Annotated in this window: 58 protein-coding genes (2 of these 58 running past the window's edge); 20 read left to right on the forward strand and 38 right to left on the reverse strand. The window is 60.8% G+C overall.

Features of this window, described 5'->3' with window-relative positions; all coding sequences use genetic code 11:
* The 5 genes in view from QP968_RS03140 to gatC are tightly spaced (at most 19 nt apart) and all read right to left on the reverse strand, a layout consistent with a single transcriptional unit that may run on beyond the window.
* Positions 1-33 carry the 5' portion of a GNAT family N-acetyltransferase gene (locus QP968_RS03140; protein WP_284854972.1) on the reverse strand. Its footprint begins 549 nt before the window's first position, so 33 of the gene's 582 nt are visible here — the first part of the coding sequence; the start codon lies at positions 31-33; the stop codon falls past the left edge of the window.
* Positions 33-1,064 carry an ATP-dependent 6-phosphofructokinase gene (locus QP968_RS03145; RefSeq protein ID WP_284854973.1) on the reverse strand — a complete coding sequence of 344 codons (1,032 nt, stop codon included), beginning with the start codon at positions 1,062-1,064 and terminating at the stop codon, positions 33-35. The genes QP968_RS03140 and QP968_RS03145 overlap by 1 nt, the downstream gene beginning before the upstream one ends.
* A gap of 19 nt (positions 1,065-1,083) precedes the next feature.
* The gene (locus QP968_RS03150) at positions 1,084-2,418 is read right to left on the reverse strand and encodes an MFS transporter (RefSeq protein ID WP_284854974.1); all 1,335 of its coding nucleotides are present in this window, start codon (positions 2,416-2,418) and stop codon (positions 1,084-1,086) included.
* Positions 2,402-3,883 carry an Asp-tRNA(Asn)/Glu-tRNA(Gln) amidotransferase subunit GatA gene (gene gatA, locus QP968_RS03155; RefSeq protein WP_284854975.1) on the reverse strand — a complete coding sequence of 494 codons (1,482 nt, stop codon included), beginning with the start codon at positions 3,881-3,883 and terminating at the stop codon, positions 2,402-2,404. The genes QP968_RS03150 and gatA overlap by 17 nt, the downstream gene beginning before the upstream one ends.
* The gene (gene gatC, locus QP968_RS03160; protein WP_284854976.1) at positions 3,884-4,192 is read right to left on the reverse strand and encodes an Asp-tRNA(Asn)/Glu-tRNA(Gln) amidotransferase subunit GatC; all 309 of its coding nucleotides are present in this window, start codon (positions 4,190-4,192) and stop codon (positions 3,884-3,886) included.
* Positions 4,193-4,283: 91 nt separating this feature from the next.
* On the opposite strand from gatC, the gene QP968_RS03165 reads away from it, so the two are divergent.
* From QP968_RS03165 to QP968_RS03190, 6 genes are all read left to right on the forward strand, one after another.
* Positions 4,284-4,958 (forward strand): ACT domain-containing protein, encoded by a 675-nt coding sequence (locus tag QP968_RS03165; RefSeq protein WP_284854977.1) that lies wholly within the window; start codon positions 4,284-4,286, stop codon positions 4,956-4,958.
* Between the two features lie 96 nt (positions 4,959-5,054).
* Entirely contained in the window at positions 5,055-5,579 is a 525-nt protein-coding gene (locus QP968_RS03170; RefSeq protein ID WP_284854978.1) for an ArsR/SmtB family transcription factor, read from the forward strand.
* Positions 5,579-6,601, forward strand: coding sequence for a serine hydrolase domain-containing protein (locus QP968_RS03175; protein ID WP_284854979.1), 1,023 nt, complete (start codon positions 5,579-5,581; stop codon positions 6,599-6,601). The genes QP968_RS03170 and QP968_RS03175 overlap by 1 nt, the downstream gene beginning before the upstream one ends.
* Complete coding sequence (locus QP968_RS03180) at positions 6,598-6,855, forward strand: hypothetical protein (protein WP_150386055.1); 258 nt, start codon at positions 6,598-6,600, stop codon at positions 6,853-6,855. Before QP968_RS03175 ends, QP968_RS03180 begins: the two co-directional genes overlap by 4 nt.
* Before the next feature lie 21 nt (positions 6,856-6,876).
* Complete coding sequence (locus tag QP968_RS03185) at positions 6,877-7,545, forward strand: hypothetical protein (RefSeq protein ID WP_284854980.1); 669 nt, start codon at positions 6,877-6,879, stop codon at positions 7,543-7,545.
* Positions 7,533-7,847, forward strand: a complete 315-nt coding sequence (locus tag QP968_RS03190; RefSeq protein WP_284854981.1) for a hypothetical protein — start codon at positions 7,533-7,535, stop codon at positions 7,845-7,847. The genes QP968_RS03185 and QP968_RS03190 overlap by 13 nt, the downstream gene beginning before the upstream one ends.
* Before the next feature lie 6 nt (positions 7,848-7,853).
* Here the strand turns inward: QP968_RS03190 and ligA are convergent, their stop codons facing one another.
* Positions 7,854-9,863, reverse strand: a complete 2,010-nt coding sequence (ligA, locus tag QP968_RS03195; protein WP_284855110.1) for an NAD-dependent DNA ligase LigA — start codon at positions 9,861-9,863, stop codon at positions 7,854-7,856.
* A 158-nt stretch (positions 9,864-10,021) separates the two neighbouring features.
* Positions 10,022-10,783, reverse strand: a complete 762-nt coding sequence (locus QP968_RS03200; RefSeq protein WP_284854982.1) for a MerR family transcriptional regulator — start codon at positions 10,781-10,783, stop codon at positions 10,022-10,024.
* 74 nt (positions 10,784-10,857) lie between these two features.
* On the opposite strand from QP968_RS03200, the gene QP968_RS03205 reads away from it, so the two are divergent.
* Entirely contained in the window at positions 10,858-11,535 is a 678-nt protein-coding gene (locus tag QP968_RS03205) for a 3'-5' exonuclease (protein ID WP_284854983.1), read from the forward strand.
* A gap of 15 nt (positions 11,536-11,550) precedes the next feature.
* On the opposite strand, the gene QP968_RS03210 is transcribed toward QP968_RS03205, so the two are convergent.
* The 3 genes from QP968_RS03210 to mnmA form a co-directional block, all read right to left on the reverse strand.
* Positions 11,551-11,925 (reverse strand): hypothetical protein, encoded by a 375-nt coding sequence (locus QP968_RS03210; protein WP_284854984.1) that lies wholly within the window; start codon positions 11,923-11,925, stop codon positions 11,551-11,553.
* A 71-nt stretch (positions 11,926-11,996) separates the two neighbouring features.
* Positions 11,997-12,866 carry a uroporphyrinogen decarboxylase/cobalamine-independent methonine synthase family protein gene (locus QP968_RS03215; protein WP_284854985.1) on the reverse strand — a complete coding sequence of 290 codons (870 nt, stop codon included), beginning with the start codon at positions 12,864-12,866 and terminating at the stop codon, positions 11,997-11,999.
* Complete coding sequence (mnmA, locus tag QP968_RS03220; protein ID WP_284854986.1) at positions 12,863-13,972, reverse strand: tRNA 2-thiouridine(34) synthase MnmA; 1,110 nt, start codon at positions 13,970-13,972, stop codon at positions 12,863-12,865. Before mnmA ends, QP968_RS03215 begins: the two co-directional genes overlap by 4 nt.
* A gap of 106 nt (positions 13,973-14,078) precedes the next feature.
* Here mnmA and QP968_RS03225 point away from each other — a divergent pair, with 106 nt between their 5' ends.
* The 6 genes from QP968_RS03225 (at position 14,079) to QP968_RS03250 (ending at position 19,190) form a co-directional block, all read left to right on the forward strand.
* Entirely contained in the window at positions 14,079-15,212 is a 1,134-nt protein-coding gene (locus QP968_RS03225) for a sensor histidine kinase (protein ID WP_284854987.1), read from the forward strand.
* Positions 15,209-15,895: a response regulator gene (locus QP968_RS03230; protein WP_284854988.1), complete on the forward strand. Its 687-nt coding sequence runs from the start codon at positions 15,209-15,211 to the stop codon at positions 15,893-15,895. Before QP968_RS03225 ends, QP968_RS03230 begins: the two co-directional genes overlap by 4 nt.
* 83 nt (positions 15,896-15,978) lie before the next feature.
* Complete coding sequence (locus QP968_RS03235; RefSeq protein ID WP_284854989.1) at positions 15,979-16,896, forward strand: ABC transporter ATP-binding protein; 918 nt, start codon at positions 15,979-15,981, stop codon at positions 16,894-16,896.
* On the forward strand, positions 16,893-17,639 hold the full coding sequence (locus tag QP968_RS03240) for an ABC transporter permease (RefSeq protein ID WP_284854990.1): 747 nt from the start codon (positions 16,893-16,895) through the stop codon (positions 17,637-17,639). The genes QP968_RS03235 and QP968_RS03240 overlap by 4 nt, the downstream gene beginning before the upstream one ends.
* A gap of 4 nt (positions 17,640-17,643) precedes the next feature.
* Positions 17,644-18,393, forward strand: coding sequence for an ABC transporter permease (locus QP968_RS03245; protein ID WP_284854991.1), 750 nt, complete (start codon positions 17,644-17,646; stop codon positions 18,391-18,393).
* An 11-nt stretch (positions 18,394-18,404) separates the two neighbouring features.
* Positions 18,405-19,190: a spermidine synthase gene (locus QP968_RS03250; protein ID WP_284854992.1), complete on the forward strand. Its 786-nt coding sequence runs from the start codon at positions 18,405-18,407 to the stop codon at positions 19,188-19,190.
* 15 nt (positions 19,191-19,205) lie between these two features.
* Here QP968_RS03250 and QP968_RS03255 read toward each other — a convergent pair whose 3' ends face one another.
* The 7 genes from QP968_RS03255 to QP968_RS03285 form a co-directional block, all read right to left on the reverse strand.
* Positions 19,206-20,273, reverse strand: a complete 1,068-nt coding sequence (locus QP968_RS03255; protein ID WP_284854993.1) for a glycoside hydrolase family 25 protein — start codon at positions 20,271-20,273, stop codon at positions 19,206-19,208.
* 61 nt (positions 20,274-20,334) lie between these two features.
* A complete protein-coding gene (locus QP968_RS03260) occupies positions 20,335-21,471 on the reverse strand; it encodes a cysteine desulfurase family protein (protein WP_284854994.1) in 1,137 nt (378 codons plus the stop codon).
* A gap of 4 nt (positions 21,472-21,475) precedes the next feature.
* Positions 21,476-22,429, reverse strand: a complete 954-nt coding sequence (locus QP968_RS03265) for an electron transfer flavoprotein subunit alpha/FixB family protein (protein WP_284854995.1) — start codon at positions 22,427-22,429, stop codon at positions 21,476-21,478.
* Positions 22,430-22,442: 13 nt separating this feature from the next.
* Positions 22,443-23,228 (reverse strand): electron transfer flavoprotein subunit beta/FixA family protein, encoded by a 786-nt coding sequence (locus tag QP968_RS03270; protein ID WP_284854996.1) that lies wholly within the window; start codon positions 23,226-23,228, stop codon positions 22,443-22,445.
* Positions 23,229-23,269: 41 nt separating this feature from the next.
* On the reverse strand, positions 23,270-24,496 hold the full coding sequence (locus QP968_RS03275; protein WP_284854997.1) for a THUMP-like domain-containing protein: 1,227 nt from the start codon (positions 24,494-24,496) through the stop codon (positions 23,270-23,272).
* Positions 24,486-25,313 (reverse strand): NUDIX hydrolase, encoded by an 828-nt coding sequence (locus QP968_RS03280; RefSeq protein WP_284854998.1) that lies wholly within the window; start codon positions 25,311-25,313, stop codon positions 24,486-24,488. Before QP968_RS03280 ends, QP968_RS03275 begins: the two co-directional genes overlap by 11 nt.
* 99 nt (positions 25,314-25,412) lie before the next feature.
* Positions 25,413-26,273 carry an ABC transporter ATP-binding protein gene (locus QP968_RS03285; RefSeq protein WP_284854999.1) on the reverse strand — a complete coding sequence of 287 codons (861 nt, stop codon included), beginning with the start codon at positions 26,271-26,273 and terminating at the stop codon, positions 25,413-25,415.
* Between the two features lie 133 nt (positions 26,274-26,406).
* Between QP968_RS03285 and QP968_RS03290 the strand changes: the two genes are divergently transcribed.
* On the forward strand, positions 26,407-28,425 hold the full coding sequence (locus QP968_RS03290) for a maltotransferase domain-containing protein (protein WP_284855000.1): 2,019 nt from the start codon (positions 26,407-26,409) through the stop codon (positions 28,423-28,425).
* Positions 28,426-28,464: 39 nt separating this feature from the next.
* Positions 28,465-30,657 carry a 1,4-alpha-glucan branching protein GlgB gene (gene glgB / locus QP968_RS03295; protein ID WP_284855001.1) on the forward strand — a complete coding sequence of 731 codons (2,193 nt, stop codon included), beginning with the start codon at positions 28,465-28,467 and terminating at the stop codon, positions 30,655-30,657.
* 16 nt (positions 30,658-30,673) lie between these two features.
* Here the strand turns inward: glgB and QP968_RS03300 are convergent, their stop codons facing one another.
* From QP968_RS03300 to rho, 17 genes are all read right to left on the reverse strand, one after another.
* The gene (locus QP968_RS03300) at positions 30,674-30,961 is read right to left on the reverse strand and encodes an Rv1322 family protein (RefSeq protein ID WP_284855002.1); all 288 of its coding nucleotides are present in this window, start codon (positions 30,959-30,961) and stop codon (positions 30,674-30,676) included.
* Between the two features lie 4 nt (positions 30,962-30,965).
* Positions 30,966-31,658, reverse strand: coding sequence for an endonuclease NucS (gene nucS / locus QP968_RS03305; protein WP_284855003.1), 693 nt, complete (start codon positions 31,656-31,658; stop codon positions 30,966-30,968).
* Between the two features lie 19 nt (positions 31,659-31,677).
* Positions 31,678-32,136 (reverse strand): DUF2550 domain-containing protein, encoded by a 459-nt coding sequence (locus QP968_RS03310; RefSeq protein ID WP_284855004.1) that lies wholly within the window; start codon positions 32,134-32,136, stop codon positions 31,678-31,680.
* 130 nt (positions 32,137-32,266) lie between these two features.
* Positions 32,267-32,629 (reverse strand): F0F1 ATP synthase subunit epsilon, encoded by a 363-nt coding sequence (locus QP968_RS03315; RefSeq protein ID WP_284855005.1) that lies wholly within the window; start codon positions 32,627-32,629, stop codon positions 32,267-32,269.
* 9 nt (positions 32,630-32,638) lie between these two features.
* Complete coding sequence (gene atpD, locus QP968_RS03320) at positions 32,639-34,165, reverse strand: F0F1 ATP synthase subunit beta (RefSeq protein ID WP_102723766.1); 1,527 nt, start codon at positions 34,163-34,165, stop codon at positions 32,639-32,641.
* A 3-nt stretch (positions 34,166-34,168) separates the two neighbouring features.
* The gene (locus QP968_RS03325; protein ID WP_284855006.1) at positions 34,169-35,143 is read right to left on the reverse strand and encodes a F0F1 ATP synthase subunit gamma; all 975 of its coding nucleotides are present in this window, start codon (positions 35,141-35,143) and stop codon (positions 34,169-34,171) included.
* Between the two features lie 76 nt (positions 35,144-35,219).
* A complete protein-coding gene (atpA, locus tag QP968_RS03330) occupies positions 35,220-36,899 on the reverse strand; it encodes a F0F1 ATP synthase subunit alpha (RefSeq protein WP_284855007.1) in 1,680 nt (559 codons plus the stop codon).
* Between the two features lie 9 nt (positions 36,900-36,908).
* Positions 36,909-37,748, reverse strand: coding sequence for a F0F1 ATP synthase subunit delta (locus tag QP968_RS03335; RefSeq protein ID WP_284855008.1), 840 nt, complete (start codon positions 37,746-37,748; stop codon positions 36,909-36,911).
* An 8-nt stretch (positions 37,749-37,756) separates the two neighbouring features.
* A complete protein-coding gene (locus QP968_RS03340; RefSeq protein ID WP_284855009.1) occupies positions 37,757-38,338 on the reverse strand; it encodes a F0F1 ATP synthase subunit B in 582 nt (193 codons plus the stop codon).
* A 53-nt stretch (positions 38,339-38,391) separates the two neighbouring features.
* Positions 38,392-38,634, reverse strand: a complete 243-nt coding sequence (locus tag QP968_RS03345) for an ATP synthase F0 subunit C (protein WP_034664082.1) — start codon at positions 38,632-38,634, stop codon at positions 38,392-38,394.
* Between the two features lie 108 nt (positions 38,635-38,742).
* Positions 38,743-39,540 carry a F0F1 ATP synthase subunit A gene (atpB, locus tag QP968_RS03350; RefSeq protein ID WP_284855010.1) on the reverse strand — a complete coding sequence of 266 codons (798 nt, stop codon included), beginning with the start codon at positions 39,538-39,540 and terminating at the stop codon, positions 38,743-38,745.
* Positions 39,541-39,915: 375 nt separating this feature from the next.
* Entirely contained in the window at positions 39,916-40,353 is a 438-nt protein-coding gene (locus tag QP968_RS03355; RefSeq protein ID WP_284855011.1) for a Cg1360 family ATP-synthase-associated protein, read from the reverse strand.
* 11 nt (positions 40,354-40,364) lie between these two features.
* A complete protein-coding gene (locus QP968_RS03360) occupies positions 40,365-41,513 on the reverse strand; it encodes an MraY family glycosyltransferase (protein WP_284855012.1) in 1,149 nt (382 codons plus the stop codon).
* 3 nt (positions 41,514-41,516) lie between these two features.
* Positions 41,517-42,182, reverse strand: a complete 666-nt coding sequence (locus tag QP968_RS03365; protein WP_284855013.1) for an L-threonylcarbamoyladenylate synthase — start codon at positions 42,180-42,182, stop codon at positions 41,517-41,519.
* Between the two features lie 16 nt (positions 42,183-42,198).
* Positions 42,199-43,143 carry a peptide chain release factor N(5)-glutamine methyltransferase gene (gene prmC / locus QP968_RS03370; RefSeq protein ID WP_502870904.1) on the reverse strand — a complete coding sequence of 315 codons (945 nt, stop codon included), beginning with the start codon at positions 43,141-43,143 and terminating at the stop codon, positions 42,199-42,201.
* Complete coding sequence (gene prfA / locus QP968_RS03375; RefSeq protein ID WP_284855015.1) at positions 43,109-44,188, reverse strand: peptide chain release factor 1; 1,080 nt, start codon at positions 44,186-44,188, stop codon at positions 43,109-43,111. The genes prmC and prfA overlap by 35 nt, the downstream gene beginning before the upstream one ends.
* Entirely contained in the window at positions 44,189-46,003 is a 1,815-nt protein-coding gene (gene rho / locus QP968_RS03380; protein WP_284855016.1) for a transcription termination factor Rho, read from the reverse strand.
* A 334-nt stretch (positions 46,004-46,337) separates the two neighbouring features.
* On the opposite strand from rho, the gene QP968_RS03385 reads away from it, so the two are divergent.
* A complete protein-coding gene (locus QP968_RS03385; RefSeq protein ID WP_284855017.1) occupies positions 46,338-48,149 on the forward strand; it encodes a long-chain fatty-acid--CoA ligase in 1,812 nt (603 codons plus the stop codon).
* Positions 48,150-48,171: 22 nt separating this feature from the next.
* On the opposite strand, the gene thrB is transcribed toward QP968_RS03385, so the two are convergent.
* Genes thrB through argS form a run of 4 tightly spaced genes read right to left on the reverse strand, consistent with a single transcriptional unit; the run spans position 48,172 to position 53,625 of the window.
* Complete coding sequence (gene thrB, locus QP968_RS03390) at positions 48,172-49,101, reverse strand: homoserine kinase (protein ID WP_284855018.1); 930 nt, start codon at positions 49,099-49,101, stop codon at positions 48,172-48,174.
* A 45-nt stretch (positions 49,102-49,146) separates the two neighbouring features.
* Positions 49,147-50,499: a homoserine dehydrogenase gene (locus QP968_RS03395; protein WP_284855019.1), complete on the reverse strand. Its 1,353-nt coding sequence runs from the start codon at positions 50,497-50,499 to the stop codon at positions 49,147-49,149.
* Between the two features lie 54 nt (positions 50,500-50,553).
* The gene (gene lysA, locus QP968_RS03400) at positions 50,554-51,900 is read right to left on the reverse strand and encodes a diaminopimelate decarboxylase (RefSeq protein WP_284855111.1); all 1,347 of its coding nucleotides are present in this window, start codon (positions 51,898-51,900) and stop codon (positions 50,554-50,556) included.
* A gap of 57 nt (positions 51,901-51,957) precedes the next feature.
* Positions 51,958-53,625: an arginine--tRNA ligase gene (gene argS / locus QP968_RS03405; protein ID WP_284855020.1), complete on the reverse strand. Its 1,668-nt coding sequence runs from the start codon at positions 53,623-53,625 to the stop codon at positions 51,958-51,960.
* A 160-nt stretch (positions 53,626-53,785) separates the two neighbouring features.
* On the opposite strand from argS, the gene QP968_RS03410 reads away from it, so the two are divergent.
* The 4 genes from QP968_RS03410 to QP968_RS03425 form a co-directional block, all read left to right on the forward strand.
* Complete coding sequence (locus tag QP968_RS03410) at positions 53,786-54,571, forward strand: (Fe-S)-binding protein (protein ID WP_284855021.1); 786 nt, start codon at positions 53,786-53,788, stop codon at positions 54,569-54,571.
* Positions 54,572-54,594: 23 nt separating this feature from the next.
* Positions 54,595-56,100, forward strand: a complete 1,506-nt coding sequence (locus QP968_RS03415; protein WP_502870906.1) for a LutB/LldF family L-lactate oxidation iron-sulfur protein — start codon at positions 54,595-54,597, stop codon at positions 56,098-56,100.
* Positions 56,100-56,738 (forward strand): LutC/YkgG family protein, encoded by a 639-nt coding sequence (locus QP968_RS03420; protein WP_284855023.1) that lies wholly within the window; start codon positions 56,100-56,102, stop codon positions 56,736-56,738. The genes QP968_RS03415 and QP968_RS03420 overlap by 1 nt, the downstream gene beginning before the upstream one ends.
* 401 nt (positions 56,739-57,139) lie before the next feature.
* A protein-coding gene (locus QP968_RS03425; protein WP_284855024.1) for a CPBP family intramembrane glutamic endopeptidase crosses the window boundary here: on the forward strand, positions 57,140-57,671 show its 5' portion. Its footprint extends 167 nt past the window's final position; 532 of the gene's 699 nt are visible here — the first part of the coding sequence; it begins with the start codon at positions 57,140-57,142; its stop codon lies off the right edge, out of view.

Below are 57,671 nucleotides of genomic sequence, written 5' to 3' on the forward strand. Positions count from 1 at the left end.
GTTGGACATGGTGGGGGTATCGCAAAAATTCATTAGCCGAACATAGCGCGCGCAGTCTTATACCGGTGCTCCGGCACACGCTTCAACGTGCCCACGGCGTCTTCCAGTGGAACGAGATCAATGTTCTCACCGTGCAGGGCCACGGACATACCAAAATTACCTTCGTGCGCGGCACGTGCCGCATGAACGCCGTAGCGGGTAGCCAAAACACGGTCATAGGCCGTGGGCGTGCCACCGCGCTGGATGTGGCCCAGAACCGTCGTGCGTACGTCATAGCCCAGGCGCTTGTGAATCTCATCGCCGATGATCTGGCCCATGCCCTTGAAGGTCTTGTGGCCGAACTCATCTTCTTCGCCCAGGCCGGCATCCATCGTGCCTTCCTTCGGCACAGCACCTTCGGCGACGACGATGATGCCGTACTTCTCCCCCATCTGGAACCGACGTTCCATTGCCTTACAGATGTCCTCAATGTCGAAAGGATCCTCGGGGATCACCGTGTAATGCGCACCGCCAGCCATGCCGGCGTGCAGCGCGATCCAGCCGACGTGGCGCCCCATTACCTCAACGATGAGGATGCGGTTGTGGGATTCCGCCGTGGTGTGCAGGCGATCAATCGCGTCCGTGGCCACGGATACGGCGGTGTCAAAGCCGAAGGTGTAGTCGGTGGCATTGACATCATTGTCAATCGTCTTCGGCACACCCACCACCGGGATGCCGTTGTCAGAGAGGAACTTCGCGCCTTTAAGAGTGCCCTCACCACCAATGGCGATGAGCGCATCCACTCCCGCATCCACCAAGTTCGCCTTAATCTGATCAATCCCAGACTTGAACTTGTCTGGGTGCAGGCGGCCCGTGCCCAAGATGGTGCCGCCGCGCAGCAGGATGGAATCCATATACGCGTCGTCGTAAAGATCTTCGCGCAGATCATCCATGAGACCCACCCAGCCATCGCGGTAACCCACCACCGTGGAACCGAACTCGGAGCTCGCGGTGCGGACGATGCCGCGGATAACAGCATTCAGGCCGGGGCAGTCGCCTCCGGAGGTCAGTGTGGCAAGACGCATGAACCCCACACTAGCGCGATTATGCCCGCCTGTCCGCGACAGCCTGCTTTCCTCCATTAGCCAGCGCCAAAGAAGCCACGGCTCCAACCACCATGGCCGCAGCTGGCACTGCCAGTGCTTTGCCAGCTGTGGCGTCGATCGCACCAGAAGCCAACACCGTGCCCACCAGCGCCACCCCCAGTACGCTGCCCACCTGGCGGGCGGTGTTGTACAACCCCGATGCCGCGCCGGTCTGATGCTCAGCGATACCCCGCATGGTCACCGCGGCATTCGGTGCCCACACGAAAGCGCCACCAATTCCCAGCAAAGCCGTGACTGCCAAGAACCACCACACCCCCGCCGAGACCTGAATGAGGAAAATGGCAAGACCAATCCCAACCGCAGAGACCCCGAAACCGATGACGCATAAGCGGCCAGGATCTCGCCGGTCCGTCAGATACCCCGCCACAGGCGTGAGCACGAAAGCCAACACAGACATCGGCGCGGTGATCAGACCGGATTGACTCGGTGTGGCACCGGCGACTGTCTGCAGCCAGTACATCAACGGGATGAACATTGACGCAACGGTGAAACCCATCGCGGCCACCCCGACGGCACCCAGGGTGAAAGAACGATCGCGCAGAAGCTCCAAGGGCAGAAAACCTTCATCCGCGCCCCGCTGCGCAAAGAGCACGAGGAGCCCCAAGAACAGAACACCCAGGATCACCGTGAGCCACTGGCCGAACTGGATGCCATAGACCAAGCACCCCAGCCCACCGAAAGAGAGCAAAACAGGTAGGAGGAAGATGCGTTGGTGGGTGGAAGGGAGCGTCGGCAAGGCAATAAGCCCCGCGATAAGGGCCAGCCCACCAAGGCCAGCCTGCGCCAAGAAAGCCGCACGCCACCCCGAGAATTCAGCAATCGCGCCACCCGCCACTGGTCCGATGAGTGAGGCCACCGAGCCGATCACACCCCACGCGGCAAAGGCGCGGCCTTGAAGATCCTCGCTGAACACTCGCGGGATGAGCCCGAACGCCTGTGGCAAGAAGAGCGCTGCGCCAAAGCCTTGGAGCCCGCGTGCTGCCACGAGCGACCCGAAAGACCACGACATCCCAGCAAAGACCAGCGCCGCCACATAGACCGCCAACCCAAGAAGAAACACCCGCCGTTGCCCATAGGCATCCCCCAGACGCCCTGAGGCTGGCATGGGGGCGACGGTGCACAGCAAGTAGATGCTGGTGAGCCAGATGGCATCGCCGACGTCGAAAGGCAACAGCGGGGTGATCACGGGCATGAAGCCCTGATCAATGAGGACGAGAAAATACCCCGCAGCAAGCGCTGCGAGGGTATTCCAAGGATTAACGGCCGGCTTCAAAGGCTGCCGCCACGCGGTAGAGGCGCTCGTCGGCGAACGCCGGCGCGATGAGCTGCAGGCCAACCGGTAGGCCGGTGTCCGAGGCGGTGCCGGCCGGGACGGACATACCGGGCAGACCAGCCAGGTTCAGTGGCAGGGTGAACAGGTCGAAGTTGTACATCGCCAACGGATCATCGATCTTGTCGCCCAGTTTGAACGCCGTCGTCGGTGTCGCCGGACCCGCGATGATGTCCACCTGCTCGAAAGCCTTGGCAAAGTCCTGCGCGATGAGCGTACGAATGCGCTGTGCTTGCAGGTAGTACGCGTCGTAGTAACCAACGGACAGGGCGTACGTACCCAGGATGACGCGGCGCTTCACTTCGTCGCCAAAGCCCTCGCCGCGGGTGAGAGCCATGACCTCTTCGGCGGAGTTCTTGCCGTCGTCGCCGACGCGCTTGCCGTACCGCATGCCGTCGAAACGCGCGAGGTTAGAGCTGACCTCCGAGGTCTGAATGATGTAGTACGCGCCCATGACATTTTCGAACGTCGGGCAATCAACCTCGACGATCTCTGCGCCCTGTGCTTCGAGCTGCGCGATCGCCTTATCGACGGCCTCCGTAACCCCCGCCTGCATCCCCTCACCGGAGAACTGCTTCACGCGACCGACCTTCACGCCGGTCAGGTCACCGGAGGCACCCTGTTTGGCGGCTGCCACAACAGCACTGACTGGGCGGTCGACACTAGTGGCATCGAACTCATCGTGGCCGGCGATCACCTCGTGTAGCAGTGCCGTGTCAAGCACATTGTTCGCACACGGGCCAGCCTGGTCGAGGGAGGAGGCGTTGGCGATCATGCCATAGCGCGACACCGCACCGTACGTCGGTTTCACGCCCACCGTTCCGGTGAGTGAAGCCGGCTGGCGGATCGACCCACCGGTGTCCGTACCAATGCCCAGCGGCGCCTGGCCAGCCGCGATTGCCGCAGCCGTACCGCCACCGGAACCACCCGGCGTGCGGTCCAGGTCATGCGGGTTACGGGTGACCTTGTAGGCAGAGTTCTCCGTGGAGGAGCCCATGGCGAACTCATCCAGGTTGGTCTTACCCAGGATCGGGATCTTCGCGGCGCGGATCTTGGACACGATCGTCGCGTCGTAGGGGCTCATGTAGCCCTCAAGCATCTTCGATGCAGCGGTCGTCGGCGCGTCTGTGGTGACAAACAGGTCCTTCAGCGCTAGCGGAACACCAGCGAGCGGGGATGCTGGGGCTTCACCGGCCTTGACGGCGGCATCCACTTCGTCGGCAACCACAAGAGCTTCCTCAGCGCCAACATGCAGGAATGCACCGATGGTCTCATCGGTTTCGGCGATGCGGTCGAGGAATGCCTGGGTCACCTCGCGGGAGGTCACCTCACCGGCCTGAATCTTCTCGGCCAGCACGTGCGCCGGCAGACTAGTCAGCCCTTCTGCGGGAATAGTGTAATCGGTCATTTACTGCTCCTCCCCCAAAATCTGAGGAACCATAAAGCGGTCCTCCTCAACCTCCGGTGCCTGATCCAGCGCCTGCTCCTGCGTCAACGTGGGCCGCACAACATCCTCGCGCATGCCAGCGTCAATCGAGTGCGGGTGACTCATCGGCTCAACACCGTCGGTGTCTACAGCCTGAACGGCTGAGACGGCCTCAACAATGGTGTCCAATTGCCCTGCGAGCTGGTCCAATTCCTCTTCGCTCACGGCAATACGCGCGAGTCGAGCGATGCCTGCGACCTCCTCGCGGGAGATTCCTGAGGCTTCAGCCACGGTGCCCACCTTCTTAAAATCATTGGTAATAGTCTCGGTCGCCCTTATACTACGGCAGCACCCCAATTGAATTTCAACGAGACGAGATGTCATGTCCTACCTGATCCGTGTTGTCCTTCCAGACACCCCCGGCAGCCTTGGTGAGCTCGCCGAGGCCTTCGGCATGGTCGACGCCAATATCAAGTCCGTAGACATTGTGGAATCAGTTTTTGCCGGCGATGCTGCGATGGTGACCGACGATATTGTTGTGGAACTGCCCACCGGCGTCATGGTTGATTCCCTCATCACCGCCGCCGCATCGGTCAAGGGCGTTGAGGTGGATTCCATTCGCCCCTTCACCGGCCGTGTTGACCGCCGTGAGCAGGTACAGATGCTCGCACGTGTGGCCAACCAAGTCCACGATCTGCCCGCCGCGATGGAGGAGCTCGTTTCCGTCATGCCCATGGCGTTGACGTCTTCCTGGGCTGTGGTCCTCCGCGAGACCGACACCGGCAGCGAGCGCGTCGCCGCATCTCAGGCCGCGCCCGGCGACGACGGTTCCGAGCCAATGCTTATCGACGTCTCCCATGCCCGCATCCTCCGCGACGACACCGACACGTGGGTCCCCGATGCCTGGTGGCTCCTCGACTCCACCCTGGCCATCACTCCTCTGGGTACCACCGGTCTCTACATGGTGGTCGGTCGTACTGGCGGCCCGGACTTCCTCGCCTCCGAGGTCAACCACATCGGCGACCTCGGTGCCATCGTGGGAGCCTTGGTCCGCTAAACAGCACCCTCCACCCCCTTTGACTCGTGCGCGCTTCGGCGCGCTTTTTCTTTTTCACGCTTGACAGATTGCCAGTGATTCCGTATTTCTAGAGTCATGCAACAGGAGATTTCCATTTCCCATGAAACCGATACAACGATCCTGGAGCGCCTGAAAGCTCTCGAGTCCCGAGTCGCTGCCCTCGAATCCTCCCCCACTTCATCGTCTTCGGGAGATTTCTGGGTCGTGGACCAGATCCAGTGCTCGAACTCTTCCGATCACGACCATCATGGATCCGTCGTCTTCGGAGGTGCCATCACACTTGACGGCCGGGAGTACGCGTACCAATGGGAACGCAGCGCCGACTACCTCACCGGCCGCGAGTGGAACGAGTACATTCACCGCATCGCCGCGATCGCACATCCAGTCCGAGGCGCTATCCTCCGTCGACTCTTGGTGGCGCCCGCAACAGTCGCCGAGCTTGTCGACGAAGCCCTTGTTTCCTCCACCGGCACCGCCTATCACCACATTGCCGCCCTTCAGAGCGCCGGCTGGATTGCCAAACTCGACGGCCGCTACGAAGTCAGGCCTTCCCGTGTCATTCCTCTATTGACCATCATTGCCGCCGGAGAGGACCACTAATGCGCCAGCAATATATCCGCCGCATCGCCGTAGGCGTCCCCGCTGCTCTGGCCACTCTTTCATTACTGCTCTATTTCGGCCCTCGCCCCATCGATTCCGCTACAGACCACACTGGCGACGACACAATTACATCGGTGCTCGTCGCCCACGCCCCCAAGGGGTACTACCAACTCGCCGGATTCATCTACGACGGTGGCGAGGTCCGCTTCGGCGGCCTGGGAGCCGACGAACACACCGAGTTCGAGATCGGTTCCCTGACCAAGACTTTCAACGGCGAGCTGGCCCGCCAACAAATTGAAAATGGCTCCCTTCGCCTGGATACCCAAGTCCAAGACATTATCGATGCTGCAGGAACCCCCATTGCTGATGTCACCATTGAGGAACTACTAAATCACACGTCCGGCCTATCCAGACTGGAAGGCGTGGGCTTTGCCAACCTAGTGCTGTCCCTGCTCCGCAATGGCGGCAATCCGTACAAGGATGCCACCCCGAACGACATTCTGGAAGCTGCAAAGCAAGCAGAACTCAAAAATCGTGGCGAAGAAAACTACTCCAATTACGGTCACGCCCTTCTCGGACAGCTCCTCGCTGTCAACGCTGACACTCCCTATGAAGAGCTGTTGCGCACCCAAATCTTCGAGCCGGCCGGAATGGCCTCGACTTTCCTCGCTATGCCGGGCACTGTCGACGGCCATCCACAGGGCCTCACTTTCAGCGGCCGTGAAGCCGAGCGCTGGGATATGAACGGCTGGGCTCCCGCAGGCGCCATCCGTTCCACTGCACACGACATTGCCAAGTATGTCGACTGGGTTGTCGCACACGGTGGCCCGGAGCTCGGCTGGGCGGATTTTGAGGAAGACGGCACAACATATATCTTCCACAACGGCGGAACCGGCGGATACAGCACAATGCTCGTCTGGGACCCAGAATCACCACATCCTCGCGCCGCATTCGTCGCTAATTCGAGTGAAGCCGACGTCGACGACCTTGGAATTGAACTGGTAAAAGGTACGCGCCCATGATCAGCCTAATTGTCATTCTAGTCTTGCTCGGGTTATCGACGTTCAGCTTGATGCGCAAGAAGAAGCCATTCATTGGTTTCTTGGATGCAGTTGTCACATCCCTCGTAGTGGTTCTCATCGCCCGAGGGATGAGTTGGAATGAATCCATCCCGATCCTTGTCTGGTGGCTCTTCGCGGCTTGGGCAGCCATCCTCGTGGGCCTCCAATCAGCGAGTCTGTTGACCCAAGAAGGTACAACCGAATCCAACGGTTAGCAGCCAACTATCCTTGTGAACATGAACGATATGGAAAAGCTCTACGAGTCTGCGGCGAAGCTGCAGAAAGTGGCGCCAGATGCCGTACTCGTCGGAGGAAGTGCGGCCGTTTTCTACGCTGGCCACCGCATGTCGTTCGATCATGATCACGTGATCCAGAACCTTCAAGGACGGTACGACGCAGTTCTTGAATCGGTTATGGCGCTCGAAGGCTGGACGACCGATCCACGCGCTTCCAAGCCGCCAATGACGATTATGGGCAGTCTCGATGACTATCAAGCTGGTCTTCGTAACTTACGACGCAAAACCCCATTAGAGATCGAAGAGATCACTCTCCCATCGGGGGACACCCTCCGGATTCCTACAATTGCCGAAGTCCTACGCACAAAGGCCTTTCTCATCGTTCGTCGAAACCAAGTGCGCGATTATCTCGACGTAGCTGCCGTTAGCTTCCAATTAGGCATCAAGACAGCCTGCAAGATTCTTTCCAACATCGATTCGTACTACTCCGAGATGACCGAAACCGATGGTTCAGTGCTTTCCGAGCTGATCTTCATGTTGGCGGCACCGAATCCTGCAGACACCCGGAATCGAGATTCGCTTGCGAACTACAAGGGTGTTTCAGCCGATTGGAATTCATGGTCACGGGTACAAGCCACGTGTAAGGAGTTGGCTGCATGGCTCACGTAATTCGTCCGCAGATGTTCCGAAACGTCTCGGCATCGCCAAAGGATCCGATCTCCTCGTGGCCCTACGAGGTGTACGCCGCCACCCTGCAATACGGCAATGTTTTTGACTGGCGGGTCTTCGCCGAGGAAATCCGTCGGGACCCATGGGGCGAGGTGGCAGAGCTCATGAACAGTGTCGTCCATGAGCTTCCCAATTTGGATGCTTCCCCACTCTTCTTCCTCATTCTGGGGCAGGCCCGTGGGGATGAAGAGATCTTCTTCAAGTCGCTGCCTGGGCGCGACAACGACTATGAAGCCTGGTGATTCGGTCTAAATCTCGCCGGTTTCCAGCAGCTGTTCAAACTGGGCTTCGTCCAAGATGGTGATGCCCAGGTCGCGTGCTTTCTCCTCCTTGGAACCGGCGTTCTCCCCCACCACGACGTAGTCGGTCTTCTTCGACACCGAACCCGACGCCTTGCCACCGCGGGACAGGATTGCCTCCTTGGCGCTGTCGCGGGAGAAGTTCTCCAGCGTTCCGGTGACCACGATGGTCAGGCCTTCAAGCGTTTGGGGTGCTGCGTCCTCGACGGAATCTTCCATGGTCACGCCAGCAGCGGCCCACTTATCCACGATGTCCACATGCCAGTCAACCTCAAACCAATCCTTGAAGGACTCGGCGATGATCGTGCCGACACCGTCGGTCTCAGCAAGGTCTTCTACCGAGGCTGCACGCAGCGCATCCATGGACTTGTAGCGCGCCGCCAAAGACCGCGCCGCCGTCGGACCAACATGGCGGATCGACAAGGCCACCAGCACGCGCCACAGGTCAGTGGTCTTTTTCTCCTGCAGGTTGCTCAGGAGCTTCTTACCCGACGCATTCACCGTGCCCTTCTGGGTGGTGTACACACTGGATTTTGCCAAGTCGTCGACGGTGAGGTCGAAAAGCGTGGATTCGTCGATAAGCACTCCCGATGCGATGAGATCATGCGCACCCTTCTCGCCGAGAGCTTCGATGTCGAAGGCCCCGCGGGAACCGATGTATTCCAGGCGCGCGCCGAGCTGCGCCGGGCACGAGCGGGTATTCGGGCAACGCCAATCCGCATCGCCTTCCTTCGCGGGCGCAAGCTCCGTGCCGCAGGCCGGGCAGTCTTTGGGGAAAACAAATTCGCGCTCAGTGCCATCACGCAGACCCGCGACAGGGCCGAGGACCTCCGGAATGATCTCGCCCGCCTTGCCCACCACCACCGTGTCACCGATGAGCACGCCCTTGCGTTTGACCTCCGTCTGATTGTGCAACGTGGCCTTCGCGACCGTCGAACCGGAGACGAACACCGGCTCCATCACCGCATACGGCGTGGCGCGGCCCGTGCGGCCGATGGAGACCTCAATGTCCAGCAGCTTCGTAGTTACTTCCTCCGGCGGGTACTTGTACGCGATCGCCCAGCGTGGCGCGCGCGACGTAAAACCGAGCTGCCGTTGTGTGGCTAGGTCATCGACCTTAATCACCACACCGTCCATCTCGTGGATGGCATCATGGCGGTGGTCCGCCCAGTAGGTCACCGCGTCCTGGACCTCCTGGGCGGTCGCAGCTTTCTTGGTGTATTCGCTGACGGGCAAGCCCCAGGAGGCGAGCTTCTCGTACGCCTCATGCTGGGAGGTGAACTCCACTCCCTCGCGGGCACCAATGCCGTGGCAGATCATGCGCAACTTGCGGGTGCGCACCGCCTCTGGATCCTTCTGGCGCAGGCCACCCGCCGCCGTATTGCGCGGGTTCGCAAACGGTTTACCGCCTTCCTTCTGGCGTAGCTCGTTGAGCTCCGGGAAATCCTTCGGGCGGATGAACACCTCACCGCGGACCTCCACCAGCGCCGGGGCGTCGCCAGTGAGTTCATGCGGAATGTCCTCGATGACCTTGGCGTTGGCGGTGATGTCTTCGCCCACGCGACCGTCCCCACGCGTGGCGGCGCGGACAAGCTTGCCGTTCTCGTAGACAAGATCGATGGACACCCCGTCAATCTTCAGCTCCGTCAGGTACGGGCCGGGGGTTTTGGCTAGCCAATCTGCCAGTTCCTCAGCTGAGAACACGTTGTCCAAACTGGTCATCGGCTCAAGGTGCTCAACATCCGCGAAGGCTGAATCCGTCACCGCCGCGCCGACTTCCTTCGTCGGTGAATCCGGCACCGCCAGCTCTGGATGTTCCTCCTCCAGCTTCTGGAGCGCGCGGAACATCTCGTCGAACTCCGCGTCCGTGATTACCGGGTCACCGTTGTAATACAGGTCCCGGTGGTGGCGAACCTCCTTAGCCAGCTCATCCCACTCGCGAAGGAGATCCTTATCGATGCTGCCGTTATTTTCAGTCACGCTGCCCCAGTGTAGATGCGCGGAACCAGGAGGGGGTTATTCGGACGAGGTCGAGAAATCTCGCCACTGTCGCGCTTTCATCTTCTAAAAACCCAGGTTACTAAAAGTGCGATGTAAGAAAAATCGGATCACCTTTGTTACCACTCCGGATTTGCCACATCCACGCCCTCAGCAGCAGCATGCTTTTCGACGAGATCCAGCAGATACCCCTGCGCCCCCTGATACGCCTCGTGGAAGCGCTCATCACCGACGTACATCCGCGCCAAAATAAGCTGACGGGCGGGAGTGACTTCGTACCACTGCCCGATCATCTCTCGGTGGCGCGCGACGAGCGCGGAGGCTTCGTCAGAGCCAGCCTCCACCCCAGCGTCTCGTGCAGCAACCAGGTCCGCGGCGAACGCCTCCTGGTCACGCTGTAACTGCGCGAAGTCGCCTTCACCCATCTGCGCCAGCTTCTCTTGGGACTGCACCCACTCAGCGGTGTCACCCCAGCGCTCTTCGGCTTCTGCCTGGTATTCCGGCATCTTCTCGCCGAGGTATTTCTTCATTGCATCCATGTTGATCTGTCCTTTCATGGTTTCGTTGATAAGGTCATCCACCGCTTCGATTTGCTCGTGCACAGCGGCAAGCCGTTGAGCTAGTTCAGCGCGGTGGTGGTTCAGGGCGGATTGAAGGGTGTGGGAGGGGGCGTCGATAAGCTTGGCGATGCTTTCGAGCGACATTCCCACGCCGCGGTAGAGCGCGATGGCTGCGCAGCGTTCCACATCAGCATCTGAGTACATGCGGTACCCGCTGTAGGTGCGGGATGGTTCCAGCAGGCCACGCGCCTCCCAGTGCCGCAATGTTTTCGTACTCAGGCCGAGCATGTCGGCCATTTCTCCAATCGTGTAATCACCCATGCCACATAGTGTGAACGTTGCCCTAGGGGCAAGGTCAAGATGTGCGTGTCGCACACCTCATTAGAATGAGCACCATGCCTACTTTCGACGCGTCGCGGATGCTCTCCTTCGACCTTGAAACCACTTCGGCGAATCCGCTGGAAGCTCGCATTGTGACCTCTGCGCTCGTGCGTATCGACGGCCGCGAGGTCACCGCCACCGAACACCTCGCCGACCCCGGTGTGGAGATCCCCGAGCAGGCTGCCGCGATCCATGGCATCTCCACGGAGAAGGCCCGCGCGGAGGGCCGTCCGCATGATGAGGTGCTGAAGGAGACCGTGGACACCATCAAGCAGGCGTGGGAAGACGGGTTCACGTTGATCGTGTTCAACGCGCCCTACGACCTGACGGTACTGCGCGCGCTGACCGGTGATTTCACAGTGACAGGGCCAGTGTTTGATCCGCTGCTCATTGACCGCGCGATGGACCGCTACCGCAAAGGTGGCAAGCGGAACCTCGGCGCATTGTCTGAGCACTATGGGGTCCAGCTGGAAAATGCACACGAGGCCACGTCCGATGCGATGGCTGCTGCGCGGATCGCCTGGAAGCAGGTCAATTCAGTCTGGCCTGAACTAGCTCAAAAGGACCTGGATGAGCTCATGGAATTCCAGGCCGTCAAGCATTTTGAGATTCAGACGGACTTCCGCAAATACATGGAGTCCCGCGGCCGCGACACCTCCACGATCAACACGGCGTGGCCGATGATCAGCTAGCCATGCTTGTGCCAACTACAGCTGGTATTCGCCCTTAACCTCGTTGACGAACTTCGACAGACCTTTCTTGTCCCAGCCGGCGTCGAGGGTGTGCGTGCTGCCGTCACTCGTTTGCACGACCATCTCGCCCTTCGAGTCGTCGAAAGCCACATGATCGACATCGCTGAGCGGGATTGATTCAACCTTCTTCCCTACCCCGAAGATCAGATTGCCGTCCTCGACCTTCGCACGGTGCTTCTCCCCCAACGCCATAGCAATCGACAGACCAAAAGCGAACCCGACCGAGATGGCCAAGGCAAGGTTGTCGAACACGTTGCTCATTGCGAAGCCGAAGAGCACGCTGAAAATCAGGATGTAGTACCACTCGTAGTGGTCGTGTTTCCAGCTCATCGCAGCGCTCCTTAATTAGTGAACCGTTTCTTATTGTAGGTTACCGAAACGATTGCTACGCGTTCTGGATCTCAGTCCACTGTCGCGACTGCGGCCGCCATCTCGGTTGCTGCGCTGAACTTCGCCGCTGTATCCAGCAGCGTCGGGCCAGCCTCGCCATAAACGTCGATTGTGGTTAACGCAGGGTCGATCTGCAGCTGATCGAAGATGTTGAACACATCGCGTGGTTCCATCACGGGCACAGCAATGCGCGCACCGCGGTCGAGCGCGCCAGCCAGCGCATCCCACTCAAACTCCCCCGCCAGGTTCACGGTGAACCAGTCGGCCGCGTACAAAGGGTCCGGTGTGTTGAGGAGGTGCTCGCCGAAGGGCTCGTAAGCGGCAAGGAGACGCTCCTCAGTAACGGCCGGGATGTCCTCATAGTCCGTCGTTCCCGTGAGCGTTCCACCTCGCACGCGCGTAAGCGCCGGCTCATCGAGCTGCAGGAGCGTGCTCACGCCAAATCGCTTCTCGACGTCTGACCTATGCTCCCCCGCCGCATACACCAGCGCCTCTGCGATCTCCCGTGTCGCCCCACGGTCCGTGATCATGCGGTGGCCATTAGCCATTTCCAGTTGAGCGGCGAGAGTCCATGGCCCCACGAGCTGAACCTTGAGTTCGGTAAGCTTGCCGGCCCAGAGCTCTTCGAGCAGATCCAGGTCGCGTTCAAACTGATCGCGGGCGCGCATGGTGGCGATCTGTGGGCGGCGTGTGACCCGCCAGGAGCGGGGCCCAATGTCCAGGTTGAGTGGCAACAGTGCTGCCGTACGACCAATCAGGTCAGAGCCCACGCCGCGGGCGGGTAGCTGCGGAAGGTGCGGTGTGGGTAATTCAGAGAGCACAACGTCCGCAGCCTGCACGAGGTCGGTGCCGGGCATAGGCCCCAGGCCAAAGGCCGTCACGCCGACTCCGTCCCGTAGATCGTGCCGGACCCCAGCACGATGTCACCCTGCCCGTCCGGGTCCGGCAAATAAAGCACGGCAGCCTGGCCGCGTGCAACACCGGAGAGTGGCTCGGCGAGATCCAGTGTCATAGTGTCTGCGTCTAGGTCGACATAAGCGCGGCATTTCACCACACCGCCGTGGGCACGGATCTGCACAAGAGCGGAGAGCGGATCTCCGCTCTCGGAAGGCTCGGTCATAGCGGAGTGAAGAACCTTCAAGCGGTCGGCGTGGATCGTGGTCACGTCTAGGGCTGCACGCGGGCCGACGGTGACGGTGCCGGTTTCAGTGTCAATGTCGGTGACGTAGCGCGGCTTGCCGTCGGCAGCGGGCACGCGGATGTTCAGGCCCTTGCGCTGGCCAATCGTGTACTGGAAAGCACCGTCATGCTCTTTGAGCTCCGTGCCATCCTGGTCAACGATCATGCCGGGACGCATGCCGATGGACTTGCCCAAAAACGCCTGGGTATTGCCATCCGGGATGAAGCAGATGTCATAAGAATCCGGCTTGGACGCAGTGGAGAAACCATAGGCGGCGGCTTCCTCACGGATCTGTGGCTTCTCAGTGTCGCCGACTGGGAAGAGGCAGCGGTCCAGCTCATCGCGCGTCATCACTCCGAGGACGTAAGACTGGTCCTTGTTGGCGTCGGTGGATCGGCGGAGGTTGCCAGCGTCGTCGATAAGCGCATAGTGCCCTGTTGCGATCGCGTCGAAGCCGAGCGCCAATGCGCGCTCCAGCAAGGCTGCGAATTTGATTTTTTCGTTGCAGCGCAGGCACGGGTTTGGGGTCTCACCGCGGGCGTAGCTGTCCACGAAGTCATCGATGACTTCTTCTTTGAAACGGTCGGAGAAATCCCACACGTAGAACGGAATGCCCAGCTTGTCGCACACGCGACGTGCATCAGCGGAGTCCTCGATCGAACAGCAGCCACGTGCGGATTCGCGGGTTTGTTGCGCGTCCTTGCTCAGGGCGAGGTGAACGCCGACAACATCATGTCCGGCGTCGACGAGCCGCGCCGCCGCCACAGAGGAATCGACGCCGCCACTCATTGCTGCCAGAACTCGCACGTGGCGTGAGTGTAGTCGCGTCAACGCAGGACAGAAAATGCTCGACCCACAAAGTGGTACCACGGTACGACGACAGTGATGCGCCCGGAAATTACGCTGGCAAAGCATGACCAATCATGTGGAGGTTGAGCTTATTCGACCCCGGGACGTACTTCTAGCGCTCGTGCTCGTGGCGTTTTGCCTCATCAGCCCGTTCGCGACAGGTTTCGGCTTGCTCGACGCAGCCCTTGTCGTGTGCGCGGGTGCCGCGCCGTTCACGCGCCGTCGCTGGCCGTGGGTGACCATTGCGTCGTGCATCGTGGTGCTCGCAGCCTGCTCTTTCACTGAGAGCCTACCAACCGGGGTGATCGGTGTTGCGATGATCACCGCCTACATCATCGCGCGCCACCTTCCCGCACCCGTACGGTATGTCGTGGCCGCCACGCTCCTTGCAGGCGACATCGCCGCGACAGCCCTTATCGCTCCAGCTTTGGTGACGTTGCCATTGCCTGTGCGCGCCCCGTACATCGCATGGAGCGTCACGCTGCTCGTCATCGCCTTCCTTCTCGGTGAACTGCGGCACCGTGCGGAGGAAGCGGCAGCGAAGGAACTACAGATTCAGCTCGAGCGCCAGCGCGATGTATTCGAGCGTGTGGCAGCTGAACAGCGCGCGCATCTCGCCCGCGAAATCCACGACATTGTGACGCATTCTCTCACCGTCATCGTGGCGCAGGCCGACGGCGCACGCTACGGAGCCTCGTCCGACGACGCGCTGCGCACGATCAGCACGGTCGGCCGGGAATCGTTGCGCCAAATGCGCGGTGTCCTCAGCCTACTGCGTGGCGGGGAGCAGCGCCCTGTCGAGCCGCTCGTTCCCGCACTCGATATCGATGGTCTTGTCGCCACTAGCCGCGCGGGCGGACTCGACATCGACTACAGCGTCGAAGGCACGCTGCCCCCACTCGACCCGGGCACGACGCTGACAATCCACCGCATCGTCCAAGAAGCACTTACCAATGCGATGAAGCACGGTGACGGCACTGCGCGGCTCACCGTTGCCTGGCATCCAACCGAGGCTACAATCTGCCTCGAAAATGGGTTCACGCCCGGCGCCAAACAGCAGCAGGGTCACGGTCTCCGCGGGATGCGCGAGCGAGCATCGCTTATCGGCGGCTCCCTTACCTCCTCCCCCTCCCACAACAACACCTGGCTCACCGAAGCGCGCCTGCCTTTACAGCATGCAGATAGGGTCGAGCCATGACCTGTTCCATCGGTCTCGTCGACGACCAGCTGCTCTTCCTCCACGGCATCCGCGCTGTGGTGGACTCCCAGCCGGACCTATCGGTGGGCTGGCTCGCTGGCGACGGTGAAGAGGCCCTGGAGGCGATGGCCGCTAACCCGGTCGACATCGTGCTCATGGACATCCAGATGCCGGTCCTCGACGGCATCGCAGCCACACGCCAGTTCTCGCAGCGCTTCCCGGACGTGAAGGTGATCATTCTGACCACATTCGACGACGAAGGTTACGTGATGGGGGCATTGTCCGCGGGCGCGAGCGGATTCCTGCTCAAAGACGCAGAGCCAGACACGCTGTTGAGCGGTATCCGCACCACTGCGGCCGGGGATGCGGTGATCTCGCCGAGGGCGACGAAGCGGGTCGTCGATAAGCTCAGCTCTTCTTCTACTGAGGCCGATATGCCACTTGCTCCCGCCGATCGTCTTGCCTTGGACGAGTTGACTGCGCGCGAAACCGAGATCCTGGTCGCAGTCGGGCGTGGTTGGTCGAATACGGAGATCGCCGAGCGAATGTTCATCTCCATGCCGACGGTGAAGACCCATGTCGGGCGTGTCCTGGCGAAAACAGGCTCACGCGACCGTGTCCACGCCGCGCTGTTCGCGTACCGGACCGGACTCGTTGCGCGCGAAGACTTGCTGGATTCCTAGAGCGCGTCATACCCGAGTAGGACAGCGAAGATCATGCCCCGTGCCGACGCGGAACCTGCTGGTGGTGCGGGAACCTTGAGTGCATGGAGACATCATCGATCATCAGGACAGAAAGTCTGACAAAGACGTACGCTGGCGCAACCGTGGTCAACAACCTTGGCTTGGATGTTAAGCCCGGTACCGTGCACGGGCTGCTCGGTCCGAACGGGTCGGGCAAATCGACCACCATGAAAATGCTGCTCGGTTTGGTCACACCCACCAGTGGCCAAATCAGCATGCTCGGGCGCCCCATGAACCGCGCGACCCGCCCCGAAGTACTCGCCGGTGTCGGTTCACTCATCGAAGCGCCGTCCGCATACCCGCATTTGACCGGTGGCGAAAACATGAAGATCGCGTCGCGACTCTTCGGCGCCTCTCCCGAAAATGCGCAACGTGCGATCGAGCTCGTGCGCCTGGGTGACCACATGGACAAGCTGGTTAAGAACTACTCGCTTGGCATGAAGCAACGCCTCGGCATCGCGATGGCGCTCGCGCGCGACCCGCAGATACTCATCCTCGACGAACCCACCAACGGCCGCGACCCGGCCGGTATTGAGGAAATCCGCGCACTTATCGTCAGCCTCGCCCGGGATGAAGGCCGCACGGTGTTGGTATCCAGCCACCTGCTCTCCGAAATCGAGAAAATGGCCTCGAATCTGACCATCATCGACCGGGGCAGGCTCATCTTTCAAGGCTCGCAGCAAGAGCTTTACGACGCCCAACTCCCCGACCTCTTCATCCAAACCCCCACTGCAGAGGCCGCCGCATCGCTTCTGGCTGCCCTGAGCCCCGTGCAGGTTGCTGGCGGTCTCGAAGTACAGGGGCTCAGCGATGATCAGGTCGCCGATGTTTGCGCCCACCTGGTCAGCCACGGTGTTCCGCTGCACCAGGTAGTGCGCAAACGCCGCAGTCTCGAGGAGATCTTCATCGGACTGACGGGACGGAAGGGCTTGAGCGCATGATCGTCGAAATTGCAAAACTGCGCCGCACCAAGGTCGTGTTGCTCGGATTCCTGCTGTGTGCGGGAATTGTCTTATTCGCCGGTATGAATCTCTTCGCCGGGGGCCGCATAGACGATTTCCGCGCGGACCCCGAGGCCTCCTGGGCTGGTCATCTTGTCGGCTACTGCATGGCGTTGGCGTTCTTGTCGCCCTTGCAGTTGGCTGTGGTCGCCAGCCGAGTGGTGGACACCGAAAACGTCAACGGTGGGTGGCGCCTCAACGCCATCGCCGGTGTGCCACCGAGCACACTGATCGTACGCAAATTCGCCGTGGCGACGGTGCTCGTGGCCATGCTCAAGCTCGTTGAGTTCGTAGGCGTCATTGTCGTGCCTCTCCTCATGGGCACCCCGGTACCGGGCTCCGAGATGCTTTCCACCTGGGTGTTTTTCGGTCTGGGAGCACTCGGCACCTCACTTACACTGCTCGCCGTCATGTTGTGGTTGGCTGCGGTGACCGACTCCCAGATTGTTGTCCTGGCGATCGGCGTCATCGGTGGCTTCCTCGGCGTTGCCGCACTGCTCTCGCCGACATGGCTGGCCGCTATCAATCCTTTCGGCTACTTCGCCATGCTGACCCCATTCACCTTTGGTGATTCAGGCATCGCGCCGACTACCCCGCACTGGTTCGCGTGGGGCATCTACATCATCACCGCCGTCGCTGTTGTCACTGCGGCAACCCGCATGCTCGATCAGAAGGAGCTCTAGAAACATGAAGTTGCTGTGCAACGACCTTTTGAAATTCCGCAGGTCCCACATGTGGGCTGTCCTTACTCTCGTTCCGCTCATCGCGGTAGCAATCGGGGCTGGAAACTACGCGGGCAACCAAGGTCAACTCGATGCCGGGTGGACCAGTTACCTCTCCCAGATCATGCTCTTCTACGGGATGATCTTCATGACAGCCGGTATCGCCATCATCGCCTCCGCTGCCTGGCGCGTCGAGCACCGCGGCCACAACTGGCATTCGCTGCTTACCTCCACCCGGTCGGCGGGCAGCTTGACCGCCTCCAAAATCGCCGCGATTACGATTGCGGTGGCAGCGATGCAGGCAGTGCTCGTTGTCCTGGCCATCGGCGTGGGTTTTGTCCTCGGCGTGCCCGGCACACCACCCTGCGCATTCGGTGTGGTCGCGCTTCTCTCATTACTGCCAGCTGCTGCGGTGTCTGCATGGCAGTCCTTCCTGTCGATGGTGATTCGCAATTTCACAGGTCCCGTCGCCCTCGCTTTGGTCGCCAGCATCTTCTCATTCGGCGCCCTCGCTTCAGGTGCGACCTTCGCCCGCTTCGTCTTGCCACCAGGGCTACTCACCGACACCCTATGGCTGGGCAGCAGTGCAGTCGCAGAAGCAGGGACAATCAGCGAGGTAACAATAATCCAGGTCACAATCGCGTCCACCGTCTTGACGCTGGCCGGGTGGCTCGCCGCCAATGCTTATCTCCGAGCAACGGATGTGGATCTGTAGTCTCGGCAGGTATGGCCCAGAAAAGCGAAAACTTCGAGATTGACACCGGCATCGCGGAGATCATCCACGAACCGGACGGGTCGATGTTGTTGCTTGTGAACGGTGTTCCCAGCTCGCACATCGTGCCGGGTGAGCCGGAACGGCTGGATTTTGAGTACATGCGGTGGATTGCTGCTGCGGTCGAGGAAACGCGCGCATGGGAGAAGCCTCGTCTGACGCATCTGGGTGGCGCGGGGTGCTCGCTGCCGCGCTATTTCGCGCACGTGTGGCCGCATTCGCGCAACACGGTCGTGGAATGGGACATGGATCTGGCGCAGCTCGCGCGGGAGAAGTTCGACATTCCGCGCGCTCCGCTGGTGAAGATCCGGGTGGGCGACGCGCGCGAGGTCACCGATGGGTTCGTCGAGGCCTCGCGCGATGTGATCATCCGCGATGTCTTCGAGTCCGCCACGACGCCACGCAGCTTAACGACGCTCCCCTTCTTCCACCAGTGTCTTCACTCCCTCTCCCCGACTGGCTTGTACGTGTCCAACTGTGGTTCGCACGGTGACCTGAAAGAAGCCCGCGAAGAGTTGGCGGGCATGGCGGAAGTTTTCCCGCACCTTGCTGTGATTGCTGATCCGCCGATGCTGAAGGGCCGGCGCTACGGCAACATCATTTTGCTTGGGTCCCGGGCGGAGATACGCGAAACCCCCGAGCTGACCCGCAGGTTGCTCGGGGGTGGTGTGCCCGCCCACTTCAAAGGTGACGCATGGGCCCGCGATATGGCTGCTTCCGCAACGCCACGCGAGGACTAGCTCGTGGACTAGTAGCTACTTGGATTCGTTCTGCTTATTCGCGTTATCCAGGAGGATAAGCAGGTCGCCCACGGAGTAGTCATCGCCGACCATCATCTTATTCAGGTCGTCGATCGGCAGGGTGCCGTTTTCAATCTGGCGGCGGGCGGTGTCCGCAATGTTGTGGGCATCACCAGCATCAAAACCAAAGTTCTGTGCAGCGTGCTCCACCTGCTCCGGCGCGAGGATGCCTGAGGCTAGGCCCAGGATTGCAGCGGCGAGAGCCGTGTTGGACTGCTCCAGAACCTGCAGTGAATCGGAGAAGTCACCCTCGATCGGCTGATCCTGCAATGGCTCCAGAATGCCGCCGGTAGCATTGAAGTCACCCTCGGTGAAGCGCGCGAACTGGCCGTGGTTGCCGTTGAACAGGTTCAGGTCCACCGGAGTGTTGATGCCGGCCACGTTCCCGGACTCAGAGCGCTGCCAGATATCCACCTTGTCCCAGCCACCGACCGGTGCCGGCGCCTTGTTCTGGTAGGCGGCCAGCCACAGCGGATAGTCGGAGAACTCCTCAGTGTTGTCCATCTGTTCCAGCCAGAAGTAACGGTAGGTGTACAGCATCGGGCGACGGCCAGTCTCGTTCTCTACCTCAGTGAGGAACGTGCGCGTCCACTCCTTGAGCTCGTCCGGGTTCAGGCCCTCATCAACCTCAATGTCAAGGACCGGTGGCAGGGTCAGACCCGGCACAGAGTTGTAGGCACGGGCCAGGTTCTGCGCCTGCGAAACCGGGTCCTTTGCCGGGCGGGCGTAGTGGTAGGCACCCACTGCCATGCCGGAGTCAATGGCGCCCTGTGCGAATTTTGCGAAGGCATTGTCCGTGTAATCCTGACCTTCGGTCGCCTTGATGATGGCGAACTTGTGGTTATCGTCGCGCACCTCATGCCACGCGATGGAATCACCACCAGTGTCCTGGTGGTGGGAAACATCCACACCATTCACCCAATCAGCGGGGCTATCAGCGTGGACGTTGCCAGCGGCCATGATGCCGCCAAGGGCGATTGCAGCGGATGTGAGCAGGGCTGCGGGGCGCATAAAACGAGTCATGTTTTGCACCGTAGTGCACACTAGTCACACACGCCACATGCGACACGCAAAAACTTGAGTGCTAGAGCGACGCCACGCTCCGAGCTTTCTCAATCACATCGGGCAGAACGGCAATGAGATGGTCGATGTCCTCCTGCGTGGTGGTTCGACCGAGGGTGAAGCGCAAGGCACCGTCCGCATGATCATCGGGCAAACCCATTGCCTCAAGAACATGGCTGCGCTGATTCACACCATTATTGCAGGCGGAGCCAGTGGATGCCTCAATGCCGTGACTGTCCAAGAGCATGATCATGGCATCACCGTTGGCCCCGGGGAAGATCAGATGCGCGTGGCCGGGGAGGACTTGGGGCGGGTGCTCTGTCCCAAGAACCGTGGCATAAGCGCCGGGGACTGTGTGAGTGATGGCGGCGATGAGCTCACGCCGAAGCTGTGTCAGGCGCTTGTTCTCAGCGTCCATTTCGGCACTGGCTTCTTCCAATGCGGCCGCGGTGGCAGCGGCGGCGGCAACGTCAACAGTTCCGGGACGTAGGCCGCGCTGCTGTCCCCCGCCAGTGAGCACCGGTGCAGGGGTTGGTGAGCGTCGAGCAAGCAAGATCCCCACTCCACGCGGGCCACCGAATTTATGGGCGCTGGCAGCAAGCGTTGTTGCCCCGAGGGCGTGAAAGTCCACGGGAAGATGACCTACCGCTTGCACGGCATCCACATGGACAGGTGAGCCGGCGGCAGTGGCACGGGAAACGATCTCGGTGATGGGCTGAATCGCGCCCGTTTCATTATTCGCCCACATGCATGTGACCACCGAGGCGGGCTGATCGAGTGCATCAGTGAGCCCCACGACCCCATCCTGGCTAACCGGTAGCAGGTCAACGGATACGCCATGCTTGGCCAGGTCGGCGACAGTTTCGCGCACCGCCGGGTGCTCAATCGGGGTGGACACGATGCGCGCGCCAGGAGTCCCAGCGAAACCACGGATGGCTAGATTATCGGCCTCCGTGCCGGAGCCGGTGAAGATTACCTCGACGGGATCCGCACCGAGAATGCTCGCGATGGTTTCGCGAGCTTGGGCCAGCACAGCGTTGGCTTGACGGCCGGAGTAGTACTGCCCACCGGGGTTGAGAAAATGGGCGTGTTCCACCAACGTGACCACCGCCACCTGACGCATCGGCGTGGTGGCGGCGTGATCGAAGTAGCTCACCACTGGTTTACTGCTTGCGGGCCTGAAGTGCCTTGATCAACTCGGGCACGAACTCCTCCACATCAGCAACAACGCCGATGTCGGAAATGCCAAAGATCGGCTCATCAGGGTCCTGGTTCACAGCGACGATGGTGCCGGAGGTCTGCATGCCGGAGGTGTGCTGGATCGCGCCCGAGATACCCAGTGCGATGTAGAGGTCCGGGGACACAGTCGCACCGGTCTGCCCCACCTGGGTCTCCGGGTCGGCGTAACCCAGATCGACGATGTCGCGGGTGGAACCAACGGCAGCACCGAGCTCATCGGCAAGCCCCTCCACGTACGTACGGAAGCCTTCCGCGTCGCCGATACCGCGGCCACCGGAGACAACCGTGGTGGCCTGGGTCAGCTCGGGACGATCACCACGCACCTTCGGGGTGAAGGATGTCACGCGAACATCGCGCTGAGTGGCGGCTGGAAGAGGCATGGGGGCGAGCTGACCAGCCGCAGCTTCCGGCACTGCTTTCACAGAGCCCGGGCGCAGCGTGTAAATCGGGGTCGCACCACCAGCAGCAGCGGTTGCGCTATACGCGCCACCGAAGATTTCATGGCGCGCGGTCTTATCTGGGGCGATGCCCACAACATTGGTCAATACTCCTGCGCCCAGGCGGGCAGCCAGGCGGCCAGCAATCTCATTGCCCGTTGCAGTAGCGGCGATGACAATCGGCGCTGGGTTCGCCGCACCGAGGGCCTGTAGCGCATCCACCTCAGGGGTGATCAGGCGCGAGGTGTAATCCGCAGCGGACGCATCAATGATCTGTGCAGCACCAAGTGCCGCCAACTCAGACGCCAGGGCAGCGGCGGCGCCCGGTGCGCCGACAACCACGGCGGACACAACACCTAGTGGACGCGCGGCGGTAATCAGTTCACCGGTGACGGGACTCAAGGTTGCGCCTGTGTGTTCAACAAGTACGTAGACGTGCATGAATCAAGGCTCCTTAAATGAGGTTTCGTTCGGCCAAGCGGTCAACAACCTGCGCGGCGATGTCGGAGGCACGACCTTCTAGGATCTCGCCACCAGCACGGGCAGGGATCTCAGTAGCAGCGGTGACAGAGGTCGCGGCATTTGCCAGACCCACCTGCGCCGGATCCACACCGATATCGGCCAGGCTCAGACGCGTGATCTCATGCTTCTTCGCGGCCATCATGCCCTTGAAGTTGGGGAAGCGTGGCTTATCCGCCAGTTCCGTCACGGTGACCAGCGCCGGCAATGTTGCTTCCAGTTCCCACGTGCCATGGTCATCCTCACGGGTCGCAGCGATCACATCACCAGCAAGACGCAGACCATGCACCTGCGTCAAGGCCGGCACCTGGCGGTACTCCGCCAACAAGCCAGGCACAGCACCGGTCTCACCATCCGAGGACTGGTTACCCGCGATGACAAGAGCAACATCATCGAGTGTGTTCAGCACGTTGTGCAACGCCCAGGCGGTGCCGATGGCATCGGATCCGGCCAAGGTGTCGTCGATAAGCGAGACTGCATCATCCGCACCCATCGCGATCGCCTTGCGCAATGCTTCCTCGCAGCCTTCCGGCCCCATCGTGACAGCGACAACCTTGTAGTCGCCGGCATCACGCAGGCGCAGAGCAGCCTCAACGGCGTATTCGTTGATCTCATCGAGGACATTGTCCGCACTTGCGCGATCGAGCGTGTTGTCCGGCTCGAGGGTCTTCGCCGACCACGTGTCGGGCACGTTTTTCACCAGCACAGCAATGGTGGGCATGAAAAAGTCACCTTCCGTCAAGATTTTTGCAAAGCCCAAGCCTAGCGCACTCGCGCACCGCAGATGAAGGCCGTGGCACCATCCCCCACCCGCGCGATGACCACGGCCATCGGCCGGGCGCCTTTCAGTTTCAACTTCGTGCGCAATTGATCAGGATTCACATCAACACCGCGCACGAGAATCTCCAACGCACCCGCGCCATGCGCTTGGAGTGCGGGCCGCAGCTTCTTCAACGGGACCTGCTCAATGAAAGGAAACCCCGAGTAGCCATCCGGCAGTGCATCTCCCGACAAGTAAGCAATGTGCGGATCGAGCATGGTCAGCCCGTGCCGCGCGCCCCACTGTTGTACGAGGCCCGCGCGCACAATCGCACCATCCGGATCCACGATGAAGCTTCTTGGCTTATCGACGTCCACCGCACCCCCATCATCTGTCACCGTCTCCGTGAAACCGTCCCGGATGACCACTGCCTCCCGGCGATGTTCCGCGAGATCCGGTGTGTAGAGGCACGCTTCTTTCACGCCACCGTCCACACTGACCACGCTGACCAGCCCGTGCCAGTCCGAGTAGTCAATACCGGGCGCACATTTGATGGCCAGCGCTGCACCGGGGTAAGCCTCAATGAGATCCGGCAGCGCAGGGATGAGCTTGGCCGGGTCCGTTATGCGACGCCCATCAGCCCGGCGCGCAGGGTCCGCCACAATGACTCGGCCAGGACCGGAGCCAGAACATGCGCGGATGCGAGGGCCGGAGCTGCTTGCCGGGGTGGTCACGGGTGCGAGGGCATCAGCTTGTGCCACCCAAGCCGTCCCGCTTACGCGGAACGACTGGGGCACGGGAAGCTGGAGATTGTGCCGCGCCATGAGCAGGCGCGTGTAGTCCAGGTCAGTGCCCAAGTATTCCATGCCAGCCGCGGTCATAGCGGGTGCTTCGGTACCGATGGAACACGTGACGTCGTGGACGAGGGAAGCCCCAGCGCGGGCGATACGTTCGGCGCGAACCTGCGCGACAGCGTGCGGGGTGGCTTGCTGCGCGGAATCATTATCGGCTAACCACTGTGTGCTGGCCTCCTCCCCGATCTTCGGAGCGAGGGTCCGGCGTGCCTGGATGAGCTCCATGACGGCGCGAGTGTGATCGCCGAACTGGCCGTGCAGTTTCTTGTGGTCCACGATGGCGCTCTTCTTGGTCAGCTCGACTTCCTCGGCGGCAGCCGCGATCTTGTCGCCGTGTTCGATGAGGAAGCGGACCTCTTCTGGGCTAAAGCTCAAACTGCTTGCCCATTCGGTTAACGGGGTTGGATTCGAAGAGTTCACGGTAGCGCGGAATGTCTACTGGGTCTCCCACAACAGCTTCGATTGGCAGGCCTTTCACGTGCTCCATGATCTCGGCAACACTGTTGAACTCGGCGATGTCATGCAGCTGTGCCCACGTGGACGGTGCGAAGCGGACAAGGCCTTGGCGCCAGCCATCCAGCAGGAGGCTGGGCGGGAACCAGTTCGCGTCACTGGCCTCACCCGTGGTCACATCCGGTTCTTGGCCCTCGGGCAGCTCAGCGATGAAGGTGAAGGTGTCGAACCACACGCCCTTCTCCGACTTCCCTACCCAACGGCCCGAGGGCTTGAGCAAAGACGCATCCACGTCCAGGCCGGTTTCCTCCAGTAGCTCCGTGAACGAGAGCTCGTGGCTTTCCAGCCGTCTGCGGGCGTGGTGGAAGGGTCGGGCGTCGCTAAGGAGGGTTCCAGAGTCGTCGACAAGCAAGAGCGTGCCTGTTTCCTCGAAGAGCTCGCGTACAGCAGCGAACATGAGGGCGTGGGCTTGGCGTGGCTTGACGTCGAGCTGTTTGGCCAAGTCGCTCACGGATCGGCCGGACCACAACTGCTTCGCTTCGTCCTGGTTCGGCGGGAAATCACGGATATCCACACCACCACCGGGAAAGACCGTCATGCCGGGGTAATTAGCCATGGTGAGCACGCGTTCCTGCATCCACACCTCAAGGCCGTTAGCGCCATCGCGCACAAGGATCACCGTGGCCGAAAGGCGGCCATAGTTGATGCCTTTCATGTCTTCTTCATCACGCCGTGCCACGGTTCACCTCCTTACGCCTTTCCTCTTCCTGCTTCTACCCGTTTGATTCCTTTTGATCTCCGTTTGATTCCTTATCCCCGTTTGCTCTTCGTTGGAAGATCAAACGCGGTGCGCGCCCCCTCGGGTTTCCCTGCGGGCGAAGAAGCGATTGTCTTCTTTGGTGATCTTAATCGGCTGGTGGTACGCCTTGGTCAGGTTTTCACTGGTCAATACATCGTCGATAAGGCCTTGTGCGACCACGGAACCTTCATCCAGTAGCATGGCGTGCGTAAACCCGTAGGGAATTTCCTCTACATGGTGCGTGATCATGACAATGGCGGGCGCATCCGGGTCGAGCGCGAGATCGCTGAGATACCCCACGAGGTCCTCGCGGCCGCCGAGATCCAAACCAGCACCCGGCTCGTCCATGATGAGCAGCTCTGGGTTGACCATGATGGCGCGGGCGATGAGCACGCGCTTTTTCTCACCATCGGAGAGTGTGCCCCAGCGACGGCCCAGCAGATGAAGGCCCCCAACCTGCTCGAGGGATTCGTAGACCTGCTCCACGTCTACGTCCTCATATTCCTCACGCCAGCGACCAACGACGGCATAGCCGCCGGAGATGACCACGTCCTCGACGATCTCATCGCCCGGCACACGGTCCGCCAGTGACGTCGTAGTCATGCCGATCACCGCACGCAGATCACGCATATCTGTCTTGCCCAGCTGCTCCCCCAACACGAAGGCCGTGCCCTCCGACGGGAATTCCTGTGCCGAAGCGATGCGAATCAGCGTCGTTTTACCTGCACCGTTCGGGCCGATGACCACCCAGCGTTCATCCAGCTCCACTTGCCAGTCAACGGGCCCCACCAGTGTGCGTCCCCCGCGACGGAACTCCACCCCCCGAAAGTCGATGAGAAGGTCAGGGTTGGTCGGCGCAAGATCAGAATGGTTTGTCGGTGCATTAGTCACGCCCACCATTGTGGCGCATTTTTTCCTCTTTCGGTGCCCCGACTCGGCGCGCCGTCCTCCGCTAGGCTGGGTGTGGACTTCTGCCCTGCTGTGAAACGGTTAGTGGCGCGACGGCAACACCGAACCGGACGAGGTGACATAAATGGCGATTGGCCGACTTGGAATCGATGACGTAAGGCCCCGCACCACCGACGGTGCCGTACCCACGAAAGCTGTGGTTGGGGAGGTTGTGCCGATCTCCGCGCTTATCTGGCGCGAAGGACATGATGCGATTTCCGCCACGGTTGTGGTCACGTCCCCCGATGGGCGCACGTTTAACCTTCCCATGACCGCGGAAGAGTACCGCCCCGACTACTGCCACGCTGTGTTTACCCCGGATAGCCCCGGCCAGTGGCGCTTCCATGTGGAAGCATGGTCGGACCCGATTGCCACCTGGCGCAATGCTGTGACCAAGAAGTCTGCCGCCGGACAGAGCGCAGCAGAGATGGACAATGACTTGATCCACGGTGCGGAGCTGCTCAACCGCGCTGCTAAAGGCTCTGCGGATAGTGCTCTCCTACGCTCGGCGGCCAAGGCTTTGGAAGCCGAGGCCCCGCTGCGCGACCGTCTTGCACCCGCCTTGTCCCATGAGGTTGCGGCGGCTCTTGCTGCTCAGCCTCTGCGCGAGTTGGTGACGGAGGGGCCGGAGTGTGCGGTGAACGTCGAAAGGCGAAAGGCCCTGTTTAGCTCCTGGTATGAGCTCTTCCCACGCTCGACGGGTGGCTGGGACGCAGAAGGCCACCCGGTGCACGGTACCTTTGCCACAACCGCTGAGGCGCTTCCACGCGTGGCTGCTATGGGCTTCGACACGGTCTACTTCCCGCCGATCCACCCGATTGGCACGCTCAACCGCAAGGGGCCGAATAACACTCTCGTGGCGGAAGAGGGCGACGTTGGTTCGCCGTGGGCCATCGGTTCCGCTGAGGGCGGGCACGACGCGATTCACCCCGAATTAGGGACGGAGAAAGACCTCCGTGCACTCATCGCACGTGCCCAGGAGCTCGGCTTGGAAGTCGCCCTAGATCTCGCGCTGCAGGCAGCCCCGGATCACCCGTGGGCCAAGACACATCCTGAGTTCTTCACCGTGCTGCCGGACGGCACCATCGCGTACGCCGAGAACCCGCCAAAGAAGTACCAGGACATCTACCCCATCAACTTTGATAACGCGCCGAAGAAGATCTATAAGGAGATCTACCGCGTGGTCATGCACTGGGTTGAGCTGGGTATTACCACTTTCCGCGTGGACAATCCGCATACCAAGCCCGCGAATTTCTGGCACTGGCTCATCGCAAAAGTCCACGAAACACACCCGGAAGTCATCTTCCTCGCCGAGGCTTTCACCCGTCCGGCGCGTCTGTTGGGTCTGGCCAAGGCCGGATTCTCACAGTCCTACACCTACTTCCCGTGGAAGACCACAAAGAAGGAACTCACGGGCTTCGCGTTGGACTGTGTGCGTGAGGCGGACATCTGCCGGCCATCCTTCTGGGTGAATACCCCGGATATCCTCCACGCGTTCATCCAAACCGGGAACCGCGCCGCCTTTGCTCTCCGCGCCACCCTCGCTGCCACGCTCAGTCCGCTGTGGGGCATGTACTCCGGCTTTGAGCTCTACGAACACGAGCCCGTCGCTCCCGGTAGTGAGGAATACCTCGACTCTGAGAAGTACCAGCTCCGACCGCGCGACTACCAAGGCGCACTGGACAACGGCGATTCCCTCGAGCCGTACATCACGCTGCTCAACCGCATCCGCCGCGATCACCCCGCCTTCCAGCAGCTGCGCAACCTCACGTTCCACACCGTGGACAATGAGCAGCTCATCGCGTACTCCAAATTCGATCCGGTCACCGGCGACAGCGTGCTCACCGTGGTCAATCTCGACCCCACCTACACGCAAGAGGGCATGATCACGCTCAACATGGAAGCCCTCGGTCTCTCGCCCGCCGCTTCCTTCACCGTCCACGACATGGTCACCGGCGCCGAATACGAATGGAGCATGCGCAATTACATCCGGTTGAGCCCCGTGGAAAATGTCGCGCACATCTTCCGCCTCCCGCTTATCGACGAAACCTTGCGCACCCCACTCGCCTTCCGACACCTCGCCGATGAGGACTACCGCCCGTAGGATGGGCCAACAATAGTGCCCGAAAGGAAACATTCCGACATGACTGACCTCGACCCCGCCCTGCTGATCCCCGACGCCGACCGCGAGCGCCTCGTGCAATGCCAGCACCACGCCCCGCATGATTTCTATGGGTGGCACGCAACACCGACGGGCTCCGTGATCCGCACTCGCATCCTCGGCGCCACACACGTTGAGGTGCTCATCCACAATCAGGGCCTGCCCATGACCCCCATCGGGGATGATATTTGGGTCATCGGGCTTGAGGATGAACTCACGCCTGATTACCGCTTCCAGGTGACCTACCCGGAGGGCAACCCAGTTGTTATCGCTGACCCGTACCACTTCCTGCCTACTTTGAGCTCCTTCGACCTGCATCTCATCGGTGAGGGCCGCCACGAGCGCCTGTGGGAAGTCCTGGGCGCCAACAGCCACACCTACACCACATCCATGGGGCAGGTCTCCGGCACCTCTTTCGCTGTGTGGGCTCCCAACGCTAAGGGCGTTGCTGTTGTCGGTGAGTTCTGCAATTGGAACCCCAACCAGTACCCCATGCGCACGCTCGGTTCGACCGGCGTGTGGGAAATCTTCATCCCTGGCATCGGCCCGGGGACGGAGTACAAGTTTAAGGTGCAGGGGGCGGATGGACGGGTCGTCGATAAGGCGGACCCGATGGCGAAGCAAACGAAGAACCCACCGGAAACCGTCTCTGTGGTCGCGGGCGGCGAAGAGTACTCCTGGTCCGACCACGAATGGATGGCTGCACGCCCAGGGATCGACGCCACGAATTCGCCCATGAGCATCTACGAGGTCCACATCGGCTCGTGGCGCGTCGGCTACGGCTACCGTGAGCTCGCGGAAGAACTCGTGCCGTACCTCGTCGAACACGGCTACACCCACGTCGAATTCCTCCCCGTTGCCGAGCACCCCTTCGGCGGCTCCTGGGGCTACCAGGTCACCGGCTACTATGCCCCCACCGCGCGCTGGGGCTCCCCGGAAGACTTCAAATTCCTCGTGGATACGCTGCACCAGGCCGGCATCGGTGTCATCGTCGACTGGGTTCCCGCGCACTTCCCCAAAGACGACTGGGCACTCGCACGTTTTGACGGCACCGCCCTCTACGAACACCCCGACTGGCGCCGTGGTGAACAAAAGGATTGGGGCACTTACGTCTTCGACTTCGGGCGCAACGAAGTACGCAACTTCCTCGTGGCCAACGCCCTGTACTGGCTCGAGGAATACCACTTGGATGGACTGCGCGTCGACGCGGTGGCCTCCATGCTCTACCTGGACTACTCACGCCAACCCGGCGAGTGGGTGCCCAACCAATTCGGAGGGCGCGAAAACCTTGATGCGGTTCAGTTCCTCCAGGAATTCAACGCGACCGTGCACCGCGAGCACCCGGGGATTGTGACCATCGCGGAGGAATCCACCGCGTGGCCCGGCGTCACTGCACTCACATCTGCTGACGGCCTTGGTTTCTCCCTCAAGTGGAACATGGGCTGGATGAATGACACCCTCCGGTACTTCTCCGAAGATCCGGTGCACCGCTCCTACCACCACAATGAGATCACCTTCTCGCTGGTCTACGCCTTCTCTGAGAAGTACGTGCTGCCGTTCAGCCACGATGAAGTCGTCCACGGCAAGGGCTCCCTGTGGTCCCGTATGCCCGGTGATGCCTGGAATAAAGCCGCCGGTGTACGCACCCTGTTTGCGTACATGTTCTCCCACCCCGGCAAGCAACTCATGTTCATGGGCTGCGAGTTCGGCCAAACTACCGAATGGGCTGAAGCTGGCTCCATCAACTGGGACAACCTCGAAGGGTGGGACAGCGAATACCACCACGGCATCCGCAGCCTCGTGCGCGATCTCAACCACTTCTACCGGGACACCCCTGCGCTCTACAGCCAGGACAACACCCCGATGGGCTTCCAGTGGATCAAGGGCGATGACTCACAGAACAACATCCTCGCCTACATCCGCTGGGGCGCTGATGGCACGCCACTGCTCACGGTGATCAACCTCTCCGGCAACTCGCAGGTGGACTACCGCCTTGGCCTGCCACGCGCTGGCGAATGGGAGCTCGTGCTCAACACTGATGACGAGCGCTACCAGGGTGCCGGCAACCCATTGGCTGATGTCGTGGGCACGGAGGACACCTCCTGGGACAGCTTCGAGCAGTCCGCCGTGTTCCACATCCCGGCGATGAGCGTGCAGTACTACCGCATGCGCTAAGGCTCGCCGAGTCTTCTTAGCGCGCGGCCCAACAGTGGCGGTGCCAATGGCGGCGATCATCAGCGCGCCCACCCGTGTCGCGGGGCCACGCAACGACGTGCGCAACACCAGGCGGAATGTTCTGGTTGCAGCGCGGGCAGATGTAGAACTTCGTGGCGGAGGCTGACCCCATCTGACGCACGAGGTACATCTCCCCGTTCGCCCAACTCGGCCCCTCTTCTTCACGGGTGTCCCAGTACGCGCTGCCATCCCGTGGTAGCGGACGTGGCGCTCTGCCCGTGGCTCGGCGATTTCGGCGTGGCATATCGCTAGAACAGGCGGAGTTCGTTCGACTCGATGCCACGCAGCTCGTCATAGTCGAGCGTCACGCACTCAATGCCACGGTCTTCCGCCAAGGTTCGAGCTTGAGGCTTAATTTCCTGTGCCGCAAACACGCCACGAACCGGACGCAGCAGCGCATCGCGGTTGAGCATCTCCACGTAGCGCGTAAGCTGCTCCACACCATCAATCCCACCACGGCGCTTGACCTCAACGGCAACCGCCGCACCGTTCTCATCGCGCGCCATAATGTCCACCGGCCCCAATGGCGTGGGGTATTCCCGGCGGACGAGAGTGAAGCCGTCACCGAGCGTCTCAATATGATCTGCGAGCAATTCCTGCAGGTGCGCTTCCACGCCGTCTTTGATCAAACCGGGGTCCTCACCGAGCTCATAGGTCACATCCGCGTGAATCTCCTCAATGGTGACACGCAACTGCTCCCCTTTCGGGTTCTCCACGACCCACAAGGCAGCGCCAGTGTCCTCCCCATCCACATCCACGATCGCCTCTTCGGTGATCGTGCACGGCGGCGTCATCCAATTCAACGGTTTATAGGCACGATCATCCGCATGAACAGACAAAGAGCCATCAGCTTTAACCATGATCAGGCGGTCCGCGAGCGGCAGGTGAGCATCAAGCCGACCAACATAATCCACGGAGCACCGGGCGATAACAAGACGCATGGCCTCCACCCTAGCCGGGCTACTGGTTTGTGCGGAACGCGCGGTGGTGCAAATCGTTCATATCAGTGCGCACTTGACGACGATCCGGGGCCGACTCCAACCACGACACCAACGCCATTCCCGTGTGCTGATCGCACGCAAACTCATACTCGCGCCCGTCTGCAGAAAAAATTAAGACCACCTCGACCCCGGGCATAAACTCCCGTTCGGTCTCGGTGGCCTCACGTCTACCAGTGACATGAATAGCGTTGCGGCTCAGCACCACGTCTGCCCCAAAGGACAGCGAGCGCAGCATGTAGAAGGTCATCCTGGAACCGCTGTAACGCACAATGCCATGACGCCAACCGTGCACGCTCTCCGCTGGCAGCGCACGCATGAGCGCCTGAGTTCCGGTCTTGCGCACTGCAACGAACCGCCACAATCCCGCCGCGGAGAAGACTGCCGCGACAAGGCCAAGAGCGATCCAGAGCACGTTCATAGCGAAGCATTCTAGTCAGTCGCACGCGCGGTTTGTACCGTCGAAAGTTGGGGGTTTGGCGCGGATAAGCAAAAGCGACCCCCGCCCTCCCACACGGGGAAGTCGGGGGTCAAAGAAAATGCCGGAGAACCTAGGCGCTGCCCTTACGACGCAGGGCCGCCTGCTCGGCTTCGTGGCGAGCCTTCGCGGTCGGATCATTCTCATCGAACGCTTCGTTAGCATCCACCTCATCGGCGAAGATAGCGAAGTCGGCGAGAATAGTGACCTTGTTGCCCGTCACAGAGACGAACCCGCCCTGAACAGCCGCAACAATCTTGTCGCCGCTGGTCGGGGTGATGGTCACGACACCGTTATCCTTGAGCTGGCCCAAGAACGGCTCGTGGCCAGGCAGCACGCCGATCTCACCTTCGGTGGTTTGAGCGGTGACAATGGATGCCCCGCCCTTCCACAGCATGCGGTCAACCGATACCAGTTGCGCGGTGATTTCAGCCATGAGCTACTCCTACTTCTCTTGCAGCTTCTTGTATGCAGCCTCGACGTCATCCAGACCGCCGAGGTTGTTGAAGGCCTGCTCCGGGTAGTGGTCAAACTCACCGGTAGCGAGCTTGTCGAAGGCGTCAATGGTCTCCTCGAGCGGAACGTAAGAGCCTTCGTCACCGGTGAACTTCTTAGCAACGAAGAAGTTCTGGCCGAGGAAGCGCTGGATCTTACGAGCACGCATAACGGTGATCTTGTCGTCCTCAGAGAGCTCGTCCATACCCAGGATGGCGATGATGTCCTGCAGCTCCTTGTTCTTCTGCAGAATGTTAATCACCTTCTGAGCAACCTCGTAGTGGCGCTCGCCGACAATGCCCGGCTCCAGAATGCGGGAGGTCGAGGTCAGCGGGTCCACAGCCGGGTAAATACCCTTCGAGGCGATGGAACGAGAAAGCTCGGTGGTTGCATCCAGGTGAGCGAACGTGGTCGCCGGAGCCGGGTCGGTGTAGTCATCTGCCGGCACGTAAACGGCCTGCAGGGACGTAATCGAACGGCCCTTGGTCGAGGTAATGCGCTCCTGGAGAACACCCATCTCATCAGCCAGGGTCGGCTGGTAGCCCACTGCAGACGGCATACGACCGAGCAGCGTGGACACCTCAGAACCTGCCTGGGTGAAACGGAAGATGTTGTCGATGAACAGCAGCACGTCCTGGTTCTGGACATCGCGGAAGTACTCCGCCATGGTCAGACCAGACAGGGCGACGCGCATACGCACCCCTGGCGGCTCATCCATCTGGCCGAAGACAAGGGCGGTATCCGGAAGGACGCCCATGTCATCCATCTCGAGGAAGAGGTCCGTACCCTCACGCGTACGCTCACCGACGCCGGCGAAGACCGACGTACCCGAGAACTCGCGTGCAATACGGGTAATCATCTCCTGAATAAGAACGGTCTTACCCACACCTGCACCGCCGAAGAGGCCGATCTTGCCGCCCTTCACGTACGGGGTGAGCAGGTCAATGACCTTAATACCGGTCTCGAGGATCTCGGTCTTACCTTCGAGGTCCTTGAAGGCAGGCGGCTCGCGGTGGATGCCCCAACGCTCACCGTCCTTGCCCACGGAAGGATCATCAAGGCAGTCGCCGAGTGCGTTGAACACGTGGCCCTTGACCTGGTCGCCGACCGGCACCGAAATCGGGTTACCGGTGTCAACAACCTTGGCACCGCGGACGAGGCCGTCGGTCGGGGCCATGGCGATGGTGCGCACGAGGCCATCGCTCAGGAACTGAGCAACCTCGAGCGTCACGGTCTTTGCAACTGCCTCGAGCTCGACCTCGACGTGCAGCGCATTGTAGAGTTCCGGCAGTTCGCCGCGTGGGAATTCCACGTCGACGACTGCGCCGATGACGCGAACGACACGGCCGTTGTCCGAACCTTGCGGCTTCTGGCCTTCGCCAGCACCGGTGTTCGCGACGGTACCGGAGGCTGCGACGTTGTCCTCAGCCCCGGTCGGCTCGTCGTTACGCTCATCAAAAGATTGAGCTGTAGTCATGATTTAGTCACTTTCTCCGCTACCGGACAACGCGCCAGCGCCGCCGATAATCTCGGTGATTTCCTGGGTAATCTTCGCCTGACGGAGCTGGTTCGCTTCGCGCGACAGCTCCCCGGCAAGTTCAGTTGCGTTGTCCGTTGCGTTCTTCATCGCTGTACGACGTGACGCAGATTCCGCTGCGGACGCTTCCAAGAAGATCGAGTAGAGCGACCTGGAAACGTACGCGGGAAGCAGCTGCTCCATCAGAGTCTCTGCATCCGGCTCAAAGTCCATGTCCGGCTGCACAGAGCCCGAAGTGGTGAGCAAATCTTCCTGCTCGAACTCGATGTCTTCAAAGACCGGCTCGATTGGAAGCAGCTGGTGGACAGTGGCCTCTTGCGACAGCATGGATACGAACTTCGTGTACACAACATGCACCTGATCAAAACCGATAACCGGCTGACCTTCCGGTGCACGCAGGCCTTCACGCCACGCTGCTTCGCCTTCGGAGCTTGCCTGGAAGCCGTGGATCATGTGGTGACGCACATCGTGCGTTGCTTCCCACGACGGATCCTGGGACCACCCAGTCCACGCGCCCGCAATCTCCTGATCACGGAAGTCGTAGTGGGTGACGCCCTTTCCACCGGTGACATAGCGGACTACGTCATAGCCGGACTCGTTGAGCATCTTCTCAAGCTCGGCAGCCTTCTTAAGAACGTTGTGGTTGTAGCCACCTGCCATGCCGCGGTCAGACGTGACCACGAGCATCGCGGCGACCTTGCCATTCTCACGCTCATGAAGCATCGGGTGGTCCAGGGATGTTGCAGCGGCAAGCCGCTCCATGACGTCCTGCATCTCGTTGGCGTACGGCTGTGCCGCAGCAACGCGCTGCTGAGCCTTGGTGATGCGCGAAGTAGCGATCAGCTCCTGGGCCTTGGTGATCTTCTTCGTTGAGTTGACTGACCGGATTCGGTCACGCAATTCGCGAAGTGTTGCCATGGTGTGTGCTCCTCCCTTCTCTTAAGTCGTTTCTTTTCAAAGTGTGAACTTTCGCGTTAACCGGTTTGAGTTCCGGTTAGTCACGCTTCTGCGACTTGCGAGAAATGGTGAGCTTGTTCTTGGACACCTCATCGGAATCCAAAGCCTCAGCTTCCGGCTCACGCACGATGTGCTCGTCGTCGGAGGTCTGGAAGGACGCAGCGAAGCGCTCATTGGCGCTGAGCAGCGTTGCCTGGGACTCGTCGGAAAGCGCTGCACCACCGTCGATCTGCGCGTAGACCTCAGGAGCCTCGGCGCGGATGAACTCATGGAGCTCTGCCTCGTAACGGCGAACGTCAGCGACGGGAACGGAGTCGAAGACGCCCTCGTTAGCGAGGAAGATGGAGATGATCTGGAACTCCACCGGCTGTGGCGAGTTCTCAGACTGCTTCAGCAGCTCAACGAGGCGCTGGCCACGCTCGAGCTGACGCTTGGACGCATCATCCAGGTCAGAGGCGAACGCCGCGAAGGACTCGAGGTCGCGGTATGCGGCCAGGTCCAGACGCAGGTTACCGGCAACCTTCTTCATACCCTTGGTCTGCGCTGCGCCACCGACACGGGACACGGAGATACCCACGTCAATAGCCGGGCGCACACCCTGGTTGAAGAGGTCGGACTGGAGGAAGCACTGACCATCCGTAATCGAGATGACGTTGGTCGGAATGAAGGCACCGACGTCGTTCGCCTTGGTCTCGATGATCGGAAGTGCGGTCAGGGAACCTGCACCCAACTCGTCGTTCAGCTTCGCTGCACGCTCCAACAGGCGGGAGTGCAGGTAGAAGACGTCACCCGGGTAAGCCTCGCGGCCCGGCGGACGACGCAGCAGCAGCGAGATGGCACGGTATGCCTCAGCCTGCTTGGTCAGATCATCGTAGATAACCAGGACGTGGTTGCCCTGGTACATCCAGTGCTGGCCCAGTGCTGCACCTGCGAACGGTGCAAGCCACTTGAAGCCTGCGGAATCAGAGGCCGGAGCAGCCACGATGGTGGTGTACTCCAGAGCGCCGTTCTCCTCGAGGGTGCGGCGCACACCTGCGATGGTCGAGCCCTTCTGGCCGATAGCGACATAGATACAACGAACCTGCTTGTTCTTGTCGCCGGTCTCCCAGAAAGCCCTCTGGTTAAGGATGGTGTCGATGCAGACCGCGGTCTTACCGGTCTTGCGGTCACCAATGATCAGCTGGCGCTGGCCACGGCCGATCGGGGTCATCGCGTCAATAGCCTTGATGCCAGTCTGCATCGGCTCCTCGACCGGCTGACGGTCAAGCACGCCTGCAGCCTGAAGCTCCAGCACACGCTCTTCGTCGGACTCGATCGGGCCCAGGCCGTCAATCGGCTGACCCAGTGGGTTGATCACGCGGCCGAGGAAGTTATCCCCAACCGGGATGGACAGGACCTCTCCGGTCCTCACAACTTTGTCGCCCTCGGAAATCGTCTCAAAATTGCCCAAGACCACGACACCAATGGAGTCGGTCTCAAGGTTCTGAGCGACGCCAATGACGCCATTCGGGAACTCAAGCAGCTCGTTGGTCATGCAGCCCGGCAGCCCGGAAACCTGGGCAATACCATCTGCAGCCGACGTCACCGCGCCGACCTCCTCACGGGAGGCCTCCGCGGAGTAGCTCGAGGTGTAGTTCGCTATCGCGCTACGGATCTCATCGGAGGAGATCGTCAGCTCCGCCATGTTCTTCCTGCTCTCGGTAGATTCTTCCAGCATATTTTTGTTCTAGTAAGCCGTGTTGGCAGCCATGTCGGCACGCAGGCGGGCAAGCTTGCCTCGCGTGGAGCCGTCAATCTGCTCGTCGCCAACGCGGATGGTCACACCGCCGAGGAGGCTGGGGTCAACCTCAGTGTGGATAGCCATCTCGCGGCCGTAAATCTTGCCTAGCTTTTCTGCCAATGCGTCGCGCTGAGAAGCGGAAAGCTCCGTAGCAGAGGTGACCTCTGCAACAGTCTTGCCGGTCAACTCGGCCGATTCACGGGAAATGCCCGCGATATCGTCGACCGGGTTCTTCTCGGGACGACCCACCACCTGGAGCGCCAGGGCCTCGGTGTACATGGACACCTTGCCGTAGAGCACGTTGGCCAGAAGGGATCGCTTCTGGTCTGCGGTGGCAGTGCGGTCGGACAGCAGCTGGGTGAGTTCGCTTTCGCGCTCGAGGAGGCGGGAAAGTGCGAAGAGCTCCTCTTCAACAGTTTCCAACTTGCCTTCGCTCTCTGCGCCGCGCAGAAGTGCGCGACGGCCCAGGTGGACGAGTCCTGCACGGAACTCGCGCGGCGTGGACCAGACCTGTGCTGCTGCCTCACGCAGGATGTTCAACGTTGGCTCGGCGACTTTACCGCCGAAAACCTCACTGATGATCCCGGTGCGCTGCTCTTCCTTGAGGGAAGCATCAGCAACGGCGACGCGCAGGGTGCGGTCCTTCTCAAGCTGGTCCACAACGAGGAACAGCTCGGTGCCGGTCTGGGCTGCTACGGAAACGGTGTCAGCGCTGTCGGTGTCGCGGATGAACGCGTCCAGTTTCTGCGCGACATTCGACAGTGCTTCGCGGCTCGCTGCTCTCATCGACGCCCTCACTTCCGGGTAGCCGAGCGTGCGGACACGGTGTCCAGCTGGCTCAGGAAGTTGTCGATGGTGTTGGAGCGGCGGGTGGAATCCGACAACTCAGTGCCGAGGAGTTCCTCGGCGAGGTTGATGGAGTTCTGGCCCAGCTCGTTGCGAAGCTCTGCGACGACCTGCTCACGCGAGGCCAGCAGCTGCTTCTCACCGGATTCGACAATGCGACGGGACTCTTCCTCAGCCTTGGTGCGTGCCTCTGCTTCAATCTCCTTGCCCTTTTGACGGGCAGCTTCGCGGATCTCAGCAGCTTCGGCGCGTGCCTCAGCGAGTTGAGCGTTGTTCTTTTCCAGAGCAGCCTTGGCCTGTGCTTGTGCGGTCTCAGCCCGCTCGATACCGCCCTTGATCTTGTCTTCGCGCTCCGCGAGCACTTCCTGGAACTTCGGAAGCACAAACTTCCAGAAGAGGAGGAAGATCACGAGGAAGACGACGAGAGACCAGACGATGTCGTAAGCCTTCGGCAGCAGGATGGAGTTACCGCCCTCAAGCGGCGACTGCTCTGCCCCCTCGGCTGCAAGTAGGTAGATGACGTTCGTCATGCGGTGCTCCTGATCTAAATGGTTTTATGAAACTTCTGGGTTAAGGAGTTTCTTTAGAACAGGAAGCCAGCGACCAGGCCGATCAGGGCCAGAGCCTCGACGAAGGCGATACCCAGGAACATGGTGGTACGCAGCTGGCCAGCCATCTCCGGCTGACGTGCCATGCCCTCGACGGTCTTGCCGACGAGGATGCCGATGCCGAGGCCCGGGCCGATGGTTGCGATGCCGTAGCCGATGGTGCCGAGGCCGGTGTACTTGGTAGCTTCTGCTGCCTGGGCGAGGATGATCTCGTTCATGGAAAGTCGTTCCCTTTCTTGGTGCCCGGCCCTTAGGTCAAGGCCCGAGCGGTGACAAAGTGTATGTGGGGTTATTCAGTTGGCCAGTGTCAGTCAGTTCGCGCCTGACTAGTGCGAATCTGCGTGCAACGACAGTTCGATGTACACCGCGACCAGAAGGGCGAAGATGTACGCCTGCAGGAAGATAACAATCAACTCGTACAGGGTGAACAGGATCGCTGCGATCAGGGTCATGCCACTCAGTGCCGTCCAAGCGTTCAGCTGCCAGAAGAAGAAGTTCGTAGCAGAGTACAGAAGGACGAGAATGATGTGGCCAGCCAGGAAGTTCGCCATAAGACGAAGAGCCAGGGTGACCGGTCGCAGAATGAATGTCGAGAAGAACTCGATCGGCACCACCAGAAGGTGAAGCGCCGGAGGCAAGTTAGGAATCACGAGTGAGTGCTTCACGTATTTGCCGAAGCCGTGACGGGCTGCGCCCGCGTAGATCATGGTGATGTACCCGACCACTGCCAGCACGATCGGAAGACCGATACGGGAGCTAGGCGAAATGTTCAGGCCAGGAATGATCGTGGCCACGTTCATGAAAAGCACTGTGAAGAAGATCGTGGCGATAACCGGAAGGAATCGACGACCCTCCTTCTTGCCCAAGATGTCCTCAGCGATGTGCAGACGGACGAAGTCCACTGCGACCTCACCAAGGTTTTGCAGACCCGACGGAACCAGCTTGGGGTTCCGGAAGGCGATTGCAAAAAGAACCACAAGGATGAGCGCCATAACCAGGCGCACAATCATGATGCGGTCCAGCGCGAACCAACCGCCGAGGAAGTCCTCCCCCAGCATTTGGCCGTAGTATTGCCCCGGGAAAAATTCTGGGTCCAGTTCGGGTGCGTGGAAGCTACCCTTCATGGCCAAAGTTGCAACGCTCAGCGTTCTCTCCCGTTCTCGGGCCGCACAATTTTCATGTGCGGTGCGATGGACGTCTTCAAAATCTGCCATCCGCGGCGGACTCCGTCGCACATCAGCTACCGCGGTGCAGGGGATGATCTAGAAGAAGCGGGCGGATAACCCCAAAAGGTGTAGCTCTCTCCTTCTAACCCGCGATTAGCCTATCAGCCGTTCGACATAATCGGGCATGTTGGGGGGAGCTTGTCGCACCCGAAAGTGGGCACTAAGCAATTAAGACGCATTCAGACTGGTCAAAGGGGTTTGTTAGCTCAGTCACAGGAGCCCAACAGGGGGAGAGAAAAAGACGCCCGCATCCTACCCCAGCTATCCCGCGTCCTACCCCACGTAGGTGGCGCGCGTGGTCATGATGCCCCAGACTTCAGAGCCCAAAACAACGATGAGCGCCAGGATGACAGTCACGCCGAGCGCAGCAGTGTCGTAAAAATCCATGCCGCGCAGTACAAAGAGCACCGCGATCAGCACGACGAGCTTGAGCATCCAGCTTCCCAGCACGACAGCCATCGTGGTGCTTGGTGTCGTATTCGCAGTAGCCAACACCGAAATCACCGTAAGAAGAACGAATCCGCCACCGATTGCGGCGCCAATGAGCACGCCCCAAATACCGGGCAAATCCCGCATCCCACCCCAGATAGCCAGAGAGACGATGGTGAGAACAACAAGCGCCCAGCCACCGAGCTTAAGGGCGCGCTTGAGGGGCGCCTGCGGGTCGTCGAAGTCAGCGGGATTGGATGCGGGGGTGGTTGAGGAAGTCACGGGCACAGATTCTACCTATCTGGACTGACGGGGCCGATCTTGCCCTGAAGCACTGGCACAGCCGTGGCGGCTGCTGCAAGCACAACCGCCACGATGAGCACCATGGCGGCGTAGCGCGCGGGAATGATGGAGAAGCTCACCGCACCAAAGCCAATGGCGGACACCCACATGTACAGCACTAGGACCGTGCGACGGTGAGTGTGACCGAGGGCAAGCAACCGGTGGTGGATGTGCTGCCGGTCGGCCGAAAAGGGGCTTTTCCCCTGGGAGACACGCCTAACTACCGCCATGATGAGATCAGCCACCGGTAGTGCAATCGCCGCGAGGACAACAATGAAGGGGCTGATCAAAGCGACGAAGTCTGCCGTGCCGTACAGGGCCATGTTGATCTTGCCGGAAGCCGAAATGGAAGCGGCGGACAGCAGCAGACCAATGAGCATGGCGCCGGTATCCCCCATGAATATTCGGGCGGGTTCAAAGTTGTGTGGCAGGATGCCTGCACACATTCCCACCATGCCGGCGCAGATGATTGCAGGCGGGTAGGCGGAGACTGCCCCACCTTGGTCATGGAGCAGCGTCAGAGAAAACAGCAAGATCGCGCCACCGGCGATAAGCCCCAGCCCGGCGCACAACCCATCGATACCGTCGACAAAGTTGAAGGCATTCACCAAGGTCACTGTGATGAGCGTGGACAGGATGATGCCCTGGGTGCGGTCGAGGATGAGGGTGGTGCCACCGTCGATAGGCAAAAAAATGATGTTGTAGGACAGGCCCATCACGGAGACAGTAAGGGCCGCCAACACCTGCCCAGCGAATTTGGCTAACGCGCCGAGTTCATAGAGATCGTCAATAATGCCCACGACCACGATGAGGAAGGCACCCACGACAACCGCTGTCATCTCAGGTGTGACGGGGGCGAAACCGCGGGTGAGCGCAGGCAGTTGCAACGCTAGGAAGACACCGGATAAGAAGCCCGTGAACATGGCCACGCCACCCAAACTTGGGGTGGGTTGCGTGTGTACATCACGCGCACGGATCTCTGCGACACGGCCGGTGCGCACGAGATAGGAGCGCACAGGTCCAGTAGCCAGGTAGGTGATCACGGCCGCGACCAGAATGACCAAACCCAGCTCGCGCAGGGGGACGCCAGTTCCCGTCATAGGTTAGCGGTCCTTCCGCCGCAGATCCTCCGGGTCAATGCCCAGCACTTCACCAATGCGTTCCGGGGAGATAGCACCTTCACGCAGAATCACAGGACGAGGTCCGGAAATATCAATGATGGTGGAGGGCTCCCCCACCTCCGCTTGGCCGCCGTCAAGGTACGTCTGCACGGCTTCACCAAATTGGTTGCGCGCGCCAACGGCGGTAACAGCGGGTGGCTGGCCGGAGATGTTCGCGCTCGACACAGCCATCGGGCCGACTTCACGCAGCAGCTCAATAGCAACCGGCTGCAGCGGCATACGCAGAAGGACGGTGCCGCGGGTATCACCCAAGTTCCATGGCAGGGACGGAGCTTCCGGCACCACGATGGACAGGCCACCTGGCCAGAACGCCTCGACGAGGGTTTTCGCGGTGTCCGTGAATTCACGCACCAGACCCTGAATCGTGGTCCACGAGCCCACGAGCACCGGAATCGGCATGTCCGGTCCACGTCGCTTCGTGGCTAGCAACTTGGCGCAGGCATCCGGGTTGAATGCGTCCGCACCAATTCCATACACGGTATCGGTGGGCAGCACCACACATTGACCAGCCTTAACGGCGGCTGCTGCGGCTTCAATCCCTTTCTTGCGGCCCTGTGGGTCCAGGCAGTCATACACTCTGCTCGGCATCGGCGGTGATCCTCCTTTAGGGTTGTACCTTACTCGCGGTGACAAACCTGTCCCGTCCAGTGAGGTCTTGTAGGTTGCGAACGTGTTCAAAGCAGCCCTGCTTTTCGACGAGTTCTCGCGTCACCGCCGCCGTCGAATCATCATGCTCAATCCCCAGCAGCCCACCCGGCATGAGCAATCGTGCTGCCACGGGAATGAGTCCACGAATGGCATCCATGCCGTCTGTGCCAGAGAACACTGCTGTTTCCGGATCATGGTAGATCTCCGCAGGAAACAGTCCTGCTTCCTGCGGGACAAAAGGCACATACGGCGGGTTGGACACCACCATGGCAACGCGCCCGGAATACTCACTGAGCAGCTCTGGGTCTGTCATATCGCCCTCGATGACACGTACAGCTGAGCCATGCTCGCGTGCATTCTCTTGCGCAGCAGCAACAGCGACGGGCGAAAGATCCACGCCGATCACTTCATCAGCTTGCACACGCTGATCAATGTAGATCGCCAAGGCACCCGAACCAGTGCCCAGGTCCACGATGATGGACTCAGCCGAGTGGTACTCATGGGTCTCACTGAGCTTTTCAAACTCTGTCACTGCCCATTCGGCGAGCACTTCCGTTTCCGGGCGTGGAATGAACACTCCCGGCCCGACGGTGAGATCCAAGACACCAAAGGGCGCAGAGCCAATGATGTGCTGCAGGGGCTCGCGCTTCTCTCGTCGCTTCACGGCTTCGTGAAACTCAGCCGTGAAGGTATCTGGGATCTGGTCCGGGGAATAAAAGCGCAAGGCCAAATGGGATGACTCCCCTAGCAACGCCGCCGCGATCAAAGTCGCGTCCACGTCGGGGGATGCGATACCGGCGTGGGTGAAGCGGCGCCGGGCATCGTCGATAAGCGATGCGAGCTCGGGTGAGTTCCAGCGCACTGAACTAGTGCTCCGCCTCGAGTCGTTCTTGGCGCTCATGCGTCTGAAGAGCCGTGATCAGGTCATCCATATTGCCATCGAGCACCGAGTCAAGGTTGTTGGCTTTAAACCCGATGCGGTGATCCGAAATGCGATTCTCCGGCCAGTTGTAGGTGCGGATGCGTTCCGAGCGGTCCATGTTGCGTACTTGCGAAGCACGGCCCTCAGCAGCTTCTGCCTCTGCCTTCTCACGCTCGATCTGCTCGAGGCGTGCCTGCAGAACTTGCATTGCGCGCGCACGGTTTTGAATCTGCGAACGCTCCTTCTGACAGGTCACCACAATGCCCGTGGGCAAGTGGGTGATACGCACAGCAGAGTCCGTCGTGTTGACGCCCTGGCCGCCCTTACCGGACGAACGGTAAACGTCGATACGAAGGTCCTTCTCATCGATCTGAACGTCACCGACCTCTTCGGTCTCCGGGAAGACGTAGACGCCAGCCGCGGACGTCTGAATGCGGCCCTGCGATTCAGTCACGGGGATGCGCTGCACACGGTGCACGCCACCCTCGAACTTCAGCATGGACCATGCGCCATCACGCGACGGGTTCTTCATGGTCACAGACACCGTCATGTCCTTCACGCCACCGAGATCAGACTCGGAGACATCCAAGACATCCCAGCTCAACCCGTGCTTCTCGGCGTACTTCTGGTACATGCGGGCAAGATCGGCTGCGAACAGCGCAGCCTCTTCCCCACCGGCGCCGGCTTTGATCTCCATGATCACGTCATCCGGATCATGCTCATCGCGTGGAGCCAGCAGATCGGCCAGCTCCTCCTCCAGGCGGACAATCTCACTTTCAAGGCGGGTTGCCTCTTCAGCGAATTCCTTGTCCTCGGCGGCCATTTCTTTGGCGGCCTCATGGTCCTCTCGGGCCTGGTTGAGGTCATTGTTCACGTTGATGATCGGCTGCAGCTGCGCATAGCGCTTGGACAGCTTGCGGAACAAGTCCTGGTCGCCGACAACCTCTGGGTCTGACATCTGGGCTTGGATGCCCTGGTATTCAGACACATAGTCATCAACGAGCGATACGTGTGATCCGGCCATTTACTGGTACTCCTCCGTGTCCACATCAGCGGCCATCGGCGCCGACTGCGCGACACCAACGAGGAACTCACCGTTCGTCTTGGTCTTCTTCAGCTGCTTGATCAGCAGATCAATCGCGGCCTGCGGGTCCAGTGCGGAGAGGATGCGACGCAGCTTGTGCATGACGCGGACTTCCTCCGGGGCGAGCAGCAGCTCGTCCTTTCGGGTACCGGATGGGTTGACGTCCACAGCCGGGAACACGCGACGCTCCGCGATCTTGCGGTCGAGCTTGAGCTCCGCGTTACCGGTGCCCTTGAACTCCTCGAAGATCACCGTGTCACCAGCAGAACCGGTCTCCACCATCGCCGTGGCGATGATGGTCAGCGAGCCACCGTCCTCGATATTGCGGGCGGCACCCAGGAAACGCTTCGGCGGGTACAGCGCGTTCGAGTCCACACCACCAGACAGGATGCGACCCGATGCCGGCGAGGAGTTGTTGTACGCACGGCCCAGGCGGGTGATGGAATCCAGCAGGACCACAACGTCTTGACCCATCTCAACCAAGCGCTTGGCGCGCTCGATCGCGAGTTCCGCAACAGCGGTGTGCTCGCTCGGCGGGCGGTCGAAGGTGGAGGCAATGACCTCCCCCTTGACGGAGCGCTGCATGTCCGTGACTTCCTCCGGGCGCTCATCCACGAGCACAACCATGAGGTAGCACTCCGGGTTGTTCTGCGCGATTGCATTAGCAATGTTCTGCAAAATCGTCGTCTTACCAGCCTTCGGCGGGGAGACGATGAGTGCACGCTGGCCCTTACCAATCGGCATGACCAGGTCGATCACGCGCGTGGTCAGAATGTTCGGCTCCGTTTCCAGGCGCAGACGCTGGTTCGGGTACAGCGGCGTGAGCTTGTGGAACTCGGGGCGCTGCTTCGCGTCCTCCACGCTCATGCCGTTGATGGAATCCACACGCACCAGCTGGTTGTAGCGCTGGCGGTTACGCCCACTGCCGTGGGAATGGCTCTGGCCGTTGGCACGAACCTGCCCAATCACCGCATCACCGGCGCGCAGGCCACAGCGGCGCACCAGGTTGTTGTTGATGAACACGTCAGCCTGGTTCGCCCGGTAACCGGTGGTGCGAACGAACGCTGCATTGTTGTCCACGATGTCCACGATGCCAGCGACTTCCTGCAGATCCTCCGGATCGAAGTCCTGGCCATTGTTGTGGTTGTTATTGCCACCACCGTTGTGGTTGTCCCGGTTGCGGCGGTTACGGCGACCGCGGCGGCCACGGCGACCATTGCCGTCACCATCGCGGTTGTCACGGTTGTTCCGACCACCGCGGTTATCCCGGTTGTCACGACCGTCGCGGTCAGAGCCATGATCGTCATTGTTGTCGCGGTTATCGCGGTTGCCACGGTCTGAGCGGTCGTCGCGGTCCGAGCGATCGTCGTTACGCGAGGAGCTCTCGGAGTTGTCTCCCTGCTCAGCGTGCTTGGCACGGTTCCGGCGGGCGCGGCGGGCAGCGGAGCGCGACTCATAACGCTGGTCGTCCTTCTCCTGGCCCTGCTCCTTCTGTTCCTTCTGATCAGGCTGTTTTGCCTGCTCTTGAGACTTCTTCGCACGGCCCTCTTGTGCCGGCGTGTTCTCAGCGGCGGCCTGCTCGCTGGCACGCTGACGTGCGCGCTGCGGCACAGAACCGGTGGTGATGGCCTGAATCAATTCACCCTTGCGTAGGGCTGAGGTCCCCCGAAGGCCTTTTTCGGCTGCGATCTTGCGCAGCTCCGGCAGCTTCAGTGATGCGAGGTCTTGGCTCGCGGCATTACCCGTATCAGTCACGGATGTCCTTTCATCATGTCGTCCAGCGCGTGCATTTTCGCGCGGCGTAAACGTCCCCTGCCTTCTCGGCTGATGGTGCACAACGCATAGCGCGACGGGCCAGTATCAAAGAAGGTGATGCACGTTAGATCGGACTCGCACAAACGCATCTCCGTGGATGAACACGGTACGGTTTTAAAGATTTGGTGGATGCGGCGCGGCGCAGACAAATGAGAATACGCCCCTGACCATGTGAAGATCCACCACGGTCGCGATCTATGTTGGTCATTGTAGACCACATTTCAACGGTGCGGTGGAATGCCCCGCGCAAAAGGGTCGCGCTAGAGTTGTGGGCATGCTCGCCACCATGCAGGAAGTGCCCTTTTCCGTCGGACGAATTTTAAGATACGGCTCCTCAGTGCACTCCACGACGAAGGTGACCACGTGGCGCACGGGCACCGCGGAGGAAACCACGTTCGGGGCTATCGGGTCCCGCGCCGCCGCGTTTGCTCACGCGCTCAATGACATTTTGGGGATTGACGGGGACCAGCGCGTGGGCACGTTCATGTACAACTGCGCGGAGCATTTGGAGGTGATGTTCTCCGTCGCCGCGAAAGGTTCGGTCTTCGTGCCTCTGAATATGCAGCTGCTGGAGGACCAGATCACCTACATCATCAACCACTCCGAGATGGAGGTTCTGGTTGCGGATCCACGCCTGACGCCAAAGCTCGCGCGTATTTTGCCGAAGTGCCCGAAGGTGCGGGTTGTCTGTTTCACTGGGACGAAACCCGTCGCGCCACTCGCGGAAGAGTTGCCGGATTCAATGTCCGTGCGCAGCTACGAGGCGCTTCTCGACGGGCAATCAACCCTCTACGATTGGCCCGAACTACCCGAAAACACCGCGGCAGCAATTTGCTATTCGACGGCTACGACGGGTGCCCCGAAGGGCGTGGCGTATTCCCACCGCTCTATCTGGCTGACCGCGATGAGCCTGCGGGCAACAGACTCGCTTGCCATTACTCACGGCGAGTCTTTCCTGTGCTGCATCCCGATCTACCACGTGCTCAGCTGGGGTGTGCCCTTCACCGCATTTCTGGCGGGCACCCCGCTGGTGCTGCCGGATTCGGATGTGTCTGCACCGACCTTGGCCAAGCTCATCGCTGGCACTCACCCGCGCGTGGCCCACGGTGTGCCCACCCTGTGGATTCAGCTCATGGTCTACTACCTGCACAACCCGCCGGAGCGTATGTCGCTCACGGAACTTTACGTCGGTGGCTCCCCTGCCCCACCAGCCCTGATCAAGGTGTGGGAGGAACGCTACGGTGTGGACGTGGTCCACGTCTGGGGAATGACGGAAACCTCCACCGTGGGCACAGTGGCCCGCCCGCCTTCAGGTGCTGGCGGTGAGCGCCGCTGGGCCTACCGCGTGTCCCAGGGACGGTTCGCGCCCTGGCTGGATTACCGCGTGGTCAATGATGGCCAGATCGTCTCCGGTTCTGACCGTAGCGATGGTGAGATCCAAGTTCGCGGCAACATGGTTGCTGCTGCTTACTACCACCCCACCAACGCGGAGACCCAGGAGTACGCCTCGGTCTTCCGCGGCAAAGAAGTCACAGAAGACGACGAGTTCTTCACTGCCGACGGCTGGCTCCGCACCGGCGATGTTGGCACGGTGACCTCCGACGGGTTTATGACGTTGTATGACCGCTCCCGCGATGTCATCCGTTCCGGCGGCGAGTGGATCTACTCCGCCCAGTTGGAAAACCTCATCATGGAAGCGGACGAGGTTGTTGAGTGCGCCGTCATCGGCTACCCGGACAAGAAGTGGGGTGAGCGCCCCCTGGCAGTCACGGTTCTGCATTCCGATGTCACACCGTCAATCGACCTAGCGAAGAAGCTCCGCCAGGACCTCCAGCAGGAGCTGCCCACGTGGATGGCGCCGGAGTACTGGACGTTCGTCGCCTCCATCGACAAAACCTCCGTGGGCAAATTCGACAAAATCGACCTGCGCGAACACCTAGCCAAGGACGAATTCGACATCATCGCTCTCCCCGGCCCCGGTACACGTCCAGACAATGAAACCGCGCCCGCAGCCGAAGCAGCGGACGCGGATGACACCGGCGAAGACACCATTCCGGTGCCCGACCCGGACCAGGACGACGACTAAGCCGACGTCGAAGGCCTAGCGTCTAAGAACGAAGCAGCTCCGCCGTCGCCGGCCCAGCGATGTCGAGCTCGAGCACACGGAGGCCATCCTCACGCGCGGATTCGAGGATCTTCGGGTCAATCGGCTCCGTGGACAGCACCATCGCGGTGGGTCCAGCACCGGACAAGAATGCGGCATAGCCACGGTTGCGCAGGCGGTTGACCCACTCAGCCGTGACCGGTAGAACGTCCGCACGGTACGGCTGGTGCAGGCGATCGCGGGTGCCCTCCCAGAGGAATTCTGGGTGGGTCTGAATTGCCACCGTCATCACGGCGGTGCGGGAGACGTTAAAGCGCGCGTCGGTATGCGTGACATGCGATGGTAGTACCTTGCGCACGGCGTTCGTCGACGCGTGGAAGTTAGGCACCAGCGCGGTGGCCTTGATGTCCGGGTGCACGGTCAAGGGCACAGCGCGGTAAACCGGCTGAGACACACCATCGACAGGGATGTCAGTCCAGGACACCACTGCCCCACCGACGACGCTGGCCGCAGCGTTATCCGGGTGGCCCTCGAAGGCAGAACTGAGCTGAATCACGTCATCGGTGCTCAGTGGGCTGCCTGCCAGGGTGTTGGCAGCGATGACGCCGGCAACAGCGGCGGAGGCGGAAGAACCCAGGCCGCGGGACTGCGGGATGTTATTGGTGCATGTCACCTTCAGTCCCGGTGCATGAGCATCAGCGGCGTGCAAGCCGGAGCTGATCGCCTTGACCACGAGGTGAGAGGCATCACGCGGCAGGTCATTGGCACCCTCGCCGAAAATCTCCACATCAAGGCCAGACGCCGTGACTTCCACTTCCACCGTGTCGTAGATACCTACGGCAAGACCGAGGGTGTCAAAGCCGGGGCCCAAGTTGGCGGTACTGCCAGGCACGGTGACGCGGGCGCGCAGGCCCACTTCAAGGTCAATGCTCACGAAAAGTCCTTCCGGTTAACGCGGCTGAGGAGTGCTCAGTGGGGCTTAAGAGTCGAGGCGGATCACAGAGTTGATCGCCTTGACCTCTTCAATCTCACGCAGCTCGTCAACGATGCCGGCGAGCTTGCGCTCTAGCGAGGAGTGGGTCACCACGATGAGTCGGGAATGCTCACCGGATTCTTCCTGGCGCACAGCGGAGATGGAAATATCCTGCGCGGCGAAGCGGCGGGAAATCTCAGCCAGCACGCCCGGGCGGTCAGCCACGGACATGTCAATGTGGTAGCGCGTCGGCACATCACCGAAATCAGCCACCGGGTAGTTCGCGTACGGGTTCTCAGCCGGAGCACGACCACCGTGGATCTTGTTGCGGGCTGCACCGACCAGGTCACCAAGCACAGCGGACGCGGTGGGAGCACCACCCGCGCCATTGCCGTAAAACATGAGACGGCCAGCGGCTTCCGCTTCCACGAAGACAGCGTTGTAAGACTTATCGACGCTCGCCAGCGGGTGCTCATTCGGCACCAACGTCGGGTGCACGCGAGCGGAGACGGAGGTGACCCCCGCGTCGTCGATAAGCCTCTCACAAATAGCGAGCAGCTTGATGGTGAAGCCAGCGGCCTTTGCTGCTTCGATGTCTTCGGCGGTGATGTTGGTGATGCCCTCAGCGTGAACATCGTCGTAGGTCACGCGGGTGTGGAAGCCCATAGAAGCGAGGATCGCAGCCTTGGATGCAGCATCGTGGCCCTCCACATCCGCGGTCGGGTCAGCTTCCGCGTAACCCAGGCGGGTCGCCTCAGCCAGCGCCTCGTCGTAGCCCATGCCGGTGGAAGCCATGGCGTCAAGGATGAAGTTGGTCGTGCCGTTCACAATGCCGGAGATTCGCTGCACCTGGTCACCAGCCAGGGAGCGACGCAGCATGCCCACGACGGGAATGGCTGCCGCAACGGCTGCCTCGTAGTAGAGGTCCACGCCGGCCTCATTCGCAGCATCCGACAGCTCATCCGCATGCGCAGCGATGAGGGCCTTGTTCGCGGTGACCACAGACTTGCCGGCCTTCAGTGCGGTGAGCACCAGCTCACGCGGGTAATCGATGCCACCGATGACCTCAACCACAACGTCAACATCGTCGCGGTCAATGAGTTCGCGGGCATTGTCCGTGACCGTGATATCCGGGAAGTTATCCAGCACCGGGCGCTTCTTGTTCAAGTCAGACACGGCCACGCCACGGACAGCAATCGGACCACCGATGCGGTTTTCCAGGTTGGCAGAGAAATCATTAATCAGACGCAAGACCTCTGTACCCACGGTGCCCATACCAAGCAGAGCAACTCCAACTGGTTGCCCAATGCCTTTGCCTGGGTAGTTTCCGTTCCTGCCTTCGGCGCTTAGCGCAGTCATGGTTCTCCTGTGTCGTTGAAACGATGGACTGGTGGACAGCAATGCCCTAAGAGTTTACAAAGACTCCCTAGCGAGTATGTCTTCTACTGTCTCTCGGCGCACCATGGGTGTCACGGTGCCTTCCTTCACACTGACTACGGCAGGGCGACCGAAGCAGTTGTAGTTGGAAGCCATGGAGTAGCAGTACGCTCCGGTCGCGGCGAGAGCGATCAGATCCCCCGGCGCAATATCGTCTGGCCAGAGGGCGTTATTGATCAGGATGTCGCCGGATTCGCAGTGGGAACCAACAAGGCGCGTCGCGTGAGGCACACCCTCAGTGAGACGATTGACCACTCGCGCGTCATACTCCGCACCGTACAAAGCGGTGCGAATATTATCGCTCATCCCACCGTCCACAGCGATGTATCGACGCGTTGCATCATCGGTCACATGGACGTCCTTGACGGTGCCCACGGAGTACACCGTGACGGCTGCCGGGCCCGCAATCGCGCGGCCGGGTTCCACGATGACGGTCGGCGGAGTGATGCCCAACTCCCCTGCCGCATCCTCAACGGCGCGCAGCAAATCCTTTGCTACAGCCTGCACGTCAAGCGGCTGCTCATCCACGGTGTAGGCAATGCCGTAGCCACCGCCGAGGTCGAGGTAATCTAGCTGCAAACCCAGCTCACGGTAGATCTTGGCGTACAGCCCCAGCACGCGAGATGCGGCCAGCTTGAAGCCCTCTGCGTCGAAGACCTGGGAGCCCACGTGGCAGTGCAGGCCAGTGAGCTTAAGGTTCGCAGCATTGTGGGCTGTCTGCACGGCACGGAAAGCCGAGCCGGACACCAGCGACAAGCCGAATTTCTGGTCCTCGTGGCTGGTGGCAATGAACTCGTGCGTGTGCGCTTCCACGCCGGGCTTCACGCGGATGAACACGTCCTGGGCAACGCCCTCCTCACCGGCGATACGGTCCAGGGTGTCCAGTTCCTGGTGGGAATCCACCCCCACGTGCCCCACACCACGGGTGACGCAGGTACGCAGGAAGGATTCGGACTTATTGTTGCCGTGTACGGTGATGCGCTCCGCGGGAAAATCCGCAGCCAGCGCGATGAGCAGCTCATTCTCACTAGCCACGTCGAGGGAGAGACCTTCCTCTTCCACCCAGCGGGCAATGCGCGTGGTCAAAAACGCTTTAGAGGCATAGTGGACGTTCTTCGGCTCGAGGTACGCCTGCGCCATGTCGCGGCAGCGGGAACGGAAGTCCTCCTCATCCACGACCATGACAGGAGTGCCGTATTCCGCGACGATGTCTGAAAGCTTGACACCCGCGATGGACACCGAACCGTCCTCCGCACGCTTGGCATTGCGTGGCCAGACGTGGGCAGGCAGGTCATTGAAGCAGCCAGCCTCTTGGTGGCGCATGCGCAGTAGGTCATCGCGGGACAGGTTCGCGGTGTTCAAAACGGGATCGAGCATGGCTTACATCCTTTCGGGCGCAGTGATGCCAAGCAACCCCAGGGCGTTGGCCAGAACCTGGCGGGACGCAGCTGCCAGGGCCAGGCGTGCAGAGTGGATCGGTTCCGGGTTCTCCCCCGCCTTGGGCAAGATCTGGCAGGCGTCGTAGAACTTGTGGAAGACGCTGGCCAGCTCCTCAGCGTAGCGCGCGATGCGGTGCGGCTCACGCAGCTCGGCGGCGGCCTTGACCACAGCCGGGAACTCGCCCAGCGTGCGGATGAGGTCGCCTTCCTTCTCATGCGTCAACAGAGACAGGTCCGCGCCTTCCGCGGACACGTTGGCCTCCGCAGCCTTGCGCCCAATGGACGCCAAGCGGGTGTGGCCGTACTGCACGTAGTACACCGGGTTGTCGTTGGACTGCTTCTCCCACAGATCCAGATCAATGTCCAGCGTCGAGTCCACCGAGGAGCGCACCAGCGAGTAGCGCGCCGCGTCGCGGCCGATGAGGTCCACTAGGTCGTCGAGAGTAATCACCGTGCCAGCGCGCTTGGACATCTTCATCGGCTTGCCGTCGCGCACGAGGTTGACCATCTGCCCGATGAGTACTTCCACGGCCTGCGGGTCGTAGCCGAGCGCCTGCGCCGCTGCGCGCAGACGCGCAATGTATCCGTGGTGGTCCGCACCCAGCATGTAAATCGCCAGCGTGTGTCCGCGATCAAACTTATCGGCCACGTAGGCAATGTCACCTGCGATATATGCGGCGTCACCATCAGACTTGATCACCACACGGTCCTTGTCATCCCCAAAGTCCGTGGAGCGCAGCCACCAGGCACCGTCAGATTCGTAGAGGTTGCCGTTGTCCTTCAAGGTTTGGATCGCGCGTTCAACGGCACCAGACTCAAACAGGGAGTTCTCGTGGAAGAACACATCAAAGTCCGTGCCAAACTCATGCAGCGAGGACTTGATCTGCTCAAACATCTTCTCCACGCCCTCAGCGCGGAAAGTTTCCTGCACGGTCTCAGCGTCGCCTTCCAGGGCATCAGGATGCTTAGCGACGATCTCCTGTGCAATCTCCTGAATATATTCCCCGCCGTAGCCGTCCTCCGGCGTCGGCTCACCCTTGGCTGCCGCCACCAGCGAACGCGCAAAACGGTCGATCTGGCCACCGTGATCGTTGAAGTAGTACTCGCGGGTCACCTCTGCACCGGAGAATTCCAGCACGCGGCCCAGCGAATCACCCACGGCTGCCCAACGGGTACCCCCCAGGTGGATGGGCCCCGTCGGGTTCGCGGAGACGAATTCCAAGTTGATCTTCTCTCCGCTGTAGAGGTCCGAGGCACCAAAGCGCTCCCCCTGCTCCAGGATGTTGGCCACGATGCCGCCGGTGGCCGCAGCGCCCAGGCGAAGGTTGATAAAGCCCGGGCCGGCGATCTCGGCGGAGTCGATGGCGGGGTTGGCCACGAGCCCGCTAACAAGCAATTGCGCGAGCTCACGCGGATTCATACCTGCCTTCTTGGCCACCTGCAAAGCGACGTTGGTGGCGTAATCCCCGTGCTCCGGATTACGTGGGCGCTCCACGGTGACGGTGGCAGGAACGATCGATTCTGGGGTGGCACCGTCCGGCAAGTCACGCCCTGCGAGCGCTTCCAGGGTGACGGTACGAACGGTAGTGGCAAGGTCAGCTGGGGTCATGGAGGCCAAGTTTAGAGGAGCTTCCCGGCGCGATACCAAGCGGGGCCGTCGGCTTTACGCGCATCCGCGCGCGATGAGGAGTAGCGTCGCGGTTATGGGGCGGATACCTGATTGCCGCCTTGATCCGGCTGGCCGAGATTGACCCAGAAAGGAGCCAGCAGTGCGTGTAGCGCTATTTAGTACGTGTATTGGTGATGCACTGTTTCCTGATGCACACAAGGCGGCAGCATTGGTGTTGTCGCGTCTTGGGTGTGAGGTGGTGTTTCCGCCCGAACAGACTTGCTGTGGGCAGATGCATATCAACACCGGTTACCAGCGAGAGACAGTGCCAATAATTAAGAACTACGTGGATGCTTTCGCGGATGACTCTATTGATTACGTGGTCACCCCGTCTGGCTCCTGTACGGGCGCGGTGCGTGAGCAGCACACGCGTATCGCAGAACGCTACGGCACTCCGGCGCTCGTTGATGGGACGAAGAAAACCACGAAGAAGACACTTGATCTTTCAGAGTTCATCGTCGATGTCATGGGCACTACCGACGTGGGGGCATTCTTCCCCCACCGTGTGACGTATCACTCCACGTGCCACTCCCGCCGCTTTATCAAGGTCGGCGACCGCCCCACGGATCTGCTCAAGGCCGTGGATGGTTTGGAGCTCGTCGAGCTGGAGAACGTCGAGGAGTGCTGTGGTTTTGGTGGCACTTTCGCATTGAAGAATTCCGATGTCTCGGCCGCAATGGTCTCCGATAAAGTGCGCCATATCAAAGACACACAGGCGGAGTACGTCACCGCGGGTGATTCCTCTTGCCTGATGAACATCGGTGGCGCCATGTCCCGCCAGCACACCGGTATCCGCGCCATCCACATCGCGGAGATCCTCGCTTCTACCCGCGAGCACCCGTGGACACCGGAATCCGCTGCGTACACGAAGGAGAAGATGCTGTGAAGGTCGGATTAGGCACCCCCACGATGCCACCGCACGCACCGCGTGATCTGGGGCATTTTCGCGAGCATGACAAATTTCCCAAGAATGCCAAGACGGAGCTGAACAACTCCACTCAGCGCCACAATCTCAACTACGCCACCACCCAGATTCGTCTCAAGCGCCAGGGTGTTGTGAACGAACTCGACGACTGGCAAGCATTGCGCGAGGCTGGTTCCACCATCAAGCGCGATACCCTCGCTCGCCTGCCGGAGCTGCTGGAGCAGTTCGAGGAGAACGTGACCAAGCGTGGTGGCCATGTCCACTGGGCACGCGATGCCAAAGAGGCATCCCAGATTGTCACGGACCTCATCAAGAAGACGGGTGAAACCGATGTTGTGAAGATCAAGTCCATGGCCACCCAGGAGATCGCGCTTAATGACGTCCTGGAGGCCAACGGCATCCACGCCCGCGAAACCGACCTGGCTGAGCTCATCGTGCAGCTGGGTGACGATTTCCCGTCTCACATCGTCGTCCCCGCCATCCACCGCAACCGGGCGGAGATCCGCGATATCTTCACCGCGAACATGCCCGGCGCACCCGCGGACCTCACCTCCGAACCCGCCGCGCTGGCGGAGGCCTCCCGCTCCTTCCTGCGTGAGCAGTTCATGAAGGCCAAGGTGGCTATCTCCGGCTGCAACTTCGGTATCGCAGAGACTGGTTCCGTCTCCATCGTGGAGTCCGAAGGCAACGGCCGCATGTGCCTAACGCTGCCGGAGACCCTCATCACCGTCATGGGTATTGAGAAGATCCTGCCTAAGTACGAGGATCTCGGGGTGTTTATGCAGCTTCTCCCGCGGTCGTCGACAGGCGAACGCATGAACCCCTACACCTCCATCTGGTCCGGTGTGACGGAGAATGATGGCCCGCAGGACTTCCACATCGTGCTGGTGGACAACGGCCGTACCGCTGCCCTGTCCAATGAGATTGGCCGCGAGGCACTCAAGTGCATCCGCTGTTCTGCCTGCCTGAACGTCTGCCCGGTCTACGAGCGCGCCGGCGGCCACGCTTATGGTTCGGTCTACCCCGGCCCGATCGGTGCGATCCTCACCCCGCAGCTCGCCGGCATGGACTCCGCTGATGACGTCACCGCGTCCCTCCCCTACGCCTCCTCACTGTGTGGCCGGTGCGATGAAGTCTGCCCCGTCAAGATTCCTATTACAGACGTCCTGTTAGAGATGCGCCACCAGAAGGTGGAAAACCACCGCCCGCCGATCGAGGGCGCCATGTTTGCCACCATTGCCCAGGTGTGGGGCCACAGCGCGCTGTGGGACAAGGCTGTGCGCATGGTCGCCGTTGGCCGTGTACTCGGTGGATTCAACGGTGTCATCGACAAGATGCCACCACCAGTCTCCGCCTGGACGAATTACCGCGACGTTGCCGTGCCACCCAAGAAGTCCTTCCGTCAATGGTTCGCATCGGACGAAGCGCAGCAATTGCTTGCCGACGCCCGCGCTGAAGGCATCCCCGCCCACCAGGAGGAGGAACACTAATGGCTACCGCTAAAGAGGAAATCCTCACCCGCATCCGCAACGCCCACCAGCTGGCTCACTCCCCCGCCAGCGTTGAGCCTGTCCGGGAATACCGCACCGAGACACCACTTAACCGTGATGAACTGCGGGACATGCTCGTGGACCGCCTCGTGGACTACAAAGCCACGGTCAAAAAAGTCAGCTCCGCCGAGCTCCCAGAGGCGATCGCTTCTGTTCTCCAGGAGCACAACGCTAAAGAGGTCCGCTACGCCCAAGGCTTGGACAGTGACCTTTTCGCTTCCTTCAGTGGCAACGCCCAACCCGACGACGTCACCGTCGATCCGCGAACGCTCAATGATGTCGACGCCGTGGTCACCAGCTCCGTCGTCTCCTCTGCCCAAACCGGCACCATCTGCCTCCAATCCGAGGCCGGTGCCGGCAAGTGCGGCCGCCGTGCCCTGAGCCTGGTCCCCGACCGCCACCTGTGCATCGTGCACATGGATTCCGTGGTCTACGGCGTGCCAGAGATGTTTGCCAAACTGGACCCGGAACTGCCCACCACGCTCATCTCCGGGCCATCGGCCACCTCCGACATCGAGCTCGTCCGCGTCGAGGGTGTGCATGGTCCGCGTGATCTGATCGTGTTCGTGGTGGACTAAACGCTGTGGACTGACGCGGCAAAGCCTCCGGCCCTTAAGCCCCCGCACGCTCGCCCCTGTGTAAAAAATTACATTGCGACGGTAACTACCCAACGGCAGAAATCCTCTACCTGGCACTTCGGCTGAGCCAGTTTTTCGCCATGTAAACCTTTACAATCACGTGACGAAAAAAGACGGGTTAGGTAGGGCGAGTTGAGGAAATACAGATCGGCCCGCACCTTCCATGTGGAGGGGTGCGGGCCGATCTGCTGTCATTTTCCCGTGCCGCGCTTCTCACGCGCGCACCATTAACTATGGGGCATGAACCATGTAGAGCAATGATGAACAGGTGCCGGTTCCATCAGGGTTGTCTCCATGTTTCCTGGGAGCCGGAAAATCCCGTAGACGTTAGACTCAGCACAATGAACACACCCCCTGCAAGTACCGACGCGCGCACCGATCCACTCAGCATTCGTCCGCAGCTCAAAGACATGCTCGTGGGCATCGCCGCGATTCTGGCTGTTTATGTGCTGCTGATCGGTTCCGCATTTGGCCTCAAGGATGTGGGCGGCGGCACCAGCATCAAGGTCCTCATGCCGGTGCTGATCGTGCTCTCCCTTGTCATCCCCGCCATCGCATTAGTCACCTACCTCAAGCGCCGTGGTCTTCCCCTCGGGTTCCGTCCGCTGGGCGCACGGGGTTGGCACCTGGTGTGGCAGGTCCCCGCGGCGATTGTGGGGGCGACGGTGTGTACGTCGATCGTCGGCACGCTTTTTGGCATGGCACCGGGTGAACGGTCAGACACATATGGCGAGGGCACCGCGCTCGTTCTATTCACTCTGGGTGCATATCTGCTCATCGGCCCATTCCTGGAAGAGGTTGTCTTCCGCCGCCTCATCATGGGCTACCTGGACCGCCTCATGCCCGCGGCTGCCAGCGTGCTGCTCTCCTCAC

This window comes from Corynebacterium sp. MSK041, from assembly GCF_030232265.1.
In the GTDB taxonomy this organism is placed as follows: domain Bacteria; phylum Actinomycetota; class Actinomycetes; order Mycobacteriales; family Mycobacteriaceae; genus Corynebacterium.

Coding starts and splice junctions, on each gene's coding strand:
- QP968_RS03145 (WP_284854973.1), bottom strand. CDS start 1,064: ATGCGTCTTGCCACACTGACCTCCGGAGGCGACTGCCCCGGCCTGAAT.
- argS (WP_284855020.1), bottom strand. CDS start 53,625: ATGACCCCAGCTGACCTTGCCACTACCGTTCGTACCGTCACCCTGGAA.
- QP968_RS03415 (WP_502870906.1), top strand. CDS start 54,595: ATGCCACCGCACGCACCGCGTGATCTGGGGCATTTTCGCGAGCATGAC.
- gatA (WP_284854975.1), bottom strand. CDS start 3,883: ATGACCGATTACACTATTCCCGCAGAAGGGCTGACTAGTCTGCCGGCG.
- QP968_RS03420 (WP_284855023.1), top strand. CDS start 56,100: ATGGCTACCGCTAAAGAGGAAATCCTCACCCGCATCCGCAACGCCCAC.
- QP968_RS03210 (WP_284854984.1), bottom strand. CDS start 11,925: ATGAGCTGGAAACACGACCACTACGAGTGGTACTACATCCTGATTTTC.
- QP968_RS03200 (WP_284854982.1), bottom strand. CDS start 10,783: ATGGGTGATTACACGATTGGAGAAATGGCCGACATGCTCGGCCTGAGT.
- QP968_RS03385 (WP_284855017.1), top strand. CDS start 46,338: ATGCTCGCCACCATGCAGGAAGTGCCCTTTTCCGTCGGACGAATTTTA.
- QP968_RS03325 (WP_284855006.1), bottom strand. CDS start 35,143: ATGGCAACACTTCGCGAATTGCGTGACCGAATCCGGTCAGTCAACTCA.
- QP968_RS03225 (WP_284854987.1), top strand. CDS start 14,079: ATGACCAATCATGTGGAGGTTGAGCTTATTCGACCCCGGGACGTACTT.
- QP968_RS03285 (WP_284854999.1), bottom strand. CDS start 26,273: ATGGTGGGCGTGACTAATGCACCGACAAACCATTCTGATCTTGCGCCG.
- QP968_RS03290 (WP_284855000.1), top strand. CDS start 26,407: ATGGCGATTGGCCGACTTGGAATCGATGACGTAAGGCCCCGCACCACC.
- QP968_RS03270 (WP_284854996.1), bottom strand. CDS start 23,228: ATGCCCACCATTGCTGTGCTGGTGAAAAACGTGCCCGACACGTGGTCG.
- QP968_RS03230 (WP_284854988.1), top strand. CDS start 15,209: ATGACCTGTTCCATCGGTCTCGTCGACGACCAGCTGCTCTTCCTCCAC.
- QP968_RS03250 (WP_284854992.1), top strand. CDS start 18,405: ATGGCCCAGAAAAGCGAAAACTTCGAGATTGACACCGGCATCGCGGAG.
- QP968_RS03180 (WP_150386055.1), top strand. CDS start 6,598: ATGATCAGCCTAATTGTCATTCTAGTCTTGCTCGGGTTATCGACGTTC.
- prfA (WP_284855015.1), bottom strand. CDS start 44,188: ATGGCCGGATCACACGTATCGCTCGTTGATGACTATGTGTCTGAATAC.
- QP968_RS03255 (WP_284854993.1), bottom strand. CDS start 20,273: ATGACTCGTTTTATGCGCCCCGCAGCCCTGCTCACATCCGCTGCAATC.
- prmC (WP_502870904.1), bottom strand. CDS start 43,143: ATGAGCGCCAAGAACGACTCGAGGCGGAGCACTAGTTCAGTGCGCTGG.
- QP968_RS03265 (WP_284854995.1), bottom strand. CDS start 22,429: ATGCACGTCTACGTACTTGTTGAACACACAGGCGCAACCTTGAGTCCC.
- QP968_RS03190 (WP_284854981.1), top strand. CDS start 7,533: ATGGCTCACGTAATTCGTCCGCAGATGTTCCGAAACGTCTCGGCATCG.
- QP968_RS03310 (WP_284855004.1), bottom strand. CDS start 32,136: ATGAACGTGCTCTGGATCGCTCTTGGCCTTGTCGCGGCAGTCTTCTCC.
- QP968_RS03235 (WP_284854989.1), top strand. CDS start 15,979: ATGGAGACATCATCGATCATCAGGACAGAAAGTCTGACAAAGACGTAC.
- QP968_RS03395 (WP_284855019.1), bottom strand. CDS start 50,499: ATGACTGCGCTAAGCGCCGAAGGCAGGAACGGAAACTACCCAGGCAAA.
- glgB (WP_284855001.1), top strand. CDS start 28,465: ATGACTGACCTCGACCCCGCCCTGCTGATCCCCGACGCCGACCGCGAG.
- QP968_RS03170 (WP_284854978.1), top strand. CDS start 5,055: ATGCAACAGGAGATTTCCATTTCCCATGAAACCGATACAACGATCCTG.
- QP968_RS03365 (WP_284855013.1), bottom strand. CDS start 42,182: ATGCCGAGCAGAGTGTATGACTGCCTGGACCCACAGGGCCGCAAGAAA.
- QP968_RS03240 (WP_284854990.1), top strand. CDS start 16,893: ATGATCGTCGAAATTGCAAAACTGCGCCGCACCAAGGTCGTGTTGCTC.
- QP968_RS03345 (WP_034664082.1), bottom strand. CDS start 38,634: ATGAACGAGATCATCCTCGCCCAGGCAGCAGAAGCTACCAAGTACACC.
- atpB (WP_284855010.1), bottom strand. CDS start 39,540: ATGAAGGGTAGCTTCCACGCACCCGAACTGGACCCAGAATTTTTCCCG.
- atpA (WP_284855007.1), bottom strand. CDS start 36,899: ATGCTGGAAGAATCTACCGAGAGCAGGAAGAACATGGCGGAGCTGACG.
- lysA (WP_284855111.1), bottom strand. CDS start 51,900: ATGCGCCACCAAGAGGCTGGCTGCTTCAATGACCTGCCTGCCCACGTC.
- QP968_RS03165 (WP_284854977.1), top strand. CDS start 4,284: ATGTCCTACCTGATCCGTGTTGTCCTTCCAGACACCCCCGGCAGCCTT.
- nucS (WP_284855003.1), bottom strand. CDS start 31,658: ATGCGTCTTGTTATCGCCCGGTGCTCCGTGGATTATGTTGGTCGGCTT.
- QP968_RS03340 (WP_284855009.1), bottom strand. CDS start 38,338: ATGACGAACGTCATCTACCTACTTGCAGCCGAGGGGGCAGAGCAGTCG.
- QP968_RS03335 (WP_284855008.1), bottom strand. CDS start 37,748: ATGAGAGCAGCGAGCCGCGAAGCACTGTCGAATGTCGCGCAGAAACTG.
- QP968_RS03245 (WP_284854991.1), top strand. CDS start 17,644: ATGAAGTTGCTGTGCAACGACCTTTTGAAATTCCGCAGGTCCCACATG.
- QP968_RS03175 (WP_284854979.1), top strand. CDS start 5,579: ATGCGCCAGCAATATATCCGCCGCATCGCCGTAGGCGTCCCCGCTGCT.
- QP968_RS03315 (WP_284855005.1), bottom strand. CDS start 32,629: ATGGCTGAAATCACCGCGCAACTGGTATCGGTTGACCGCATGCTGTGG.
- QP968_RS03185 (WP_284854980.1), top strand. CDS start 6,877: ATGAACGATATGGAAAAGCTCTACGAGTCTGCGGCGAAGCTGCAGAAA.
- QP968_RS03205 (WP_284854983.1), top strand. CDS start 10,858: ATGCCTACTTTCGACGCGTCGCGGATGCTCTCCTTCGACCTTGAAACC.
- atpD (WP_102723766.1), bottom strand. CDS start 34,165: ATGACTACAGCTCAATCTTTTGATGAGCGTAACGACGAGCCGACCGGG.
- QP968_RS03300 (WP_284855002.1), bottom strand. CDS start 30,961: ATGCCACGCCGAAATCGCCGAGCCACGGGCAGAGCGCCACGTCCGCTA.
- QP968_RS03360 (WP_284855012.1), bottom strand. CDS start 41,513: ATGACGGGAACTGGCGTCCCCCTGCGCGAGCTGGGTTTGGTCATTCTG.